This is a genomic window from Glaciecola sp. SC05, from assembly GCF_041380235.1.
In the GTDB taxonomy this organism is placed as follows: domain Bacteria; phylum Pseudomonadota; class Gammaproteobacteria; order Enterobacterales; family Alteromonadaceae; genus Glaciecola.
Map to the genome: position 1 here is coordinate 230,686 of NZ_JBGIYY010000003.1, position 57,671 is coordinate 288,356.

Consider the following 57,671-nt stretch of genomic DNA (forward strand, 5'->3'; position numbering starts at 1 on the left):
ATGGAAGATGCTATTTCAAAGGTTTATCAGTATACCTTAGAGGGTGAACAAGTACGCACAATTGAACTACCTGGTTTAGGCAACGCAGGCAGCTTTGCTGCGAAAAAAGATGCAACGACAACCTACTACACCTTTGCTAACTACACCACACCAACGACTATCTTCGAATTAAACATTGAGAATGGCGAATCTTCCGTGTTTAACAAACCCGCCATCGACTTTGACGGCAGCCAGTATGTATCGGAGCAAGTTTTTTACACCTCAAAAGATGGCATTCGCGTACCGATGATTATCACGCATCATAAAGATACTCAGCTAAACGGCACTAACCCTACCTTGCTGTATGCTTACGGTGGTTTCAACATCAGCTTGGTGCCGAGCTTCAGCTCGACCGTGGCAGCATGGTTAGAGCTCGGTGGCGTGTATGCGGTAGCTAACATACGTGGCGGTGGCGAATATGGTAAAGCATGGCATCAGGCTGCCGTTCAAATGAAGCGCCAAAATGCCTTCGATGACTTCATCGCAGCAGGCGAGTTCTTAATTGAAAAGAACTATACCAGCAGTGAATATCTAGCCATTCGAGGCGGATCAAACGGCGGTCTGCTGGTTGGCGTTGTGGCCAATCAACGGCCAGATTTAATGAAAGTTGCCTTGCCAGCCGTCGGTGTAATGGACATGCTGCGCTACCACACTTTTACCTCAGGCGCAGGCTGGGCATATGACTTTGGGACCTCTGAACAAAGTAAAGAAATGTTTGAATATTTAAAAGGCTATTCGCCGCTGCATAACATCCGTGCTCAAGAATATCCTGCTATATTAGTGACTACTGCTGATCATGATGATCGCGTAGTGCCTGCTCATTCATTCAAATATGCTGCAACCATCCAAGAGTACCAGCAAGGTAACAACCCTGTGCTTATTCGCATTGAGACTGATGCTGGTCATGGTGCCGGCACACCGATAAGCAAGACCATTGAAGCCACGGCTGATATGTATAGCTTTGTACTGTGGAATATGGGAATTACGTCCTTAAATTCTGAGTCTAAGTAATTTTCTCATAAAAGGCGAAATCCCTAGAATAAAGCTAGGGATTTCGTTAATTTCCGAAAGTGAGTTTCTTTCCTACGTTTCTGAAATTAAGCGAGAATATTGAAGATGAACACCTAATCTTTAAGCTCTGTGAATTTAAATATCCCTTCAAAAGCTATCCCTTCAAAAGCTCGTGCGTTACAATTACAAAATTCACCTAAGGCACATATTTCATGAAATTATTAGTTAGAAATCTATCGAGAGACACCACAAAAGCAGCCTTATCGGCTTTATTCAGCGAATGCGGTAGCGTGCAGTCTTGCAACATTGTGATAGACAAGGCCAGCGGCCTATCAAAAGGTTTCGCCTTTGTTGAAATGCCAAAGGTAGGCGAAGCAAAAATCGCCATAAACAAACTGAACAATGCCTCGTTAGATGGCGCAAAATTGCGCGTCAAAAAAGCTGAGGTAAAGCTGGCTGAGCCTGGCAACAACGATGACTGATCAACTATCCACACCCGGTAGCAACGATCCGCTGCACGGCATTACCTTAAAGACAATTGTTGAAGAGCTGGTAGATAAGTACGGCTTTGATGAACTCGGCCAGCGCATAAATATTCGCTGTTTTAATCACGACCCAAGTGTCAAGTCCAGCTTAAAATTTTTACGTAAAACGCCTTGGGCACGTCAAAAGGTTGAAGAGTTTTATTTACAGTCTAAGGTTTGGGGCTAATACTGAAAATGCCATCAGTCATCGTTTACCCTGAACAACTATCAATGCTTGGCCCTGCCCCGTTTTGTTACCGATGTTTACAATTACTATTTACCATTCAGCATACTTTTAAGCTAAGGTGTTTGTTTAAGTTACACCATTAGAAAACCGTCCACTGTGCTCGTGCACACAAACCGTATATAGGGATGATATGAAAGTCTTTTTGAGTACATGTACACTTCTTGCATTAAGTTTTAGCAGCATAGCCCAAATCACGCCGCAATGGCTTAGTTATCCGAGTATTTCACCCGACGCAAGCACCATCGCTTTTACCTACAAAGGCGATATTTACTCGGTACCAAGTACCGGTGGTGAAGCAAAACGTTTGACCTTTCATAAAGCTCACGATTACAAAGCGGTATGGAGCAGCGACAGCAAAAACATCGCCTTTGCTTCCGACCGACACGGTAATTTTGATGTGTATATGATGAGCGCTTTAGGCGGAGCGGCAAGTCGCCTCACCTATCACTCAAATGACGAAACTCCCTATACATTTGATGCCAGCGATAGTGCGATTTTATTTGGCGCACACCGAATGGACACCGCCAAGCACCGCCAGCACCCTGGCGCGCGTTTTCCTGAGTTATATTCAGTGCCCAGCAAGGGCGGCAGAGTTGAGCAAGTGATGACCCTGCCGGTAGAGCATGTACAACTGAATGCTGACGGTAGCCAGTTGATTTATCAAGATATGAAAGGCACCGAAAACGAATGGCGCAAACACCATAAAAGTGCCGCTACTCGTGACATTTGGCGCTATGACACCAACACGGGCAAGCACAGCCAAATTACGAGTTTTATCGGCGAAGACCGCAACCCTGTGTTTAGTGATGACTATCGCGATATTTATTATCTAAGTGAACAAAACGGCACCTTTAATGTGCACAAACTAAGTCTTGATAATCCCAGTGAAGTCGAGCAATTAACAAACTTTGAACTGCATCCAGTGCGCTTTTTATCTGCTGCAAATAAGACCCTAGCCTTTACACATCATGGGGAGCTTTACACCATGAATGAGGGCGCCGAGCCTAGCAAGTTAACCATTAGCATCCGCACTCAAGATGTAGACAACGCTACCGAATTACTCGCTGTGGACGGTGAAATATCCGATATGGCGATATCGCCTAATGGCAAAGAAATAGCCTTTATTTCTCGCGGAGATGTGTTTGTGAGCTCAGTAGACGGTAGTTTTGTGAAACAAATCACGCAAACCGCTGTTAGAGAAGACTCTGTGAGCTTTTCGCCTGAAGGAGACTACCTTGTTTATGCATCGCAACGCAACAGTAAGTGGAGCATTTTTAAGGCCGAAAAAGTCCGTGAGCAAGAGCCTTTCTTTTATGCGGCAACGCTGATTAATGAGTCGGTTTTAATCGATAACGCAAAAGATAATTACCAACCCAAGATTTCGCCCGACGGCAACAATATTGCCTACGTTGAAGACCGCTTAAGCATTCGGGTGATGAACCTGAAAGACAACAAAAGCGTTACGGTGATCCCACCAGAGCTGAGCATCAACTCCCGTGATGGTGATCAGCAGTTTAGCTGGAGCCCAGACAGCAAGTGGATTTTATTCCAGTATAATAAATTTTTGCACAATGCCGATGTGGCAATAGTCAGCGCCAGTGGCAATGACGAGATGCGGGTGATGATACCCAGTGGCTTTTATGACACCTCACCTAAGTGGGTAGATGGCGGCAAACAAATACTGTGGTTTAGCAATCGCGAAGGTCTCAAGAGCTACGCGACAAGTGGACGAAGCCAAAACGATGTGTATTCGCTGTTTTTAAATCAGCAAGACTGGGATAAGTATAATTTAAGCGAAGATGACTTTGCTCTTTTAGAAGCCATCGAAGAGATTCAAAAAGCGCCTGAAGAAGACGCTAACGAAGATAAAGAAGACAAGAAAAAAGAAGCCGTGGCCGATGTCACCATACAGTGGAAGGGCTTAGACCGACGAATCGCTCGCTTAACCATTCATTCTTCGAACTTATCAGACGCCGTGTTGAATAAAGATGCTAATAAACTCTATTATTTATCGCAGTTTGAAGGCGATTATGACCTATGGGAAACTGACCTGCGCACCAAGGAAACAAAAAAAACCATTAGTTTAGGGGCCGAAAACGGCAGTTTAATGTGGGATCCAGACATGGAAAACCTATATTTATTGAGCGACGGAAACATCGCTAAGATTGATCTTGAAGAAGGCTCTTCAGAAGGTATAAAGATTGGCGAGCAAATGCTGGTGGACCACGATGCTGTCCGCGAAGCATCTTTTGACCACGTGTGGTTGCGTACCTCAAAAATTTTCTATGAACCAACCTTCCACGGTGTTGATTGGCCGCTGATGCGCGCTGAATACAAACCTAAAGTCAGCCATGTGGCTACCCCACAAGAATTTACCCACTTGCTAAGTGAAATGCTAGGCGAGCTAAATGTGTCCCATTCAGGCGCGCGCGATAGAAGCAGCGCCAAGCAACCCGACACTACAGCCTCGCTCGGTATCTTCTTTGACTATGACTTTAAGGGTGACGGCATAAAAATCACCGAAGTGATCACAGACGGTCCTCTAGACAAAGCGCAGTTTAGCGTTCAGCCTGGCGATATCATCACAAAAATTGACGGTCAAACCGTCACCAACGAAATGGACTGGCCGGCACTGTTGAATCGCAAAGCCGGCAAATTTGTATTGCTTGATGTTGTCAGTGCAAACGAGAAAAGCAGCTCTCAAATAACGATTAAAGCCATTTCAGAAGCGGAACAGGCAAGCCTGTTGTACTCGCGCTTTATTAAGAATAATGAAGCCGAAGTGCTGGCACGCAGTAACGGTCAGCTAGGCTATGTGCACCTGCCGAGTATGTCTGATGCCCCCTATCGCAGCATTTACGACGATATGATGGGCCGTTTCTTTGATAAAAAAGCCATGGTCATCGACGCTCGTTTTAACAATGGTGGGGACTTGGTCTCTGACTTGGCGATGTTCTTCACAGGCGAACGATTTATCACCTACGCTAACGCAAGCAAAATTGTAGGCGGCGAGCCCGTGTCTCGTTATACCAAACCGGTTATTTCTTTATTTAACGAATCAATGTATAGCGACGGCCATTGTTATGCCAGCGGCTATACCGATTTAAAAGTGGGTAAGTCGGTGGGTATGCCGGTACCCGGCACCTGCAGCTTTGCTGGCTGGGAGATGTTACCCATGGGCGTAGGTTGGGGCGTAGTGCCATGGAGCGCGAAAAACAAAGCGGGTGAATGGATGGAAAACAATCAAACCTCCCCTGATGTAATCATTAAAAACTTGCCAGGCATTATCGATAATGGGCGCGACCAACAGCTTGAGCGGGCGGTGGATGAGTTGCTCGGAGATTTGGAGTAAATATGAGTACATCTTTTCATTGCTCTTTTTAAGCACTTATTGATTTTTAAAGCGCCCTTGATGAGGCGCTTTTTTTATGCGAAAAACTTTCTATCCTTGCATCAAGCAAGGCAAATAGTGTAGTTTCGAGCGAAGACCAATAAAAAGCCACCCTATAGGAATCACCGTGAACCGTCTTTTACTTATATGCAGTTTATTGCTTATTCATAGCTCACTATCTTTGGCCAAAACGGTTATTGTTGCCGACGCTTATGTCGATGTAGCCAATGGTAAATTGATAAAAAATGCCCGAATTGAGATAGAAAACGAACGCATCATTGAAGTAATGAGTACATCCAATCGAAGTGTTGAGCAAGGAGACACCTTAATCGACCTTAGCGGGCACACCCTGCTGCCCGGCCTTATTGATATGCATACACATTTAACCTCTGATGCAAATGAGCATGGCGTGCGCCGCCTAACCACATCTCAGGTGCGCAAAGCTTTCCGTGGCGTAAAGTACGCAGAACAAACATTGCATGCTGGAGTGACTAGCGTCAGAAACTTAGGCGCGGGTGCGTTTACCGATGTTGCCATGCGCGATGCCATAAACAGTGGTGACATTATTGGTCCTCGTATGTTTGTGTCAGGCCCCTCACTGCAAATTACCGGCGGGCATGGTGATAACAACATCCTTCCTCATGACATGCCAACCAGCACATTGGGCGTGGTCGATGGTCCGTGGTCAGCGATTCAGCAAGTTAGAGAAAACGTCAAATACGGCGCAGACTTGATAAAAATAAAAGCAACCGGCGGTGTACTATCTAAGGGCACAAAAGTAGGCGCGCAAGAGTTCTCATTGGAGGAAATGGAAGCTGTTGTCAAAGAAGCCCATCGCAGAGGGGTTACCGTGGCAGCCCATGCCCATGGAACCGCGGGCATATTAGATGCTATTCGTGCCGGTGTTGATTCTGTTGAGCATGCTAGCTTTATCGACGATGAAGGGATTGCTCTGGCAAAGAAAAACGGCACCTATTTATCGATGGATATTTACGTAACCGAATATATATTAGGTGAAGGCGAAGCTGCCGGCATATCTCAAGAGAGCTTAGATAAAGAGCGCACAGTTGGCCACGTGCAACGTGAAAATTTTCGCAAAGCCGTAACCGCTGGTGTGAAGATGGTAATGGGCACTGACGCAGGCGTGTACCCTCATGGTGATAATTTAAAACAGCTTTCAAGAATGGTCGAATTTGGTATGACGCCTATGCAGGCACTTCAAGCGGCTTCAATCCATTCAGCAAAGCTTTTGAAGCAAGAGCAAAATATTGGCACCCTGGAGGTTGGGCGGTTTGCTGATGTCATCGCGGTCAAAGGTAACCCGCTAAACGATATTTCAATATTAGAAAATGTCGATTTTGTGATGAAAGGCGGCACGATAGTAAAGCAGTAGAGCGCAGATAATCGGTTTAGACGCTTTGCAGCTCCAAAGCGTCATGTTTATCAACAATGGACTTAATAAAAGCGTCGACTGAAAAGTCATTCAGAGGCCGGCTGTAATAAGGTCCTTGACCATACTCACAGCCGCTAAGCAGCAGTGCATCATGCTGCGTAGAGGATGCTACGCTATTAACAATACACCTTACTCCAATACTTTTAGAGAGTGTAATGAGTGCTTTTAGCATCTCGGCATTACCTTGGGCAGCGTCGGCAACAAAGGTTTGTTCTAGCTTAATTTGAGCGATTGCTAGGTCGCGTATTTGCTGAAACGAGGCCACACCTTTCGCAAAGTCATTTAATGTAATCGAAATCCCTAAAGCGTGTAGTTGACCAAGGTTTACCTGAATAACATCCGTGTTTTGAGCACTTGAAACGGCAGTTATTTCAATGATCAGGTGCTTACTCGAAATGTCATTTTTATACAGTGCATCTCTGAAATCATTCACAAATTCAGCATCTTCAAGCTGCACACTACTGACATTTATCGCAACGCTGCAGTCTGCGTAGCCAAGCAGCAACCACCTTTTAATATTGGCCAAGGCCTCGGTAATCAACCAACGGCTATGTTCCCTAAGTTGCATATTCGCTTGCATGTATCCATGCAAAACTTGTGGCGGCAGCTCAGCTAGACTCGAGTGTTCCCATTTAACGCCCATTTCCATTGCGACTACCGAATAGTCAGTCAACTTTATCCTGGGGTAGTAGCTTAATGAAAAGGCTTTTTGTTCGATGGCCTCTTTAAGCGTCATCTCGATGGTATTTTTACTGGCCTGACTTTTCTGCATTTCGGGCAAATAAAATACAATGTTGTTTTTACCCGTCCTTTTCGCCTCGTACATGGCAAGGTCTGCATGCTTTAATAAATCCCGAGCATTATCTGCCGAAGAAGGGTAAGTCGCTACGCCTATACTTGCGCCAATGCTGACTGTATTGCCCTTAATTATAAACTCTTCTGACAAGCTCCCTATGACACTAGTTAAACGTGAGCGGATCGACACATTCCCCGTCTCTATTGGCATTAATATTGTAAATTCATCTCCACCAAGGCGCGCAAGAAAAGCACTTTGATTGGACGCTGGATTAACATTATCAATCGTATACTGTTCAATATTTAGGGCTCTTCTGATGCGCTTAGCGGCATGCTGCAATAGCTCATCACCCGCCTCGTGACCAAGCGTATCATTGACCCTCTTGAAGTTATCTAAGTCCATAAAGGCAACTGCAAAATGCTCTTTTTCATGGTTAGCATTTTGTATTGCTGCATCAAGCGCACTTTGAAATGTCCGCCGATTTGGCAGGTGAGTCAGCGAATCAAAAAATGCCAGTTGCTCTATAGATCTCTGGTTGCTGGTAATTCGTTGACGCATATCGACAATGGCTTTAGCCAGAAAGCCAAGCTCATCCTTACTATTAATTGCGGGTATAACAGTATCCATTTTTCCATCGCTAATATCAGCGACAATCGATTGCATAGAAGTGATTGGTGCTAAGATTAATCGATTCAAAATAATGAAACCCAAGACGCTAATAAGGCAAATAAAAGCAAGTAAAAACAATGAGATTTTTACCAGTAGCGTTAACGCGGTATCGTTAAAAATGCGAACGGGCAAGATTGAAAACAAAGTCATATCGGCAGATAGAATATGTGGTATCAACAAATATTCGCGCTGGTCAATCAGCACTGTGGTGGGCGCCACAACACCTGCAATATTGATATCATATAGGGCATCAAGATTAAACGAAGTTGCGCTCTTTTGAGAAATAATTTGATTATCAGGGGTCAACACAAAGAGTGATACATCAGGTAAGTTAAAACGCTGTGATAACAGAGCTACAATAGGGTCTGCATACATCGACATACTAAAGTAGCTTGTTCGCTGGGTTGAGGTTGCCGTTTCAGCTTCGATAATATTATATTTCATGGCCGTCGCTAGACGAATGATAAACCTTTGAGTGCTCTCTTCTAGCTCTACCTGATAAAGTATCTCGCCATTATTAATGCTTATAAAACGCTCAAAAAATGGCCATTCAGATACCGAAAGTTGCGGAAATCTAAATCCTCGATTGTCTACCGATGAGTCAACTACCCCATTTTCTAAAATCAGTTGCATAAGAAAGTAGTTAGGATACATATTTTGATAATTCAGAAGCTGCGTATAAACGAGCGGCTGATGGGTATAGTAGCGAGTATCGTCTAGTGTTGAATAGTTTTGGAATAATCGAGTCGTTGCAAATCGGGTTAAATCATCGTTAGCGTCGCCTAAGATCTGATTAATTGAAACCGCGACATTGGCATTTGTTTCATTGATATTTTGCAGAAACTTAGCACGAGTATCCTCAACTAAAAAAGAATAAACGTACAAACCCACTACCAAGACCGGAATGGCAAGGGCTAGTATAAGGGGGAGGAATACCTTGCGTCTTAATTTCATCTTAAAAGACAGGCCTTAAGGCATTGTAAAAGATGGCGTTGTATTTACTGGTTAGCTCTGGACTAAATGGCTCGTGCATTTCGGCTGACTCGAGAATTTCTCTTGGCACGTTGAGGCTTGGCTCTGTGAGGTATTCTTCACTCAAAAATTTAGTAGCAGCGGTATTGACTAAAGAAGCTCCAAGATAATCGGCGATATAGGCCGCACGCTCTGGCTCATTCACAAATTCAATGAAGCGAAAAGCGAGCTCTTTGTTTTCACTTGTCTCAAATACCGCTAAGTTGTCTAGCCAGATTGTGGTTTTATTTTCAGGAAGTACATAGACAATGTTGTCGTCCATGTAGAGAAACTCAACTGCATCGCTGCTATATGATAGGGCCATATGAACTTGACCTGAGACTATCTCAGAGGCCATATATTTGTAATCAAACACTTTGTGTTTCTGAGCTTCTAGCAGCTTGCCTGCTCTATGCAAAGCGTCGTCATCTGCAGTGTTGATTGACTCTCCAAGTGCCAACATGGCTGAAGCCATGACGTCGCGCATTCCGGGTATCATCAACACTTTTCCCTCAAGAGACGGTGGTGGTGCCATGAGATCCATCCACGTAACAGTGTCTAACTCCACTAGGTCCTTACGGTATAAAACGCCGTTTGTTCCCCATAACCACGGTACACCGACATCAAAAATATTTGCCGCTTTTGATTTCCAGATTGGGTCGATGTATTGAAGGTTTGCAAGGCTTTGATATGGAATAATCGAAAATATATCGCTCTGATTGGATATCGCGCTTAACTCTTGGCGACTCAAAACAACCAAATCCATACCTTTGCCACGAGTTTCCACTATTAACTCTCTCGCATCTTCTTCAGATTCATAGTAAATCACCCTGACGGCATGGCCTGTCTCAGCTTCAAAATCATCAAGCACAGACTGCGGCATATAATCTTCCCAATTGTAGATCACCAAATCCTGAGAATATGCCCGACTCAATGTTAAGCAAAAAAGCAGCCCCATACATAGACACACGCGACTAACGAGATTATGTTTTATTAATCTAATATTTACCGCGCTTAGGAATCGAATTAATCGCATATTAAAGGTATCCCGTTATCCCCAAAAATAGCGTGCCTTGGGCGCCTTCTTCATCAAATTCATGATTGGAATAGCCCGCTTTTATATTCACATAATCATTTATGTAAGTGTTAAAGCCAATAAGGTAATCGTAGTAGCGCTCAAACCCGTCATCGTTAATACCGTACCGAAGATTAAGCTCCCACTCATCGAATATGTCGTAGTCAAATTCAAACTCTAAATATTTGGTCCCTAAATCGTCATCAACCAAATAACGAAGGGTAAGGAATAAGTACGATAGACCCACGAAATACTCAGTAGATGCCTCTGACTCACCGGAATATTCGTATCGATATAGCCCTAACTCTAAACTGGCATCTTCAAAGAGAGGCAATGTATACGCACCGTAAATATCAATCAAAATACCGTCATCTGAATCGCCAAAGTCATATTGATAAGCCCACAAGGAAGCAGAAAATCCTTCGGCTTGCTCATAATCTAAGCCCGCTTGCAATGACGGTTTTCCATTATTCAAATCAAAGCCCCGCCATAAAAAGTCACTCTCGATGGCAAGGGATGCACTGATGGTTTCTTCGGCTTTTAAATTAAATGTAGATAGCAGGGCTAGCAGTATCAGCACGTTTATTACAACATTGAATCCTAGCGGCTTGCGCTTTGATATGTGATGAGCTGCATGACTTTTTGTGTCACTCATGGTTTATCTCGATTAAATGTGATGCCGCTGATTAATGAATTTCGCAACCTGATTCTTGCTGCATTCGGTTCTTATCTAATTTATCGACTAAAGGAGAGTTTACTTAAACCATAATAGGCAACAAGCGCTGTTTTGATTGAGATAGTTAAACCTTGTGAATTACCTTTTAATGCTTAGACATTTGAGCTTACGCAGAGAAAGTCGATTAGGCTGGATAGCTGATGCATAAGAGGAATGAGGATTATCATATTAAAATTGCGAATTTCTTAAAATTGTCAGTTTAAACCTTGCTATCAACTTGTTAACTGATTGTTAATGGCTTATATTTACGAAAAAGGCGCGTAATAAAGCCTTAAACACCATGATACATATTGCAGGAGCAGTCACGTGATACTCAACCACATCTGGGGAATTTATACCTCTCCCAAACAAGAATGGCAAATTATAGATTATAAGCATGAAAGCTATTTTTATGCGCTTAGTCACATACTTATTATTGCAATTATTCCCTCAGCGATGGCCTTTTATGCTTCAGCTTATTTGGGCTGGAATATTGGCGCAGGTGTGACCGCCGAAACCATAAAACTTACTCCTCAAAGCGCCCTGCATATGGCCATAGCGATGTATTTCGGTCTAATATTTGGGGTAACTGCACTTGCCGTACTAATTCATGAATTAGCAAAATCCTTTGATGCTACGCCCACCTATACGCAAAGCCTAGAAATTGCTGCATACACTGCCACCCCTCTTTTCATGGCAGGTTTTAGCGCCTTCTACCCTGAGCTGTGGTTTATCATGACGATTGTACTAATTGGTATTTCATATTCAGTGTATTTACTTTATACGGGCGTACCAATAATCCTGCATATTCCACAAGAGAAAGGCTTTATCTTTTCTAGCTCGGTGGTTACATGTGGCCTAGTCTTAATGGTAATTCTAATGACAGGCTCCGTTATATTATGGAGTTATGGATTAGGTCCGCAGCACATGTAGCATTGTGTGTCTTAAACGAAAAACGCCATCTATTTGATGGCGTTTTTTGATTCAACGAAACATAAATACTGACTTAATTATCCATGTTATACATTTCTAAATTGCTGAGCTCAGCCTGGAACATTAACAGCCCTTTTGATAACTCTCCGCGGGCTTTATCAATTTGCTCTAAGTAATTCTGATCAACATCACCGGTCACGTAGTTACCGTCAAATACTGAGGTTTCAAAACGCGTGATTTGCGGGTTTTCTTCAGCTACAGCATCGACCAGGTCTTGAATATCCTGAAAAATAAGGCCGTCGGCTTTGATGCATTCGCAAATTTGTTCGATTTCTCTTCCGTAGGCAATCAGTTCATTGGCTGAGGGCATATCGATACCGTACACATTTGGAAACCTAATTTCAGGAGCCGCCGAGGCAAAGTATACTTTGTTTGCGCCCGACTCTCTTGCCATCTCAATGATTTGCTCAGAGGTGGTGCCTCGTACAATACTGTCGTCTACCAACAGCACGTTTTTACCTTTAAACTCAGATTTGATGGCGTTTAGTTTGCGCCGTACAGATTTTCTGCGCATGTTTTGGCCTGGCATAATAAAGGTGCGGCCAATGTAGCGATTTTTAACAAAGCCCTGTCGGTAAGGTAATTCGAGAGTATTGGCAATTTGTAGCGCGACATCCATTGATGTTTCGGGAATGGGGATCACCACGTCAATGTCTAATTCTTCCCACTCGCGTTTGATTTTTTCACCCAGTTTACGCCCCATATTTACGCGCGATGCATACACTGAGATGCCGTCAATGAAACTATCTGGACGAGCAAAATAAACAAACTCAAAAATACAAGGATTGAGCTTAGGCAGTTCAGCACACTGTTTGGTAAATAACTCACCTTGCTCGGTAACGTAAATGGCTTCGCCAGGGGCTACATCACGAATCAGAGTGAAGCCTACGGCGTCAAGCGCCACACTTTCTGATGCAACCATGTATTCGTCACCCAATTGCGTGACGCGCTTGCCTAACACTAAAGGACGGATGCCATTTGGATCTCTAAAGGCCACCATGCCTTGCCCAATAACCGCAGCGACTACCGCATAAGCGCCTTTTATTTGTTTGTGGACTTTCTCGACCGCTGCAAATATTTCATTTGGCTGCACCGTGAGGCCAGCAGTTTGATGCAAAGCATGCGCAAAGATATTCAACAACAGTTCAGAATCAGACGTGGTATTGATATGTCTGCGTGCAATCTTAAATACTTCATCTTGGAGCTGAACTGAATTGGTCAAATTACCATTGTGCGCAAACGCGATACCAAATGGCGAGTTTACATAAAATGGCTGAGCTTCCGCAGAGCTTGAGCTTCCCGCAGTTGGGTAGCGGCAATGGCCAATGCCTACTTTACCGGTGAGGCGTTTCATGTGACGAGTATGAAATACATCACGTACCAAACCATTGCCTTTGCGCAAATTAAACATGTTGTCTTCAATAGTCATGATACCCGCAGCGTCTTGGCCGCGATGCTGCAACACGATAAGCGCATCATATAAGGATTGGTTTACGTGATCTTTACCAACTATACCAACAATGCCACACATATTTAAAACACCTTATATCGCGTCGGAGAGAAAGCTCGAGCTTTCTTTGACATATTCAAAAAACCATTCAATGATAAATGCAAACTCAGGGACTAATAGTGATTGTGTCCACCAGGCAGAACCGCCAGCCGGCGTAAATGTATCTAAGAAGAATAATGCTGCGCTGACTACCAATACGCCGCGCAGAGCACCGAATACCGCTCCTAAGACACGATCGGTACCTGATAAACCGGTGGCTTTAACAAGCTGAGAAATAACATAGTTAACCAGGGCGCCAGCAATCAGCGTACCGATAAATAAAATCGCGACTGCTACACCATTGCGGATCATGGTATCGTCTATTTGTGAAAGATATTTAGCAAGATGAAGATAAAACTGACTGGCGACAAAAAAGGCAGACAACCATACGATTAACGATAGAGCCTCTTTAACAAATCCTCGAACAACGCTAATGACCGCAGAAAATACGATGATGCCTAAGATAGTAAAGTCAAACCAATTCATGCGTGACAACCATTCCAATACAGATGTGGAGATGCAAATCGAAGTGGCGCGGAGTTTAGCAAATTAACTTATTCAGCGCTAACTTCAAATGCAGTTATTTTACCTTTTAATTGGGTCAGCTCTTGTAAATGTGGCAATGCTTGCTCTAAGCGCACCCTTTCTAATTCAGGCCCGACAAAAACTTTATTCAACATGCCGACTTTGGTTTTCACCGGTTGACTATATGCTCGATAACCCGCCTGACGAAGAGTCGCAATAAGCTCATTTACATTTTTTTCGTTACGAAAGCTTCCCAATTGAATGACCCAACCTGAATCCTTTACTTCAATTTCAACCTCGGGCTCATCAAGCTCAGCGGTAACTGTGTTTTGACTTTCTTTAGGCTCTGAGCGCGATATGTTTGTGGCGGTCGTATCGTTTGTTTGTGTTTGTGCTTGGCTTTGCTCAGAATTAGCGGCATCGTCTAGCACATCGTCAATCGCGATTTCGTCGACCACTTCTGCTGGACGGTAAGCGTTATCATCGAGTATTTGCTGAGGGAATTGTTCAGCGCTTTCAACCACGATAGATGCCGGCGGCGGCGGAATATCGACAAACTCCTGATTGCTCTGAGTCTTCTCACCGTCGAGAATTTCAGGTAACAAAATCACAACTAAGGCAACCACGATGATCGTGCCCACTAATCTATTTTGTAACGCAGAATTCATATCGTTTTGCCATTATCCAATGGATGTGTTTTAAAAAATGTCATCGCTTGAGAAACTGTCACAAACGAACCGAATATAACTATCATATCAGTATTTGCTGCCTGTTTAATAGCGCTTGATAATGCACTGTCAATTGCATCAAAGCCCGCGATGCTTTTGGCACTTTCATTTGGTACTGATTTGATTAAGCGTTCAAAGCTCTGACCCCGCGCACTGGGCAAACTCGCGCAATACCAATGCGCAGGCGTACCGCGAAGCGTTTGCAAAGTATCTTCAATATTTTTGTCTTTTAACATGCCCACAACGATATGACATTCACGGTACTCAAAAGTGCCAAGCTTTTCTTGCAGATACTCACCTGACGCTTGGTTATGTGCCACGTCCAATAAAATGTACGGAGACCGACTGATAAGCTGCGCCCTGCCCGCAAGTGAAGTATTTTCAATGATCGCCCCCAGCGCCTCGCTATTTTCTAAGACATGACTTAGCTTTATTACTAGCGACTTAGGTAAAACCTGCTCCAAAAATTTGAGACTTGCGATAGCGGTCATAACGTTCGGCGCTGGGATTGCCGAAGCTTGCCAGTCATACCGACGAATTTCCCCGCCCCACTTGAGCTCCCCTTGATAGCCTTGCTCGACTGCTCGATAAGAAAAATCTAAGCCCGCTCTTAAAATGCTATTGTTTTGATCATGTAGCCATTTTTCAGCTTCACTATAATATTCTTGAAACCCAACAACAGTGCGTTTATTGGCTTTAACAATACCAGCTTTTTCGCGGGCAATTTGCCCTAAAGTGTTACCTAAATAATCTTGATGATCTAATGAAATACTGGTGATTATGTTAATGTCAGCATCAATGATGTTGGTTGCGTCTAAGCGACCGCCTAATCCAACCTCAAGAATCACAACATCCACAGCCGCTCGCTGAAACAAGCACATTGCTGCCAAAGTCGCATATTCAAAATACGTCATGCTGATCTCGGCTTTCGCCTCTTCAATCGAATCGAAAGCCTCACAAATATCGGCATCGATAGCATTTTGAGCATTTATGCGAATGCGCTCGTTGAATACTAATAGGTGCGGAGAACTATACACGCCAACACTTAAACCAGCTGCTAGGCATACTTGCTCAATGAGTCTACAAGTGGTGCCTTTGCCATTGGTGCCGGAAACGGTAATAAGCACTGCTTGACCGAAGTTTAGGTCTAAACGTTTAGCGACTTCGGCTACACGGGTTAGACCCATGTCGATGTCGGTAGGATGGCCTGCCTCAATTTTGGCAAGCCATTGTGCGAGTGTTTTCATGGGAGTTGAATGCGTAGATTATTGCTCTATTTTAAGCTGCTCAGTATTTTCAGCATGATTACCGTGCAGTTTCCGTAATATGCGATACAAGGTATCGCGCATTTCGCGTCGGTCGACAATCATATCTATCGCGCCTTTTTCGAGTAAAAACTCACTGCGCTGAAAACCTTCGGGAAGCTTTTCACGCACGGTTTGCTCAATAACGCGTGGACCAGCAAAACCAATTAAGGCTTTAGGTTCAGCAATGTTGATGTCGCCTAACATTGCTAAACTTGCTGATACTCCGCCCATAGTCGGGTCGGTTAGCACAGAAATATAAGGTAGGCCTTGCTTGCTTAACTTTGCCAAAGCAGCGCTGGTTTTCGCCATCTGCATTAATGACAGTAAAGCCTCTTGCATGCGAGCGCCACCACTGGTCGAAATACAAATTAATGGGGTATCATTCTCTAAACAGTCGTTCACCGCCGCGACAAAACGCGCGCCAACCACTGATGCCATAGAGCCGCCTAAAAAAGCAAACTCAAAAGACGCAATAACCACAGGCATACCATTCATGGTGCCTTTCATTACCACCAGCGCGTCTTTTTCTTTGGTTGCTTTTTGCGCAGCGGTAATGCGGTCTTTATATTTTTTAGAATCTTTAAATTTTAAAATATCTTGAGGCTCAAATTCGGCGCCCAATTCTTTGCGATTTAGTTTATCTAACAACGAATTAATACGCGCTCGGGCGCTGATGCGCATGTGGTGATCACATTTCGGGCAGACTTCAAGCAGTTTCTCAAGCTCTGTTTTGTAAAGCACGGCCTGACAGGCGCTGCATTTTGTCCAGATCCCTTCTGGTACGTTGCTTTTAATAGAATTTTGCGTTTTTGGCAGTATCTTCTCGATCCAGCTCATCTATATATTCCTATTATTTTTGTATAATTGCGGCTAGTTTTCGCCGCTTTGTTGTATTAAACCATATTCACGGTATAGGCAAAACTAAAAACACCGATTAGTAGACTCGTCTGATCAGTATTTAGTTATCTAAAAACAAAGGCCCGATGGGTATGTCTGGCAATTCGAAAGGTTCAGCGTACACCACTTTAACCAAATATAAGCCATTAGGCTTAGCGGTTGTTGCCGCCAATTTACGGTCTTTTTGTGCCAGCAGTTGCGCCATCCACTCGACGGGTTGTTCTCCTTGCCCTATGACCAGCAAAGACCCCACAATATTTCTAACCATATGATGCAAAAACGCGTTAGCGAGAATATCCACAATAAGGTAACGTCCCTGACGATGCACCGAAACACTTTTTACGGTTCTGACTGGAGATTTGGCTTGGCAAAGTGAGGCTCTGAAAGTAGTAAAGTCATTTTTACCCACTAAACACTGGGCCGCTTGATGCATTAAATCAGCATCTAAAGGCTGATAAACATGCGTGATGCCCGTATTCAAAATCCCCGGGCGCAGTGGCGAGTTATAAATTATATAGCGGTAGCGACGCTCTATGGCACTGAAACGTGCATGAAAGTCATCGGGCATCTGTTTTGCCCAAGTGATGGCAATGTCGTGAGGCATCTTTGTATTCAAACCGCGATCATAGGCTTTTATTGGTCGCTCAAGGTCAGTGTCAAAATGCACAACTTGCCCAGTTGCGTTGACCCCTGCATCGGTCCTGCCGGCACAAGTAATATGCACTTCGTGACGCAGAATATTTTCCAGAGCCGCTTCTACATGCTTCTGCACACTTGGCACGTCTGCTTGTTTTTGCCAACCTCTGTATGCACCGCCTTGATATTCGATGCCTAAGGCAATACGCATAGTAATCTATTCTTATCTTTTAGGTTTAACGCGCTGACGATGTTGCGCGACTTTATTGGTTTTATGCTTGCGCACTGAACGGCGCATTCTGCTGAGTTTAGTGTGATCAAGCTTGTCTAGCGTATGGACTTTTGTTTCAGTCTCTGCGGGCAGTTGCACCATTTTGCGTAACGCATTCATGTTTTCCAAATCTAACTCAATCCATGCTCCCTGCGGCAAGCGCTTGAACATTTCTAAGTTACCGTAACGGGTGCGGATCAGTCGACTCACCTGCACGCCTTGCGATTCCCACAAACGACGCACTTCTCTATTTCGACCTTCCGATAGGGTAACGTTAAACCACTGGTTCACCGATTCATCGTCGGTAGGTCTGACATGAATATGATTGAATTTTGCAATTCCGTCGTCGAGCTTAACGCCCTTAGAAAGGTTTCTCAAAATCGTTGGGGTGACATCCCCAAATATTCGCACCGCATATTCACGCTCAACTTCATGAGAAGGATGCATCAAGCGATTTGCTAATTCCCCGTCGTTGGTAAACAACAAAAGCCCGCTTGTATTAATATCTAAGCGGCCTACCGCAATCCAACGTTCGCCGGTAATTTGTGGCAGGCGGTCGAATACGGTGGCACGCCCTTCAGGGTCGTTACGAGAGCAAAGCTCTCCTTCGGGTTTGTTGTACATCAATACACGGCAAGGTGACTTTTCTTTGCTTCTGGAAATATTGTTGCCGTCTACGCGAAGTTGATCGGTCAATTCTACACGGTCTCCTAAGGTCGCGACTTTACCGTTGACCGAGATACGCCCCTGTTCAATCCATTTTTCCATCTCACGTCTTGAGCCAATACCATTATTGGCTAAGACTTTTTGCAGTTTTTCACTCATATCAGTGTAATGTTCCAGTGTTGTTGCTTTCGTCATCAGTCGCTACTGACGGGCTAAGCGCCGCTGCTTGTGCAGCTTGAAAAGATTCGTCAAACATATCAGCCGAAGGCAATTCTGATAGCGAAGACAAAGCAAAATAATCTAAAAAAGTCGGCGTAGTCGCAAACAAGGCTGGACGGCCAGGGACTTCTTTGTGCCCTACTACTTTTATCCAGTCACGTTCCATTAGAGACTTTATAATCTGACTGCTTACGGCAACTCCACGGACTTCTTCAATCTCACCGCGTGTAATGGGCTGTTTATAAGCAATCAGAGAAAGCGTTTCAAGCATGGCGCGAGAATATTTAGGCACTGTCTCTTGCCATAAGCGACTCAAGATTTGCCCTAGGCCGGAGTTTGATTGAAAGCGATAGCCTGATGCCACTTTTACTAGCTGTATACCCCTTGGCGCATAATCTAATTCAAGCTCTTTAATGACTTTGTTTAGTTGCCGTATAGACACGTCAAATTCACTTAATACGGTGGCTCTCATTTTCTCTATAGACAACGGCGTATCTGCCACAAAAATTGCGGCCTCTAACAATTGTTTTAGCTGCACGTCATTAATTTTATTCATCGCAACTGCTCATAATGATCTTGGTATTCTTGATCAACCAGTTTCACATATAGATTACTATAGGGCGTTGCCTGCTGAAGCATTACCAAGCCTTCTTTAACCAGTTCTAAAATAGCAATAAATGTGACGACCAAACCCGGCTTCCCCTCTTCTGGCTTAAGAACGGTATCTAATCCGACATAGTCGATGTTATTCAGCTGCATCATCAGCAAGCTCATCCGCTCTCGGGTCGACAAAGTCTCTTTTGCAATATGATGATGCTCAAAAGCATTTGCTCTTTGCATCACCGCGCTGAAAGCCAGCGCAAGTTCTTGTAGCTGAACTTGCGGTAAATGTTTTATCGGTTGCACATTTTCACTCACGTCAGAATGCGCCACATGTAAATCACGCTGCAGACGCGGCGCCAAATCTAGGGCATGAGCCGCATGTTTGATACGCTCATATTCTTTTAATCTGCGAATAAGCTCAGCGCGTGGATCGGCTTCTTCGTCATCTTGGTTAACAAGCTGAGGAAGCAAAAGTCGAGATTTTATTTCAGCTAACATCGCCGCCATGACCAAATACTCACCGGCTAATTCTAACTTTACGTCGGTAATCGTCTCGACATAAGCCATGTATTGTTGGGTAACTTGCAGAACCGGCAACTCAACAATATCAAATTTTTGCTTGCGAATAAGGTATAGCAATAAATCTAGCGGACCTTCAAACGTTTCTAAAATGACCTCGAGCGCTTCTGGCGGAATATATAGGTCTTCTGGCTTTTCAATGATCGCTTCGCCATTTACGAAAGCCAGTGCGAGTGGCTGCTGTTGCGTGAGCGAGTTCGGTAGAGCCGGATTATCAGGCATGAATAAGCCGACTCACTCGAAAGGTGTGGGGTCACCACTGCCATAGCGAAGTATCGTTGTTTCACCCTCAGACATATCAATCACGGTCGTAGGCTGTTCACCTAAGTACCCTCCGTGGATAATTAGGCCAACGCGTTTTTCTAGTTTATCGCGAATTTCCTCTGGATCGGTCTCAGCCATGCTTTCGTTTGGCAAAATGAGCGTAGTAGACATCAAAGGCGAGCCTAACTCTTCTAAAATTGCCAGAGCAATAGGATTATTCGGCACCCGAATACCGATGGTTTTACGCTTTGGGTTTTGTAGGCGTTTAGGCACTTCTTTAGTCGCTTTTAAAATAAACGTGTAAGGACCTGGGGTGTTATTTTTTATTTGCCGAAAAGCGACATTGTCAACGCGAGCGTAAACCGAAAGCTCAGACATATCACGACACATCAGCGTAAAATTGTGCTCTTTATCAATATCTCGAATACGGCAGATTTGATCCAAAGCTTTTTTATTCTCCATCTGACAGCCGATGGCATAGCCTGAATCAGTGGGATAAACAACTACTTCGCCCTGATTAATCAATTCACAGGTTTGCCGCACAAGTCTTGCTTGAGGGTTATCCGGATGAATATAAAAAAACTGGCTCATTGTTCAAAAACCTTTAAAGATGACAACATTGCGTCGAGGGGCGCAGTATACCAAAGTATTGCGCCGGATGTTACGTTTCAACGCAGGTGAAAGGGCTCTTTTTTAACTTTCTCTAATGTTTTCATTTAGGTGTTGCCAATCGTGCCATATTGGCGAGATTGTATCCGGTAACTGCAGGCGTTTGCCTAATTCTGTCCACCGGCTTGGCGCGTGGAAGTCACTGCCCGCGCTGGCCAGCAATCCGTACTCTAAAGCTAATGAGACCATCATATCGTGCTTAGGCTTGGCTAAATTAGAGTGCTGCACTTCCATTGCCTCGCCCCCCGCGGCTTTAAAGTCAGTGAGCAGACGACGCAGCCACTTTGTCGTCATATCGTAATGATAAGGATGGGCTAACACTGCTTGGCCTTTTGCCTCCTTGATCCACTGCACTGCAGTGGCCAGATCAATCCATTTAGGTGTGGCGTAAGCTTTTTTGTCTTTCCCTAAAAACTGCGTGAAGGCCTGCTGCGGATGTGAGCATATGTTTTTGCTAACTAGAACCTGTGCAAAGTGCCCTCGAGAAACTACGCCCTTTGCGCGTGCTTTAACTTCTGACAACTCAATATCAATACCCGCTTTTTGAAGCTTGTCTATGATAGTAAGGCTGCGGTCTTCGCGTTTTTGTTGTTGCTCACCGAGTCGAGCAAGGAATGTAGCATCTTGCTCATCTACATTTAGACCCAAGACATGAATTTCAAAACCATGCCACCGAGTTGATATTTCGACACCGCTCAACACGCTTAATTTTGGTGCGTATTGCTTGGCGTATTCTTTTGCCTGCGCGATCCCGGCAATTGTATCGTGATCAGTAATAGCAAGCACATCAACCTGCATTTGCTGTGCACGCATAACGAGTTCTTGTGGGGTAAGTGCACCATCTGATTGTGTGGTGTGCGAGTGCAGATCTATTTTCAATTTAAGCAGCCTATTTCGAATCTATACTAATGATACCGCGAAATACTGAAAAAAACGCGGTTTGACTTAATAGAAGACTAATTAAGGTCGATAAAGCATTAATTCACCATCTCAGTAAACCCATAAGTGAACCCAACCAGATATGCTTTTTTCAAACAGCAAGCAAGCGGATGATAGTTGGTCGGAGCGCCTCAAGAAAAACAGTCTAATCATGATTCTCGCTTTTGCAGTGATGGGATGGTTTAGTGCAGCCGATCTAAAGCTCATGATGTCATCGAACAGTTGGAATAGTGTGCCTGCGACAGTCATCGAATCACAGATAAATAGAGGATTTCGGGGTGGCCCCGATTCTCCTCACATTGCCTTTGCTTATACCGTTAACGGACAAACATACATTAGTGAGCAGATAGATTTTGGTCAGTGGAACTATGATGTAGCGCACTATTTGCAAAAGTATCCGATAGGTAAAACCGTTAGCGCATTTTATGACCCCATTGCTCCGCAACGCGCAGTCTTAGAAAAATCAGGCTCTGTAGCCGCAAATCTTTTGCTGGTGCTATTGATGTGGGGCAGTGCTGCTTGCTTAGTACACTACCGCTTTAAAAACTGAGTTATTTAGTGGAGCTTGCTTAAGCGACAAGTTTTCCAATGACTGATTCAATAAGCGATCCCATTGCCCACGACAATGGAATCGACAAAGAGAGTAACAGTGCACGTGCTCCCTGGGACAGGTCTAAGGGCCATTCTGATGAATTCGCAATTTCTTGTTTAGCATTAATTAGCGCGCTGAGTGTTCTTAAGCGACTCGGATCATCGATAATAGATGTTGCGACTCACGCGTAATTCGGGAGCATTATTTACTTATAGCTTGCATCGAGGCTATCAAATTCGCAACAAATTCACCCCTTGTCTAGATTTCTACTTGACAAGTTTTGCCGTTTGTTATCTCCTATACGCCTGTTAGCCCGACGTCGGTCTCAAATATTACCTAGACACGCGGGCGTTTAAACGTCATATATTCGGAATCGTGCAATGCAGACACAAGTATTATCATTAGTTTGGTGGTGGAGCAACCAACCCTAGGGCTGGCGGCATGTTTGTGCACGTGATAAAGGCCCGTTATGCGGGCTTTTTTTATGGGTTTTGTTTGTAACTGCATCTCACTCGAACAATGGCAATTAGCAATAATCAATAGGAATGAATATGAGTTTGGTAGAATTAGGCACGGCCCCGGGCAGTGTCGAAACTATTCTAATCGATACACCTTATGTCGCTGATCCTCTGCGCGCATACAAGGCTTTAGCAAAACCTCACAGCATCTTGCTAGAATCGGCTGAAATTGACAGCAAAGATAACTTAAAGAGCCTGATCTTAGTCGATGCGGCCTTGCGCATAGAGTGCCAAGAACAAAAGGTCTTGGTTAGTGCCGTTTCAAATAATGGTCATTCATTGATTACTTTTTTGCAGCAAAAGCTGAGCGCGTTCGTTATTAGCAGTGCACCAAATCAAATCACCCTACAGTTTGCATCCGCAGACAACCAACTAGACGAAGATACGCGCCTAAAACAAGCCTCGGTATTCGATGTGCTTCGCACCATCCAACGTGAAATCAAAACACTGCGGAGTCATCCTCATGCAGTATTTTTAGGCGGGGTGTTTGCATACGACTTACTGGCAAGCCTTGAGGTATTGCCGCGCGTACCAAAGGGCCTTAATACTTGTCCAGACTACGTATTCTATTTGGCGGAAACCTTGGTTTTAATCGACCACCAGCAGCAAAAAACCGAGATACTCGGCAGTGTATTTAGTGCCTCTGATGTGGCGCAAAATTACTTTAATGTGCAGCAACGCCTTGAAGTAGTGAAGCACGCAATTGTGCAGCTTGATGAAGTTAAGTTTTCAACAAACAACCGAGATAGCGCGGTGCGCAGTGATAAAACCCTGAGTGTCGATAAGTCAGACGTAGAATACTGCCAAGATGTGATTAATTTGCAAGAACATATCCTCGACGGCGATATATTCCAAGTTGTGCCTTCACGCACTTTTTCCTTACCCTGTGCTGATTCTTTACTTGCTTATAAACGCTTAAAGCAAACTAACCCCTCGCCCTATATGTTTTATTTGCAAGACGATGACTTTGTAATCTTTGGCGCATCGCCTGAATCGGCTCTCAAATATGAAACTAGATCCAATCAAGTGGAAATTTATCCTATTGCTGGCACCCGCCCTCGTGGCAGACGTCCTGACGGCAGTTTAGATTTGGATCTCGACAGTCGCCTTGAGCTTAATTTGCAGCAAGACGAAAAAGAAAAATCAGAGCACATCATGCTGGTCGACTTAGCCAGAAACGATGTGGCAAAGGTTTCAAAGCCAGGCACTCGACATGTCAAAGACCTTTTAAAAGTCGACCGCTATTCTCATGTGATGCATCTAGTGTCTAGAGTGGTCGGTCAGTTGCGCGACGATTTAGATGCCCTGCATGCCTATCAGGCCTGTATGAATATGGGTACCTTAATTGGCGCGCCTAAAATCAGCGCAGCCAGCCTGATTCGCCATACCGAAAAGTGCACACGAGGCAGTTATGGCGGCGCGGTGGGTTATTTAAACGGCAATGGCGACTTTGATACCTGCATTGTGATCAGAAGCGCATTTGTGGCCAATCATATCGCCTACATTCAAGCGGGCGCGGGCGTGGTAAAAGATTCGGTTCCGCAATCTGAAGCTGATGAAACACGCGCAAAAGCCCAAGCGGTTATCCAAGCAATTATGACCGCTGATTTAGCGCAAGATATTGATGGGGAGGCTGAGCATGTTTGATATTCGTACATTAAAAGTTGTGCTTATTGATAACCACGACAGTTTCACCTACAACTTAGTCGACGAACTTAGGGTTATGGGCGTGGAGCTCAAAGTATTTAGAAATACCGTAGCGGTAGAAAAAATCTGCCAACAGTTAGCCGATTATCAAGCACATAGCCCGACCTTACTGATGCTATCTCCGGGTCCCGGCGCACCCTCTGATGCTGGCAATATGCCGCAGGTGATTGAGGCGGTGAAAGGTAAATATCCCGTATTAGGCATTTGCCTAGGTCACCAAGCTATAGTAGAAGCCTACGGCGGAGAAGTGGGCAGAGCCGAAGATGTTATGCATGGCAAAGCCTCATTAATGACCCACGCTTACCCTAATGTATTTAAAGCGCTACCTCAACCGCTCTCTATCGCTCGATATCATTCTTTGGTTGCACGGCGCGTACCAGATTGTTTGCAAGTGATTGCGGGCATAGACCACTTGCCTATGGCGATAATCCACGAGGCTGATAAGATGCTTGGCTTCCAATTTCACCCTGAATCAATACTCACCTGTGACGGCAGCTTATTGCTTCAGCAGGCGATGGCGTATTTAGCCATCAAAGCAAGGTAAGGATGTCTGATGACTGACACAACAACAGCAAGCACATTGGCAATTCTTGAACAACTTTACCGAGGTGAAGATTTAGATTTTACGCAAAGTCATGGGATCTTTTCTAGCGTGATGCGCGGTGAAATAGACAATATCGTGCTCTCGGCCCTGCTAGTTGCCCTTAAAATCAAAGGCGAACATAGCGATGAAATTGCTGGAGCTGCCTCAGCGATGATTGAAAACGCCAAACCCTTTGCCCGCCCTGACTATGCTTTCAGTGATATTGTTGGCACGGGTGGCGATGGTCACAACACTATTAATGTGTCGAGTGCTGCTGCTATTGTTGCAGCATCTTGCGGAATTAAAGTGGCCAAACATGGTAATCGCAGCGTATCGAGCAAATCAGGCTCATCTGATTTATTTGCAGGCTTTGGTATGGACTTAATGATGACACCTGATACCGCGCGTAAATGCCTAGACCAAGCCAACCTATGCTTTTTAGCCGCACCTAATTATCATGCGGGCGTTGCTCATGCGATGCCCGTTCGCACTACCTTGAAAACACGCACGCTGTTTAATATTCTTGGCCCACTGGCTAACCCTGCACAACCCACTCACGGCGTTTATGGCGTATACAAGCCCGAGCTGCTTGATGTGTATGCGCAAGTACTGCTAACCCTAGGTCATGATAATGCACTGGTTGTGCACGGCTCTGGATTAGATGAAGTCGCGCTGCATGGCCCAACTGATGGGCGCCATATACGCAACGGACAAATTCGTTCTGTCAGTTTTGAAGCCAGTGACTTTGGAGCAACGCTAGCGCCCATTAGCGCCATCGCCGGTGGTGAGCCAGCGTTTAATGTCGATGCCATTGCTCAGGTCTTAAGTGGCAACGGCGCAGTTGCTCACCAAGAGGCGATTGGCATTAATGCTGCAACCTTACTTTGGGTGAACGAGCCAAACCGCAAGCTCAGCGAGTGTTTTGACCAAGCAATAGCAAGCATGGCGACCGGTAGGCCCATGCAAACCATTCAATTAGCCGCTAATATTAGCAAGCAAGGAGTATAGTGTGGCCGACGTATTAGGGACCATTGTTGCTGACAAACGCATTGAAATTGCACAGCGAGAAATTGACTTTCCATTAGCGCAATTTCAATCAGCGCTTGAACCCAGTCGCAAGTCGTTTATTGAGGCGCTAAACAAAAGCAAAGCGGGTTTCATATTTGAATGCAAAAAAGCCTCTCCCTCAAAAGGCTTAATTCGCGAAAACTTTGATTTAGATGAAATCGTCACCGCGTATGAAAAAGAAGCGGCATGTTTTTCTGTGTTGACCGATGAAAAATACTTTCAAGGTCGCTTTGAGTATCTTTCATATGTGACCGGGCGCGTCACTCAACCGGTGTTAAATAAAGACTTTTTTGTAGTGCCCTATCAAATTTATTTAGCCCGCTACTACAATGCAGATGCGGTACTGCTAATGCTTTCTGTGTTAACTGATGCTGAATACCAATCTCTTGCTGAAATTACCTTTTCACTGGGTATGGAGGTCCTTACCGAAGTTAGCAACGAAGCAGAAACGCACAGAGCGCTCGCATTAGGTGCAAAAATTATTGGGATCAACAACCGCGACCTGCGCGACCTATCAACCAATTTAGCCACCACTGAGCGACTTGTACCCATTATTCGCGCCACTGACTTTAATGGCGTGATCATTTCTGAATCAGGAATCTATACCCATCAGGACCTGCAGCGTTTAAATCACTTAGTTGATGGGTATTTAGTAGGGTCTTCGTTAATGGCACAAGACAACTTAGATGCTGCCATTCATCGCTTAGTATACGGCGAAGTCAAAATATGCGGGATCACCGAAATATCAGCGGCGATTGCCATTGCTAAGACTCAAGCGAGCTACATGGGACTTATTTTTGCACCAAATTCCCCTCGCTTCGTATCATTGGAGCAGGCAGTAAGCATTATAGAACAAGCCCCTTTTAATTATGTTGGGGTGTTTGTAGATGCGCCGCTGACACAAGTGGTAGAATTTGCCAATCGCTTAACCCTGCATGCGGTGCAGCTGCACGGTAACGAACATTTGGATTATATAAGCGCTTTGAGAAGTTCGCTGCCTGAGTATTGCCAAATTTGGAAAGTGCAGGCAGTCACAAAAGACGATACCGCTGCAAGCATACATCATCAAATGCTTGCATTCGCAGACGCTTCAGCGCACATAGATCGATGGCTATTTGACTGCAAAGTAGGCCAACAGTCAGGCGGAACGGGCGAGCAGTTCGATTGGCAAATTCTAAATGAGATTTGCAATAAAAGCTCTGATGAGAGCTTTGATGGAAGTTTTCATCAAAATGACAAGCAAGGCATATTTGGCGAGATAGTCGCAGTGCTAGCAGGCGGGATCGACGAAAACAATGCAGCGTCCGCCATCAAGACCCGCGCGCAGTGTATCGACGTCAATAGCGGTGTTGAAACGGCTCCCGGAATAAAAGATTTAGCGAAAATCCAAGCGATGTTTACATCGCTGCGCATTTAGAAGGAATAACACAATGAATAAATTAGAATCAAAATTCGGTGAATTTGGTGGGATGTACGTACCTGAACTGCTTATTCCTGCGCTCGACCAACTTGAACAAGCATTTTTAGATGCCAAAGACGACCCGAGCTTTCAAGAAGAGTTTATGTCTTTACTCAAGGACTACGCTGGCCGCGCCACTGCGATGACCCTTACGCGCAACTTAGTGGCCAACCCAAAGGTAAAACTCTATTTAAAGCGTGAAGATTTGCTGCACGGCGGTGCACATAAAACCAACCAAGTGCTAGGCCAAGCATTGCTTACCAAGCGCATGGGTAAAACCGAAGTTATCGCCGAGACCGGCGCCGGTCAGCACGGCGTGGCGACTGCCCTAGCTTGTGCACTGCTAGGTTTAAAAGCTCGTATTTATATGGGTGCAAAAGACATTGAGCGCCAAGCCCCCAATGTATTTAGAATGCGCTTAATGGGCGCAGAAGTTATCTCCGTTGATTCTGGATCTGGCACCTTAAAAGACGCCGTAAATGAAGCCATGCGTGACTGGTCTGGCAGCTACGAAACCTCACATTATCTGCTTGGCACCGCCGCCGGCCCGCACCCTTTCCCCACTATTGTGCGTGAATACCATCGTATGATTGGTGAAGAAACGCGGGCACAAATTTTAGAAAAAGAAGGCCGTTTACCAGATGCTGTGGTTGCCTGCGTTGGCGGTGGCTCTAACGCCATTGGCATGTTTGCAGATTTTATTGATGAGCCAAGCGTGCGTTTAGTGGGCGTTGAGCCAGCGGGTAAAGGTGTCCACACGAAGGAGCACGGCGCAACCATTTGTACCGGCACTAAGGGCATCCTGCATGGTGCATTCACCTTTATAATGCAAGACGACGTGGGCCAAATTGAAGAGTCTTATTCGGTGAGCGCCGGACTTGACTACCCTGCGGTTGGCCCACAGCATGCTTATCTAGCCGATATTGGCCGAGCTGAGTATTATGCGGTAACCGACACCGAAGCACTCAACGCCTTTAAACTCTTAGCCAGAAAAGAAGGAATTATCCCCGCGCTGGAGTCTTCACATGCCCTCGCTCACGCCTTAAACATGGCAGAAGAGGCTGAAGACGGCACCATTATCGTGGTGAATTTATCAGGCAGAGGCGACAAAGACCTCGCCCATGTAACCAAAATTTTAGGAGACGACCTGTAATGGCTAATACTCAGTTTAGCGGCAGCAAGCGCTATCAAAAAATGTTCAGCGCCCTTGATGCAAAAAATGAAGGCGCTTTTGTGCCCTTCGTAATGCTTGGCGATCCAGATGCGGGTACCTCATTTAAGATTATAGAAGCCCTAGTCGAAGCTGGTGCGGATGCCTTAGAGTTAGGCATTCCTTACTCTGATCCGATTGCCGATGGCCCAACGATTCAAAAAGCCAGTATACGCGCGCTCAAAAGCGGCGTTCGCCCCGACCACTGCTTTGATATTATCCGCCAAATCCGTGATAAGTACGAAGACATCCCAATTGGATTGTTGCTCTACAGCAACTTAGTATTAGCAAAGGGTTTAGATGCATTTTACGCGCAAGCAAATGCTGCTGGGGTAGACTCAATACTGATTGCCGATGTGCCTTTAAGAGAAGCCACGCGCTTTATTGAAATTGCCCAAAAGCACAATGTTCAACAAATACTGATTGCTCCTCCTAATGCTAGCGAAGAGACGCTTGCTGCAATTGGAGAGAAGTCCAGCGGCTACACCTACTTGCTGGGCCGCGCGGGCGTCACCGGTGCAGAAACAGCTGTCGAAATTCCTACCGAAGCATTAATTGCCAAACTCAAACAGTATGAAGTTGCCCCCCCGCTATTGGGCTTTGGTATCTCAACGCCTGCACAAGTTAGCTCAGCCATAGCTGGGGGCGCGGCTGGCGCCATATCAGGCTCTGCAACGGTTAACATTATTGAAAAGCATCTTAGTGACATCGATGCGATGCTGCTTGGCTTAAGCGATTTTGTGAAAACAATGAAAGCGGCAACTAACAAATAGTCTGCGGAGAAACTTATGTACTATATGATTTATAGCGAAGATAAACCTGATTCATTGCCTCGCAGACTTGCAGCAAGACCTGAACATCTTGCCCGCTTAGAAGCGTTAAAATCGGAAGGGCGCTTGTTTGTTGCTGGTCCTAATCCTGCTGTTGATTCGGAAGATCCTGGCCCTGCTGGTTTTACAGGGTCGTTAGTGATAGCTGAGTTCTCATCTCTTGAAGATGCCACGTCTTGGGCAAACGACGACCCTTATTTACACGCCGATGTTTATGAGCGCGTGACAGTCAAACCCTATAAAAAGGTGCTCCCTTAATATTGCAGCGCTGCAAGCTTACTTTGCAATGCTTACTTGGTCACGTCCATTTTGCTTTGATTGATAGAGCGCTAAATCTGTGCGCTCCATCCAACTATTTACCGTTTCGTTTTTGTTTAAGGCTGCTACTCCAAATGAAACCGTATAAGGGGGCAAATCAATGTTTCTTTTGCTGACTAACGTTTCTCTGATTTTTTCTGAAATCGCCACAGCGTCTTTTAACATTGCGTTTTGCACAATGATAGCGAACTCTTCACCCCCCAAGCGAAATAGCCTGTCAGTGCTTCTCAGGCAATGAGTGACGATATTCGTAACGTCTTTCAATACCGCATCTCCGACAACATGACCGTGTGTATCATTTAAGCGTTTAAAATGGTCCATATCAAACAAGATCAACACACTATGAAAGTCTTGCTTGTTTCGTTGGCGAATGCAGATTTCAGCCTTAGCATTAAAAGCCCGGCGATTACCGGTTTGTGTTAGGTAGTCTTGACTCGCCATAGACATTAACTGTTCATGCTGCTTGCGCAAAGCGCGCGATGAATAGTAAATGAAGACAATGGTCGGCATTAAGGTCGCGTACAAAGTGAGCAAATCAGTAGACGCCAAAAGTTCGCTCAAAAATGGGTAAACCGTAATACAAACTGAAAAAGAAAGCAGAACAGCAATCTTAGGTTTAAATAAAAAGAAGGTTGCTACAAAACCCGGATATAGCCAATAGGCCGAGGCGGTGTCGCCAATAATTGTTGTGCTGGTAATGCCTAATATCAGCATTATTCCCATTACGTGTCTTGAAGTAGCAAGATAACGGTTTCGCAATACGTTAAATGCGATAACTAAAAAGACGCCAATTAACACTAGGTTTAACAGTGCCATCAACCAGCTTTGCTGAATGATTCTCGTGATTAAAATAGGACATACCGACAAAAAGCCGAGCATCGCGACCGCAAATACGGCTCGCGCTGTTGCAGTAGCTTCTCCTAGCCTACTTTTGATCATTAGGTTTATGGCAGTTAACTTAGCTATCACGCAGGTCTTCAGGTCCCGTTGTTGTGAGTTCTGAATTTGGGGGCACAGTATCGACATCGGCAGATAGCAATAAGGCTAGCCAGCGTGTCTCTTCTCTTGATTCCATCGCGATCTTAACTACCATTGTTAAAGGCACTGAGAGTAACATGCCTACGCTACCAAGTAACCACCCCCAAAAGACTAAAGATAAAAACACGACTAAGGTAGATAGGCCCAGTCCCTTTCCTAGGAATCGTGGCTCAATGAAGTTCCCCATAACGGTGTTGACCAATAAAAACCCCAATCCTGCTAAACCTGCCTTAGCAAAACCAAATTCTACAAAGGCCATGAATATCGCCGGGATAGCAGCGATTATCGATCCGATGTTGGGAATAAAATTCAGCATAAAAGCAAGTACCGCCCACAGCATAAAATGATCCACACCCAACACATAGAGCCAAACGCCGATAAAAATACCGGTCCCTAAGCTAACTAACATCTTGATCACTAAATACTGATTTACCGACGTTAAAAACCTATCGATGTGGGGCAATTTCATATCCGGATCAGCAAGCGCCACATGGGCTCTGCGCGGCATACTGTCTGCCTCAAACAGCATAAATAATACGGTGAGCAATATTAAAAAAACGTTTGATAGAACGGTTCCCATTCCAGTAATAAAGTTGGTGGCTACCGACATCGCCATACCTGGATCAAGATGCTCACGAATAAGTGCTTGATTGAGATGAATATTAAGAACACCGAGCTTATCAATTACCCAAGCAAACTCCCCCGCAAGCTGCTCTCTGTAAACCGGCATATTCTCCCTAAAGTCTGCGAGCGATTGCGTAATTAGCCCGGCTAACATGAAACCAATTACCACCATAAAGAGTATAACTAAACTAATGGACAGCCAACGCGGCACCTGATAGCGCGCTGACCAATTGATAAGAGGGCTCACCGCTATCGCGATAAACGCCGAAAGCAATAGCGGGATCACAATAACACTGGCGGCTTTTATACCGGCAAGCACTATCACAACAGCGGCCATTACCAGCATTGCTTTTGACGTGGGTGACTTATTTATCTCCATAGTGTAAATCCAAATATAAGCGGTTTAACTGACTTAAGTATGAGCAACAACAAACTAATAAGGAAGTAGTATCTCAATGAATTTAAATCTTGCCACCATTCGCATTAAAAATCTTCGTCTAAGAACCTATATTGGTATCAACGATGATGAAATAAAGAATCAACAAGATGTGGTGATTAATGTCACCATACAATATGATGCGAAACAAGCTACCAATTCTGATCAAATGGAAGATGCCCTAAACTATAAAATCATCACTAAAGCCATTATTCGGCTGGTTGAAGACAATCGTTTTTCACTATTAGAAAAACTAACCGCCGATATTTTGAATATTGCAGCAGATCATCCTTGGGTCATTTCTGCTGAAGTCGAAGTCGATAAACCGCACGCCCTGCGCTTTTCTGACTCCGTTTCCCTCGCCATTTCTTGTACTAAGGACTAAAGTTAATGAAGCGCATGCTGCTAACCGGTGGAACAGGCCTTATTGGTCGTTATCTTATCGCCAAGCTCAAAGAGCAATACGATATTACTGTGGTAAGCCGAGATCCAAAGCGAGCAAAGCGACTTTTATTGGATTCGGCCAGCGCACTTAGTCTAGAAGACATTAGCCATGTCAATGATTTTGATGTGATTGTCAATTTAGCCGGAGAACCGATTGCCGACAAGCGTTGGAGCGATGCGCAAAAACAGCGAATTTGCGATTCCCGTTGGCAGATTACTGAGCGCTTAGTCGAATTGGTAAACGCTGCTTTATCTCCTCCTGAAGTGTTTATAAGTGGCTCGGCAATTGGGTTTTACGGTCGCCAAGACGACACCCCTATTACCGAAGATTTCAGCGATTATCATGACGAATTTAGCCGCCAAGTATGTGTAAAGTGGGAAGAGCTCGCGTTACAAGCCGAAACCCGCGTGTGTTTATTGAGAACCGGTGTTGTGCTGGCAGACGATGGTGGCGCATTAAGCAAAATGTTACTGCCTTTTCGACTTGGACTTGGCGGCCCAATTGGTGAGGGTACGCAATTTATGTCGTGGATCCATATTGATGATATGGTTCGCGCAATACAGTTCTTAATAGAAAATAAAGACTGCACTGGGCCGTTTAATATCACCTCACCTAAACCGGCTACAAATGCTTTCTTCGCTCACAAACTTTGCAAACGACTCGATCGGCCCTGCATATTCACCACCCCTACTTTTGCGATCAAGCTTCTGATGGGCGAATCATCTGCGCTGGTAATTTATGGCCAAAAAGTATTGCCCACGCGTTTGGAGGCGGCTGGATTTCATTTTTCATATCCAGTATTAGTTGATGCTTTAAGTGCGTTAGATTTGCGCTAAGTACCACTTAAATTTCAGATACAAAAACGGCCAAGGTAGACACCATGTCTGCCCTCGGCCGTTCTAACTGAATCTACTGTCAACTATCTCGAGAACAATCTTCTTTTGCGACGCATGTTCGAACGAATCTCAGTGCGCTTGCCTTCAAGCCAGCTTTCACGGTTGACGTCGGCTTCATTGCCACGGCGGTTTTCTTCGGTTTTTCTAAATTGACAAAACTCTGTATACGCACCCAAATCTTGCGACATATCTTGAATAACTAACTCAATCATAATGGCGTCATCAACATAGCCCAAACCGGGTATATTGTCAGGCACCAAGTCATGAGGCTCACTAAAATAGGCCAAAGAGGTCAATATTTCAGCTTTTTCGTCTTCTGGCATTTGCCACTCATCATCTTCGAGCGCTGAGATTAGGGTTTCTAGCGAATCTAACCGGTGTTTAACAAATCCAGGTAAATTTGCGCTTTCCATCTCTGAACAGACTGCACGGGCTTTTTGTAACACTTCTGCAGGTGAATATTTGCTAGCGTTCTGTATGGCTACTTTCATCAATGCTCGAAAATGTTCTAAGTCTTCGTCAGAGAGCTCGAAAGTAATTTGAATGGTCATATGTCATCCTTTTTTTATTATTAAAGTATCTACATTAGAGAGACGCTACACGCCTGTCAATAATGTTTAGCATTCCTTTTACATATTTTCTTAGACGTTATCCAGTTTTTTATAAATTATTCATCGATTCGGCATTCATTTGATTTCCTAAACCATTTTACGCAATAAATGCCCGGTGTTAAGTGATAACAATCGCCAGCAGCCAATTGCACCCAATAAACCGACCACAAGAGCACCTACAACCGGCGCAATCGCCCAGTACTCTGCGTGCAGTGATGGCGGCATTTGGAATACTTTCGTTTGCAACATATACAAACTGAATTCGTTAGCCAATGCGGCCATCAACCCCGCCACGGTGCCGATGATCACAAATTCATTTATCACACTAAAGCGTATGCTGATGCCCTTTAGACCAAGGGTTCGTAAAATTGCTAGTTCTTGCAGTCGCTCATCCATACTCGCCTGAACTTGTGCGATTAGCACTAGCGCACCTGCTATCAGCACGAGTATCAAAATAAACTCAACCGCCATAGAGACCTGGTCGATAATTTCACGCAGTTGATTGATTCTCGCATCAACATCGAACAAGGTTACGCTGGCAAAAGGCGCCATAATCCTTGATATTTCTGGTTTTCGAGCCTCATCTAGGTGAAAACTCGTAATATAGGTGGCGCTAAAGTTCTCCATTGCTTTGGGGTGTAACACAAAAAAGAAATTAGGCTGTAGGGTCTGCCAATCGACTTCCCGCATACTGGTAACCGTCGCTTGAATCACTTCACTGCCGACATTGAAGGTCAGGGCATCACCAAGCTCAATATTTAGTCGACCCGCCACTTCTGTCTCGATAGACAATGGCACAGGCTCACCCTCTTGCCAATTGTCATGCCACTGACCTTCTACGACCACGTTACCGGTTTGCAGCTCTGTGCCCCAGCTTAAATTAGCTTCGCGGCCCAAACCTTGACGCCCTTCGTTTGCGACCTCTTCATCTTCTTTGGTCACCTCGGTGCGGATGTTTTCATCGTTGATAGAAACAAATCGCCCGCGCGCTACCGGATAAAACTGCTCATACTGCACGTCATTTTTTGTGAAGTGCTCTTTAAGCGCTTCTTTTTGGGTCTCTGTTACGTTTGCGACAAAGTAATTTGGAGTGCCTTCAGGCAGTTGGTCTCGCCATTGCTTTACCATATCGTTGCGCATAACCAACACGACTAACAGCAACATAATGGTAATTGCAAAACTAATCAGCTGCACAGAATTGCCCATCGCACGACGGCGAATACGCGCCCACGCTAAGGTCCAAGCACCCATACTACCGCTGCCCAATTTCCGCCCGGCGAGAATCAGCAGATAAGTCATACCCAGAAGACTCATTACCAGCAAGACGCCTGAGCCAAATAAAATACTGCTTATTAAAAGATTTTGGCTGTATGTCCACATCAGCAAGAACACCGCACTACCAGAGAACACAAACTGCAAGGCTTTGGAAGATAAGGTTGCCTGTAGATCTTTACGTAATACTCGCAGCGGAGGCACAGAGAACAACTGGAGTAAGGGATATAATGAAAACAGCAAGGCGCAGGTTACACCCGTAAATACTGCAATGCCCAGAGGTCGCCAATACCAAGTCGCCAAAGAGACTTCTACTTTGTCTGCTAATAGCGTAACCACCCCTTGCTGCAACATGTACCCGACTAGCACCCCTATACTTATTCCTAGTGCGGTAATAAAACAAATCTGCATGAGGTATATCTGGCGCACCATTGCTTTACTCGCACCGAGTGTTTTCATAATTGCCACGGGGTCAAAATGACGCTGGCTGTATCGCTGAGCGGCGACTGCAATCGATACGGCGGCTAAGACAATTGCCAATAAACTGGCCAGTAAGAAATACTCTTCGGCTCTTGCAATGGAGCGGCCAATTGGCGACTCATCATCTTCGATGCTGGTCCAGCGATGAATTTCGCGATTTAGTTGAGGACGCAGCCAATCATAGTAATCATCTAACACCGCCGACTCACCGGTAAAATAGTATTTATAGCTAACGCGACTTCCAGGACCAGCAATATTCGTTGCCGCCACATCCTGCGCAGACATCAATAGCATCGGGTCAGTATTAAACACGCTGAAGCCGGCATCGGGGATGGAGCTTAAAATTTCGGTTACTTGGAGAGTAGCATCGCCAATTTCAATCATGGCCCCCTTTTCAACACCGAGAAGTTGATACAGGCGTGAGTCTATCCATACTTCCCCTGGCGCGACTGACTTACCGGCTATTTCGCCTTCACCAAACGCCGTGTCGGTGACTTTCACCTCTCCTTTCAAAGGATATTCGGTATCAACCGCGCGCAAGTCAGACAATGCTAGTTCGTTACCTGCAAACACCATCGAGCGGGTAGATAACTGAAATGCGGTATTTAAACCTCTCGCCTGCGCCTCTTCAATCCAAGCGGTGTCAACTGCGTTTCTTGAGCGCAGTTGACTATCAGCGGCAATGAACTCGGCGCTGCGATCGGTAAGGGCTTGCTGAAGTCGCTCGCTAAATAATGATAAGGATAAAACCGATGCCACCGACAGCACAATCGCCAATAAGATAATGGTAAGCTCGCCGCGGCGCGCCTCATGTTTAAAAAGACGCCATGCCAACTGAAATGCCATGCCCATATTATTCGCCCCCAGCAATCACTTTAAGATGCTTCGTTTCTTCGCGCAGCTCACCAGCACTCATGCGCAGCTGACGCTCGCAGCGGCTCGCCAACTCATCGTCATGGGTGACGAGTATCAAGGTTGTATCCGATTCTTGATTGAGCTTGAACAGTAGCTCTTCGACTTTATGTGAGTTATTGGAATCTAGGTTACCGGTGGGCTCATCTGCAAATAAAATTTTAGGATTAGTAATAAATGCTCGCGCAATCGCAACGCGCTGTTGTTCGCCGCCTGACAGTTGATTAGGGAAATGGTTGGCGCGGTGGTCCAAGCCTACTTGCTTCAAAATCTCCAGCGCGCGCTGCTTTGGATTTTTCATACCGGTGATCTCGGCGGGCAGCATGATGTTTTCAAGTGCCGTCAAGCTTTGCACTAACATAAAGCTCTGAAAGATAAAGCCGACTTTTTCACCTCGCGTGCGAGCGCGCTCTTCTTCACCCATGTTATGCAAGGATTCGCCATCTAGATAGATGTGACCTCCACTGACTTCGTCTAATCCTGCAAGTAAGCCAAGTAATGTTGACTTACCTGACCCAGAGGCCCCTATAATGGCAACAGATTCACCCTGTTTCACGCTAAACGTGATGGGCTGAAGGATCTGTAATTCGCCTTCACTCGTAGTCACTTTCTTTATCAAGCTTTTTGTTTCAATAATTGTAGAGGCCGTGGTCATAGTGTTAGTTTTTTCATCCTACAGAAGCAGCAAACGCCAGATGCGTTCATACCCGCTGATTAAGTGCATATTTTTTATTGCTCTTTTATTCCCTTTAATTGCCCATTCAGATCAGGAAATTCAGGCAAATACATATGACAAGAATGTAACAGAATACAAATTGCTGGTATTAGGCGACAGTTTAAGTGCAGCATATGGCTTAAGATCTGCCCAGGGCTGGGTGTATTTGCTCCAAGAATACTGGGATGAAAAGCAGCAGCCTATAAAAATTATTAATGCAGCTATTAGTGGCGACACCACTGACGGAGGGCTTGCTCGATTGCCAAGACTACTCGAACTGCATCAGCCTACACATTTGTACATTGAACTAGGGGGCAATAATGGTTTGCAAGGACATAACCCGAAAAAAATCAAACAAAACTTGGCCCAGATGATTGAGTTAGCTGAAAAAAATAATATCGAAGTGATACTGCAAGAAATATTCATACCGACAAATTATGGACGCAGATACTTAGAACTTTTTGTAAACAATTATCATGAGTTAGCGTCAGAATATGGGGTCCCACTGGTGCCTTTCTTTTTGCAAGAAATTGGGCTTAAGCCCGAGCTAATGCAAAACGATGGAATACATCCCACAGCAGAGGCACAACCTATGATCGTTGAGTTTATGGCGCCTAAATTAGCGGCCTTGATTGTCGAAGGATAATCCTATTTAGACAGCCGCCTTTAAGAGCATGTTTGCGCAGCCCATAAAAAAACCCAGCGATGCGCTGGGTTTTTTAGTTACAGATATTTTACTCGATTACGAATATCTAGCGAATGTATCCAACCGGTTTGCTCTCATCACGATTTAAGTAACGATCACGCAATTGAATTTGACGAGAAGTCATGGGCATTGATTCACCTTTAATAAAGACTTGCTCGGCGGCTTGCGTCACCTCTAATGGGTCGCCTGACCAAATCACCAAACTCGCTTCTTTACCTGGCTCTAAGCTACCTAAGGTATCCGTCAATCCAAAGATTTTAGCAATGTTTAAGCTCAAAGAAGCAATACCAGCCGCGTGAGGCAAGCCATTGGCTACCGCATTACCCGCATGCTGCGGCGCTAGGCGAATATTATGTGTATCCATGCCAATCGCTATTAATACGCCCGCTTTATGTAAACGCGCCGCATTCTCTAAGGTTGCACCAAGTTGATCAAAACCACCGGGCAAATTATTTTCGGGATTTAAGATCACTGGTACATTTGCTGCAGCGATTTGATTCGCCACGCGCCAGCCCTCAACAGCATTAACTAGCACTAAATTCAGCGAAGAATAACGCTGTTTTAAAGCGAGTGCTTGCAAAATATCCGTGGCTCGATTAGCCGTCACAAGTAGCGGCAATTCACCTTTTAATACGGGTATCAAGGCTTTTGCGTCAGCACGAGTGATCATGCCTTCCCAAGCTTCTGATGGGCTTAAGTCAGTATTTTCAGCGTAAACGGCTTCGTCAAAGCTCTGATTTAAAGCAACCCACATCGCCGCGCGACTTTCACCATTATTATCAGCCCCATTCTCACCAACATCTACATGCATATAAGCGTGAGCTTTTACCAATGCATTGAACTCGCCGTCTAAGCTAATAACAGCACCCTGTCCATTAAACAGTTGGCCTGTGCGGCTAATACCCGTCACAGCGTGTGTAAAGCCCTCTACGCGAGTAATCGGTACTAAGCTTGAGTCTGGGTTAATTGCAAACTGAACGTCGTAAGCGGCGCCGACTGAAGAAACCGGGTGAGCGTCTACCCTTGCATCAACAATTCCCGCAGACAAACTGACTTCTTGCAAACCAAGTGAGGTAAGCGCACCAATAAAGCCTGGCGTTACCACCTTGCCTTGTGCATCGATTTCACGATAGCCAGCAGGCACGGTGTTTGAATCAAGCACCTGTTGAATCTTGCCGTTGTCGAGCAGTAGCGTGCCGTTTTCAATAATTCCTGCGGCGGCCATGGTGTGGATTTGTGCGCCGGTTATCGCAATTTTCTCGGCATTGGATGCGACGCTAAATACGACTAATGAGGCGCTAATTACAGCGGTTAGGGTATGTTTCATCATCTTCATTTTGCATCTCCTTGCGCTATTTGTCCTAATTCAAAATCACTCACTGCCCAGCTAGCAGGATTGCTGCGATCATAAACCATCGCGCCATCAATAAAGACTTTCTCAGCTTGTGTATAGGTTGAGAACGGGTCGCCAGACCATAATACGACGTCTGCGTTTTTACCCTCTTCTAACGAGCCGGTGTGCTCAAAAATACCCAATGACTTTGCAGGGTTTGCAGAAAGCCACTGCCAGGCGTCGGCTTGGCTAATATCAATGCCGGCGCGTTTGCCGTCCGACCATGCTTTTGCAGCTTCTTGGTTTAAACGCTGAATACCAATGTCGTCGTCTGAGTGAACAATTGCACAAGCGCCTGCGGCATGCACCATTGGGATGTTTTCTCGAATACCGTCATAGGCTTCCATTTTAAAGCCCCACCAATCGGCCCACATTGCGCTACATACATTATTGTCTGCTAATTTATCAGATATTTTGTAAGCTTCTACAGCATGATGAAAAGTGCCGATTTGGTAATCAAACTCTTTCATCACGTCGAGCATTACCGCCATTTCATCGGCACGATAGCAATGCATGTGCACTAGAATTTCACCGTCTAATACGCCTGCTAGAGTTTCTAGGCGTAAATCACGCTTAGGTGGCTCGCCCGCTGTGCCGGCTTCAGTCGCCGCGTCAAAATCAGCCCATTTCTTTTGATACTCTTGTGCCTCTATCCACGCCTTGCGATAGCCAGCCACGTTAGCCATACGCGTCATTGGACCGCCTTTGCTACCGTATACGCGTTTGGGGTTTTCACCGCATGCCATTTTAATGCCGTAAGGTGCTTCTGGAAATTTCATATCCTGCATGCTGCGATTCGGCAAGTTTTTAACCGTCACACTGCGCCCACCGAATAAATTGGCGGAGCCCGGCAATATTTGCAGGGAAGTAACGCCACCAGCAAGGGCGCGTTGAAAGCCAGGATCTTGCGGCCAAATACTGTGTTCAGCCCATACCTCGGCAGTCACCGGACTGGTCGCTTCATTGCCATCGGAATGCGAACGCGTGCCCGGAGAAGGATACACTCCCAAATGGCTGTGATTATCAATAATACCCGGCGTTACCCACTTTCCTGTGCCGTCAATTTCGATAGCATTTGATGGCACTGAGACGTCATCGCCTAAACTGGTAATTTTGCCGTCTTCCAGCAAAATAGCGCCTTCTTCAATGACGTTTCCAATACCGTCCAAAATCGTGACATTTGAAATCACGACAGGCGCTGACTCGATGCGTTGATAGGTGCTTGGGAAGGGATTACTTTTCGAATATGCGGGTGTCGTCTGCGCTTCTTTGTCGTCACTGCATCCTGCGAGCAGAATGACCGACAAAGCAAGAGCAACACCCATTTTTTTATTATGGTTGGGGCGCATGGCTTTCCTTGAGAATAATTTAAATCCTATAAAGGGTAAGACGCTATTGCCATTCTTGCAACTAAGTTTAAGGTTTATTCTGTTAATTTATTCGTTATTTTCTGATGATTGATTAAAGACTGTAAATTTATATGAACTAGAATGCACTTTATGTAAGCTCGTGACCGTCAATCAAAGACACAACCTGACTAAGATTTGAGCACCTCGACTATTTCATCTGAGGAACGCAGCGTGCGAATTTGCTGAAACAAGACACTGGCTTGGGTATATTCACGCTGCAAATAGCCTAACCATTGTTTTATTCTGTTGGGATAATAGCGGCCTTTGTCACCAAAGATTTCATAACCTGAATACTTAATCAGCAGCGCCTTAACCTCTAACCAAGGCATGGGCGCCTGACCATCTTTGATACACGCTGCTAAGTTCGGCAATGATAAGGCACCCCGACCAAGCATGATATCTTCAGTATTGCTTTGCTGCTGGCATCTAAACGCGTCGTCTGCGTGCCATATTTCACCATTGGCAATTAATGCAATGGGCGTGACTTCTTTAATTTTAGCAATCCAATCCCAGTATGCCGGAGGTTTGTAGCCATCTACTTTTGTTCGAGCATGTACGGTTAATAAATTCGCACCGGCTTGGGTGATAGCATCGGCGTTTTCTAAAGCTAAGGAGGTATCGTCAAAGCCCAAGCGTATTTTTGCGCTGACAATGTGTTCAGCGGGAACTGCGTCTCGCACTGCTTTTACAATATCGTATAGTGCCTGTGGCTCTTTTAAGAGTACCGCCCCGCCTTTGCTCTTATTGACGGTTTTTGCAGGACACCCAAAATTCAAATCGACACCATGGGAACCTAGCTCAACTGCCCTTATCGCGTTTTCGGCCAACCACTGAGGATGCTGTCCAAGTAGCTGCACACGCACAGGCACACCAGAGGGTGTGAAACCTTGATGATGAAGTTCGGGGCAGATTTTATAAAAAGTGCGTTTAGGATGCAGTTGCTCAACAACTCTGACAAATTCGGTCACACAAAAGTCAAAGCCGCCAATAGCCGTGAGCATATCTCGCATCAGATGATCAACGACACCCTCCATAGGCGCTAAGAATATTTTCATGATATGCACATAACCTGAATGTTAAGCTGAGTATTTAGGTGTAGATTACAAACATAAAAAAACCAGCACAAGGCTGGTTTATTTATATGGCGTCCCCTAGGGGATTCGAACCCCTGTTACCGCCGTGAAAGGGCGGTGTCCTAGGCCTCTAGACGAAGGGGACAAAAAATCGGTTTTGCAAAGCACTGCTTTGCAGATTTTTTGTAAGGCGAAGTGAGCCTGCGAACTGAGCGACCTTATTCAAAGTCTCTCAAATCAACCACCGAAGTGAGCCTGCGAACTGAGCGACCCTATTTAAGTCTCTCAAATCAACCACCGAAGTGATCAAACTACTTCACCTTATCTGATCCTAGAACTGTATATTTTACCTTTATCAAGGCCTCAATTACCACTGAGAAAATGGCGTCCCCTAGGGGATTCGAACCCCTGTTACCGCCGTGAAAGGGCGGTGTCCTAGGCCTCTAGACGAAGGGGACAAAAAATCGGTTTTGCAAAGCACTGCTTTGCAGATTTTTTGTAAGGCGAAGTGAGCCTGCGAACTGAGCGACCTTATTTAAAGCCTCTCAACACAACCACCGAAGTGAGCCTGCGAACTGAGCGACCTTATTCAAAGTCTCTCAACACAACCACCGAAGTGACCAAACTAACCTTACCCTATCTAAACCTAAAACTATTACTGCACGAAATTTGGTGGAGCCAGGCGGGATCGAACCGCCGACCTCTTGCATGCCATGCAAGCGCTCTCCCAGCTGAGCTATGGCCCCAGTCTTTGGAGTCGTAACTAATGCTACAGTTCCGTGACAGCGGGGCGCATTCTAGGCATCCACCCCCTTTATGTCAACGGTTTTTTTTAAGAATTTTCCCGTTTTTCAATAAATTCAATGGCTTTGTTTATTCTTTGTTCGACTGTGGATTGATCAAGCAACTCAAGGGTCACATCAAGTGACGGAGAGTTACCCGAGCCTGTTACAGCAACACGCAATGGCATCCCTACTTTTCCCATACCAACGCCCAGTTTTTCAGCGGTAGCGTTTATCGTTTGCTGAATATTGTGCGCGCTCCACTCGTTCATGGCAGCGAGTGCATCTCTTACTGCAATCAGATTTTCTTTTGCCACCGGACGCAAGTGTTTTTTCGCAGCATTTGCATCAAACTCTGCAAAGTCTTCATAAAAATATCGACTAATTTCGGCGAGCTCTTTTAAGGTATCAACTCTTTCGGCCTGCACTGCAATCACTTGCTCTAAAGATGGTCCATTGTTGATGTCGATGCCTTGCTCTTGAAAATGCCAAAGCGCGTGCTTGGCAACATCAGACGCTGGCTCAGTTTTCATATAGTGCTGATTGAGCCAAACGAGTTTTTCAGTATTAAAGGCACTCGCCGATTTGCTAATATGATCAAGACTGAAATGCTCAATCATCTCGTTAAGGCTAAATATTTCTTGGTCGCCATGTGACCAACCCAAGCGTACTAAATAATTCAGAACCGCCTGAGGTAAAAATCCATCATCGCGATATTGCATAACGCTTACCGCGCCATGACGCTTAGACAGCTTTTTGCCATCATCACCTAATATCATCGACACATGAGCGTACTCCGGCACAGGCGCCCCTAGAGCTTGTAAAATATTGATTTGGCGCGGCGTATTGTTGATGTGGTCTTCGCCTCTCACCACATGAGTAATACCCATTTCCCAATCATCAATCACCACACAAAAATTATAGGTTGGCGCGCCGTCTGAACGACGAATGACTAAATCATCAAGTTCACTGTTTGAAATATGAATTTCGCCCCTTACGTGGTCTTTAAATACCACTTCACCCTCTTTGGGGTTTTTAAAGCGTATTGCATAAGGCTGATTTTCAGGATAGTCAGTTCGGTCTCTCCATGTGCCCGGATACCGCGGCTTTTCACCGTTTTTTTCTTGCTCTTCACGAATCGCGTTTAACTCATCACTACTCATGTAACACTTATAAGCTAAGCCTTTTTCGAGCAATTGATCGATGTACTGATTATAAGTATCGAAGCGTTGAGTTTGATAAAAAGGCCCTTCGTCGTGATGCAAACCTAGCCATTGCATCCCGTCTAATATGGCTTGCTTGGCTTGCTCAGTTGAACGTTCTATATCAGTGTCTTCAATACGCAGCACAAACTTACCGCCCTGGCTTCTTGCATAAAGCCATGAATAAAGAGCGGTACGTGCCCCCCCAACGTGCAGATAACCGGTTGGGCTAGGCGCAAAACGAGTAACAACTGACATGAAATTTCCTATCTCTAAAATTAGTCCTGTAGTTTAACGGTTTAATGAGGCAACAAAAAGACTGCAGTGCTATCTAGCGATGAATATTTGCGGGTTTTACTAATTTTTAAACGATTTATTGTAAAAACCACAGCAATTGCAGAAAAATCACACACTCAACGGTTTTTTGTTGCATTTGATATTGACACTCAACCTCTCGACTCTATAATACGCCTCCACTTGCCGGATATCACATATCCGAAAGTGTTGATTGTAAAACAATGTGGACGCTTAGCTCAGTTGGGAGAGCATCGCCCTTACAAGGCGAGGGTCACTGGTTCAAGCCCAGTAGCGTCCACCACTTTTTCTCTGTAAAAGCGAAGAGGTTGTGCAGGGCGAGACTGGTTCAATCACACCGTGACGAACCACAGTAACGTCCACCACTTTTTCTTCAAACATATCAGATACATCGGACGCTTAGCTCAGTTGGGAGAGCATCGCCCTTACAAGGCGAGGGTCACTGGTTCAAGCCCAGTAGCGTCCACCACCCCCTACCCTTCTTTTTTAAGAACTTTTTTAAACCAACATTGTTTCTGCTCCGACAAATTCGCGTATTGTTTTAAAAAAATGTGGCGAATCTGCGCCGGATCCGTGCCCAATATCTGGCATATCAGTAATTCAGTTTCTCTCTAACCGAGGATATACCTTGCTTCCAGCGCATTATTATTTGTACGCCATTTTACACGTGAAATTGGTTTAAAAGTGTATTCTGTGTTTTTAATCCTCGCTATCAGAAGCATAAATGCTCAGGTATTGATCAAGTAAACCGTTCTTTTTCTTCTGATTATCAAATTAAGAATTCTGTCATTCAGCTTGTTTGCACAAGTTTTCAGTTGTAACTTTTTCTCGATTTTACTCGCCAGCTAATAGAAATTGAAGCCATTAAAGCATCTTCAATTGACTCGTGGCTTCAAGGCATAAGCTGTCCTTTAGTTCATTTTTGCTACAAGCTAGAAACTATCCGGAAAAGAGATTCATAAGGTGATCAGGCTTAAAAACTTATTGTGTGAATTCAAGTCTCACATATAACTTTTTGGGGTAGATTAATGACTCAATGGGCTATAAGAAGCTCTGAATAAAGACACCGTTTTAAAAACACCAATCTTACTACTGATTGATTTTTAAACTGCCTGTGCGGCAGTAAACAGTATAATCGTAGTTATAAAGCACCCTTGATATTTCTAAGCTGCCTGTGCGGCAATGAACGTCGTTTAGCGATTGACCATGCTTCTTGTTTTTTTCTAAGCTGCCTGTGCGGCAGTGAACGGATAGAGCCGTGGTTAATACCAGGCTTAATTTTTCTAAGCTGCCTGTGCGGCAGTGAACACGTCAATGAGTATCGGATTTATTGCAAACGATTTCTAAGCTGCCTGTGCGGCAGTGAACAAAATACCGGAGACACTACCATGGGACGCATATTTCTAAGCTGCCTGTGCGGCAGTGAACTTTACGAATAGAGGTTGACGGCGTAGAGCAATTTTCTAAGCTGCCTGTGCGGCAGTGAACAGCTAGCGGGTAAAGGGCTAGCCGTTTCGATGTTTCTAAGCTGCCTGTGCGGCAGTGAACAGATCGGCAAAGACGTACAGATCACCGCGCCCTTTCTAAGCTGCCTGTGCGGCAGTGAACATTTATGGGGCGTAGGTCGCTTTTAAGCGTAATTTCTAAGCTGCCTGTGCGGCAGTGAACAATGATTTTTACATACTATCGCAAAGCACATCTTTCTAAGCTGCCTGTGCGGCAGTGAACATGGAGATAGTTATTGATTGGGGCTTTAGGGTTTTCTAAGCTGCCTGTGCGGCAGTGAACGGCGATGGGTATTGTTTTGAAGATGTGTCATTTTTCTAAGCTGCCTGTGCGGCAGTGAACCTGATATTGGAAAATGCACATAACCTGCGCCCTTTCTAAGCTGCCTGTGCGGCAGTGAACTAATTTCATGATCGGCAACACAACAGGCGATATTTCTAAGCTGCCTGTGCGGCAGTGAACCGCAATCGTCCACTAACGTTAGTCGAATTTATTTTCTAAGCTGCCTGTGCGGCAGTGAACTTGTTGTGGCTGATAATTGGACGCCTTATCATTTTCTAAGCTGCCTGTGCGGCAGTGAACCCTTACCAAATTCGCGCTCGCCTAATCTGTCATTTCTAAGCTGCCTGTGCGGCAGTGAACGATAAAAAGCTGGACCAACTTATAAAAGTCAATTTCTAAGCTGCCTGTGCGGCAGTGAACAAGGTATGCGCCTTCAAGGTTTGCGCCTCTAATTTCTAAGCTGCCTGTGCGGCAGTGAACTCACCTGCAATCTCGCCTAATTTGCGGTACATTTTCTAAGCTGCCTGTGCGGCAGTGAACTTGTTCAGGATTTGGCGGTAAACGTCATATTATTTCTAAGCTGCCTGTGCGGCAGTGAACGAAACCGCTCAAAGAGTGCGGCTTGTCGTATATTTCTAAGCTGCCTGTGCGGCAGTGAACTTTATAAGTAATACACACTCATCTTTTTTAGCTTTCTAAGCTGCCTGTGCGGCAGTGAACGGGTTGGATGCTTTTGGTACAGGGTTTCTACATTTCTAAGCTGCCTGTGCGGCAGTGAACTGAGGTGTCGGTGTAGCCTCAGTCGCGCCAACTTTCTAAGCTGCCTGTGCGGCAGTGAACAGTTATAAAGTGGTTTAATAAACCAAATATTGTTTCTAAGCTGCCTGTGCGGCAGTGAACCATACGCCTGATTTGCGTAGGTCTGGGTCTATTTTCTAAGCTGCCTGTGCGGCAGTGAACGCAGCGCGGCAATAAATGCCCTTACACCCACTTTTCTAAGCTGCCTGTGCGGCAGTGAACTCTTTTGGGTTTTCAATGCTGCGGGCAAGTGCTTTCTAAGCTGCCTGTGCGGCAGTGAACTCTCAGCACGACTTCTACCCATCGCTTTGTGTTTTCTAAGCTGCCTGTGCGGCAGTGAACTCGTCATCAGCTTTGAATAAAATATCTTTGCATTTCTAAGCTGCCTGTGCGGCAGTGAACAAGCAAAGCAGGTGATTGATGGTGCGCCAAGTTTTCTAAGCTGCCTGTGCGGCAGTGAACGTTTAATTATAACAATATATCAAGGCTGCGCATTTCTAAGCTGCCTGTGCGGCAGTGAACTTTTCACCGCTTCATCATCAATCTTTAAGTAATTTCTAAGCTGCCTGTGCGGCAGTGAACATATGCGAGAGTTCTGAATGTTGAAAGTGATTTTTCTAAGCTGCCTGTGCGGCAGTGAACGGTAACCCAGTTTTACAAGCTGCGTATGAAGATTTCTAAGCTGCCTGTGCGGCAGTGAACCTCAGGGAATTCATCGTGGGAGAACTTGATAGTTTCTAAGCTGCCTGTGCGGCAGTGAACTAAAAACAATCTTGCAAGAAATGGGAGTTGATTTTCTAAGCTGCCTGTGCGGCAGTGAACATGGCGCAAAAAGCCTGATGCTTTTCAATTGTTTTCTAAGCTGCCTGTGCGGCAGTGAACAAACAACGAAGGGTTTGCGAATAACCCCGCTCTTTCTAAGCTGCCTGTGCGGCAGTGAACGAGGAAGACGAATACCTATCAGTGTTTCCAGATTTCTAAGCTGCCTGTGCGGCAGTGAACGCGTTCCTATTCAGTGGCAGAGTTTATCAGACTTTCTAAGCTGCCTGTGCGGCAGTGAACGAAACTTAGTTAAAGATGTCGAGTTTGTACAGTTTCTAAGCTGCCTGTGCGGCAGTGAACATTAACTGTTAGCGTTTCGGTAGAGCCGTTATTTTCTAAGCTGCCTGTGCGGCAGTGAACTTCAACTTGTACACCCTAGCATCAAAACAGTTTTTCTAAGCTGCCTGTGCGGCAGTGAACAATATTCTCCTCTCCAACCTCATCTATTAAAGTTTCTAAGCTGCCTGTGCGGCAGTGAACATACAATTTCATCCAAACGCTTTGTCATTGATTTTCTAAGCTGCCTGTGCGGCAGTGAACTAATTTCTATCTCCGTAGGACTCTCTTGAAGATTTCTAAGCTGCCTGTGCGGCAGTGAACTTTCTCCTTAGCTTGCTTGTTCATACATTTCATTTCTAAGCTGCCTGTGCGGCAGTGAACGTCAACCTGGCTTTTCAACTCCATTGACATGTTTTCTAAGCTGCCTGTGCGGCAGTGAACAGATTGGCCTTCTGTTCCATCCAACCTATGCATTTCTAAGCTGCCTGTGCGGCAGTGAACAGCGTCCTGAACTCCCCAATGACTCACGTACTTTTCTAAGCTGCCTGTGCGGCAGTGAACGGACGTATGAAACACCGTTGTGAGCAGGATGTTTTCTAAGCTGCCTGTGCGGCAGTGAACGACACTCACTCACCTACTATCTATGCAGTAGATTTCTAAGCTGCCTGTGCGGCAGTGAACAGTTACCGTACTTATTCTGTGCTGCCTTGCGTTTTCTAAGCTGCCTGTGCGGCAGTGAACCTTTGCATTTGGCTATCATGGCTTATTACACATTTCTAAGCTGCCTGTGCGGCAGTGAACACCACGCGCTTGTGTTTGCTTCTGTGACTAGTTTTCTAAGCTGCCTGTGCGGCAGTGAACTTTTTATGCGCTTGGACTGAGCAAAGGCTAGCTTTCTAAGCTGCCTGTGCGGCAGTGAACAGAGAGGTTCATGGACTAGACAGTTTTTTTGATTTCTAAGCTGCCTGTGCGGCAGTGAACAACCAATGACTAAGAAACTAGAAAACGCAAGCTTTCTAAGCTGCCTGTGCGGCAGTGAACCAACAATTATAACTTCACCCACCTTCACATCATTTCTAAGCTGCCTGTGCGGCAGTGAACTTAAAGCGCAAATCGCTCAATATGATAAGTCATTTCTAAGCTGCCTGTGCGGCAGTGAACGCTTTTTCGATACCATTGCATCAATCAGTTCATTTCTAAGCTGCCTGTGCGGCAGTGAACTCGTTTAATAGAGTAGCGGGCGCGGTCGGCATTTTCTAAGCTGCCTGTGCGGCAGTGAACAACGACGCAGATTATTACCAATAACTCGACAATTTCTAAGCTGCCTGTGCGGCAGTGAACCTGTCACATATACGTCAAAAGTTATGCAAATATTTCTAAGCTGCCTGTGCGGCAGTGAACACGAAGATGGCGGTTTGGAAGCATATAAAAGCTTTCTAAGCTGCCTGTGCGGCAGTGAACAGTAGGTGCTTTAGGTGGGAGTACTTGGTTTTTTTCTAAGCTGCCTGTGCGGCAGTGAACTGTTGTTTATTGCACAATCTGGTACAACTACTTTTCTAAGCTGCCTGTGCGGCAGTGAACCTTATCCTCTCACCCAATACAACGGAATACTTTTTCTAAGCTGCCTGTGCGGCAGTGAACAATTCAAATTGACTAGGCTTTGCGCTTCTTTATTTCTAAGCTGCCTGTGCGGCAGTGAACTCGCTAAGCGCAAAAGCTTTGGCGATGGTGTATTTCTAAGCTGCCTGTGCGGCAGTGAACGTTCAGCAGGTGTTTTCATAAGGCTCTATTTATTTCTAAGCTGCCTGTGCGGCAGTGAACAAGGCGCAGACCTTGAAGGCGCAGAACTTAGATTTCTAAGCTGCCTGTGCGGCAGTGAACAATAGAGTAACGGCAAAAAAATAAGTTTCAACAGATAGATAGGTAAAAATTTGCATTTTTACCTTTACTTTATAGTACTTGCGTAACTATATGATTTTAATATGGTTTATTAAAGAGCGATTTTTATTGGTTTTCAGAGTTACTTAATATCAGATTGGTGAGATGCTGATTTTACTAGCGGCAAACGTAAAATTCATGCTGAACTGTGGCGAAGATATTCCGCAGCCTAATAATTCATCTATTACTACCAGCGGCGAATCGAAATACCAAGTGAATAATGCTTATTTGAGCGTTGATGCCAAAACGGAACTATCGTAGGTATCATGTAACATTTAATACTAGCTATGTGGCGATCAATCTATCATTTAGGCCGGCGATTAAAAATAAACGAAATCGTTATCCCAATCTTTTCAAACACTGCTAAGCCTTGATAACCGGAAAACGAATATCACCCCAATTAGTATTTTGGTCATTCAGCATGACTTCAATCACCACAGGCATTAACTGGGCAAGTAAGCGTCTGCTGCTTTTCACTTGCTCACGATTTACTTTGCTTTGATACGTTGCGCCACCATGAATGATCTGGTTTCGTAATACATACAACCGGTCGAGCACAATGCTTAATAATTCACTAACACGCTCGTTGGCTAGAGCTTGCATCGCTGCGCGTTTGTTTTTCTCAAATGTCTGCCGCCAGTAGTTTTCGGCACGACGATGACATTCCCAATATGGGCCAAATAAAAACTGATTGTTGACTACAGAACGCACAAAATTGGAATAGTTCATCCATAGCAAATGATAAATTCGTTTATCTGTATCTTGAGCACAAATACGCTCTAAAAACTGACGAAAACTACTTCGATCACTTAACGAACCATCTTGCTCTTCCGCGCTATAACATGCATTAAAACTAATCCACAGCGTAACAAAAGCCAAATCATCATCGTTTGAGTAGTTGTCTGCACAGAGCATCCAACTTAATGCGCGATGCAAGCGCATAGCATGGTTTTGCTCCATACCATCACGCTGCTCACGTAGCTGTTGTTTAAGTTCATGTGGCGTCATGCTTAGGGTCTTTTTCCTTTGAATTAAAACCAAGGCACTGTGGCGGTCTTGGAAAGTCCATAACAATCAAACTTACCGGCTACAGGCTGATTGCTGAGTTCGCGGTCAATAAACATTGGAAATGTCGATTGTCCGTCGCTACCTAAGCGCTTTTTAGTTTCCTGACTTTCAACGTAAATAAAAGGCAACGTCGATTCAACAAATTGAGGCTTTGTTGTTAGCTCAGTTAAACACTTATTGTAATCAACATTAAATTTTTCAGAAATATGTTTGGCTTTGCGCAGCAATTGCGACTCTAAACGTCCCTGCCCTTTGATACGTTTTTGTCTAAAACAAGCAAACTGACCGACATTGCTAGGTACTGATTTTACCGACGAAATGTGACAATAATCTGTTAAGCGTGCCAACCACTTTCCAACATTAATTTTATGCAATTGTTCTTCATTGGTGGCAAATAAACGCAGCTTATTTCCCAATGGAAAATTTTTATCACCGTAACAAACAATAGAAATGGCAACAGCCGATTCTCGTTCACTCACTTTATTGTCCGCCAAAGCAATGTGCACTTGCTGGAATACCTTTTGCCAAAGAAAGCCAAGATTGGCTTCAGCATCTGGCAAAAGGGTTATATCGAGATAGTGTTTCATGGGATTACTCCTTGTCACTTGCTCCGAATACGCCACCGCGAATTAACGTTGCCATTACATAATGTTCATCTTCCACTCTTGCTAATTTTTCACCTAAAGCAAAGGCATCAAAAAAGCTGTAAAAGTCTTGCTTGTCTTTGGGTGTGCGAAAAGCTTTACCTAAATTGGTTACTGCACCATAGGGTTCGATTGCAATCGGGCCCGCACTGGTTTCAGGATCAGAAAATTCAGGATACCAAGTATCAACAGTGCGCAAGGCGTTGCCGATTTTCTGAGTATGCATAGCCGCTATGCCGTTATTGCTATACAGAATTTTGCTTTTCTTTTCTTTGGAATTGCTTTTATCCAGTACCAATTCCTCGCTAGGGTAAACTTCTTGTGCCTTGCCCACTTTGGCAAAACAAATCACTTCCAGCATTAAAAACTGGTCTTCGCTAGCCAGAGTGTCTGCGATGCGTTTGGACAAGCTCGTGATGTCGTCGCTTTGATAACTAAAATTACGCAGTGGGATTTGGGTCGCATCAAACTCCCAGCTTTGTTTAGAATCTTCATTTAAGGCATTCACCTGCACAAGAAGATATTCAGCGCCAACACGGTTACGCCATAAAAAACGGGCATTGGCAATATTGGTTGCATAGCGTTTTGCCAACTCAACAAACCCATGCTGCTGAATGTAACTTGCAACTGCAACGCCATAACTTTGTTTAAAATCTGCGTTATTACAGGCCGAAGGTTTTTGTACGCCGCCCAATATTTTTAATGTAAATTGCAATTTAAGGGTGTCTTGGTAGGGTAATAATGAACATGAATCGACACGCTGTAAGTTAGGCTTTTCAATTTTGGCATTTAATTTGAGAGGGTCATTTGCAACTGCTGGCTTTTCGCGATTAGAGATCGTACCACGAACAGATTTTTCAGTTAAGGTTAAAGCCGTCACTTCATTACGACTTTCCCAGGTTGTTCCGTACAGATAACCATCGGACGGCACTAGCTTTTTCTCAAAAGAAAGAACAGATGCAATTGCGTTTTTATTTTTAGCCATGATTAGTTTCCTTATAAAAATCAGATAAATGTCGCGTTAAAATTAAAAGTAAGTAGATAGATCATCAGGCATTTCTGCTGTTCGAGTCTCACAAAGGTACAAATGGTTTTCTAAGTCGGTTTGGTAGCTCCATAACAGGGTTTCAATTTCTGTAATATGGTGCGCCATTCTGAACTCACCTAGCGTCACAACCGCTTCTGCGAAGCGGTGTGGGGTATCGGTATCGCGTTGATTAAGCGCTTGCCCTACGGGGCTAACTCCTTGAAAACCAACGGCTATCGGCACTAGCCAGCCCTTTTGTTTACGGGCGCTGGTCCAGTGCACTTTTTCATCAATTTTGCTGCAACTCTGATGTATGACTAGGTAGTCAATTAAGGCCTCTAAGGCATCCTTACCATTTGCCATTGTTGCTTGCATCAGCTCACGGCGTTCAAGCAACACATAACCGGGCATCAGTTTACGCAATACTTTTTGCGTATCTGTCGTGTTTTCTGTATTGGTAAAATACGCTTGTTCAAAGGCCAGAATATCGCCACCGGCTATTTTTAGTTGGCTCTGAACCAATTTGTTAATTTGGTTTAACGCGCGGCCTTTATCGTCAGCGTCTAGCCCTGTATATTCAATTATTAAAGATGCCGTTAAGTGCGCCCGCGCTTCTTCAATAAAAGAGGGGCGATTACCTTCTTTGTCAAGTGGGTTGCCAGTACCAATTATTGAGGTGACAAAGTCGCCTTTATGGCGATGGGTTTGTAAGTCAAACTGATGCGAGACCACGCCAACAGCACTAAACTGAATCCCTGCAAATCCAGTTTGTTGTAATTTACGTTGCAAGGTATGTACCGCACCTAGCCAAGCCGTCATTGCCGGGAAACCAATAGTAAAAGGGCTGGATAGTGCATTGGCATTTTGCACCTGAATACGCGGGATAATTAATAAACGTTTTAAACTGCTCATCTTAAAAACTCCCTGTTATCAGCTACCCATTTTTCAATGAGTTTTTTAATTTCCAAAAACTCCTGATTGCCAAGCAAAATTTGCTTTTCACCTAACAGCTTGGCATAGGCATTATTTAACCAGCGAGTACAGTCGTGAATAATATCTTCTAACCACAGGTCGCTGTTTTCTCGCTCATCTGCTTTATCTGCGCACAACCAAGCCACTTGTGCTGCCGCTAAGCTAGATGATTCACGATACTGCTCAGTTGATGCTTGGCGCATTAAGTAAACGGCATCCATAATTTTAAGCACCAAGGATTCTATGCAATTGTCACGGGCGGTTAACAGTTTTTGCCGTGAGATATTACCGCCCAGCTCGATTTTCATTACCTTGTGTAAATTCTCAAACAAATCTTTAAACTGGCGGTAATTCAGTGATTCTGTAAAGAAATTATGTTTAGGAAAGCGTACGTCACGGATCGTCAATGACGGTGGTACACAGGCGAGCAAATAAGCTTTACCATTGTACTGATTGTTTAGGGCGCTGATATTCAATGACTTAGAACCACCATAACCTATAGTAGTAAGGCCATAAATTTCGCGGTAACCCTGCTCGCTATATTCCCCCTTCTTTTTTAACTCACGTTTGGCTTTTGCTTCAGCACCAAAGCGCATCTCATCCAGGCGTTTACGTAATTCAAAAAGCAAACCGGAATTAGTTAAGATTGATAGTTGGTGGTAGTTATCCTCCACAGGAAAGTACACTTGTTTTATGCGTGAATTAGTAATAGTCGTATCAGCGGTTGCCTTACTCACTCCGGCTAACAAATTACTTTTCAACCACTCACGATCAAGCTTGGAGTATTCGTATAACTCGTTGGCGGCTTTGCTTTCATCAAGTAAGTGATCAACCAATAACCTGCCATCGGAACTAAGTTTAGTTTTTAAAAAAGACTCAATTTTCAATGCGCCGGCATCACCTACTGAATCAATATCACAACCTGCGACATTCCCTGTTTTTAACAGCCCGTCAGTCTTCATTTCCCCGGCAAATATGACGGGTGTTACATAGGTCTCCCTTTTAATATTTGTTTTGCCAACGCCTGTATCAGGGTGGCTAAATTTACTTGGATGTGTAGTCATAGCTCGGCTCCTAGCTTTAGGCGCATTTGCAGTTAACCAAGCTGTTGTATCAAAAATGGCATCGCATTCTTCTTTTTTTTGCGCGAGTTCTTCACCCTCCATTTTTTTAGCATTTTCAGCTAGCCAGGCGCCCTTTTGATCTTCAAAAAATTTAAAAATGGCTGGATCAATCATCTCTTCCTCCCTTATTAACTTTGTACATCCCCAATTGCGGGCTGTACTCAAACCTATCGTTTTCGTTATAAATCGTTAAATTCAACTCACCATAGCGCAGACTCAACTGCGCTATGCGGCTATTGCTCTTGTTTGCCTGTTCGATTAAAAAAAGTTCGTAATCTCGTTGTAACCAAAGACGTACATTTTGCTCTGGGTTTAATTCAACGGTTTTAATGCCGAGTTGCAATTCACGGTTAACTGGCCGTTCATCATCGTCTTTTTCTGCCCAATAAAAGCGCTGTATTTGTTTATCCCACACATAGAATAAGTTGGTCGCTTTTATTGAACGACGGAATGCTTGGAAAGTTTGCGGCAAGGCAGTTAGCCACCACGCGTGTTGCAAGTAACCCTGGATATTATTGGCTTGAATGTGGTTATATTGGGTGAGTAATTGCTTGGTTGCTTTATGCTCTATTCCGGCAAAAAGCTGATCCATCGTATGCTTTGTTGGTTCTTGAATTCGAGGCACAGCATCCAAACGCTCTGCCAATGATTGCACGTCAAGCAATTGCCTCACATCATGATTGGGTAAAGGTTTTTCTTCATAGCCTGGCCTAACAAAATACGGGCCTTTTTGGTCGCTTTCTCTGAAAGCCTTCCAGTTGTATTGCAACAATCCCACATTCGGACTGCTTACTTCGCCTGCGCGATGACGGCGCACCCGCCCGGCTAATTGAATGATCGAGCGATAAGACGAAGGCTCCACTACTGCCCAATCAAAATCATGGTCTCGCCCAACTTCCTCTACAGGAGTCGCGACCAGAATAAACAGAAAATGTATGGCGGTTGAATTATCTATATGTTCCCGAATAACTGGATGGGAAAATGCCTGAGGTTGTGCCCCCTTTGGTTCTTTTCGTTTTAACACCAAATCTAAATGCCGTTCCTGCGCGTGGCGCATTAACAATACTTGCTGACTGTGGTAAGCCATGACTCGAATATCGGTATTTTCCGGCAATGGTTCACTTAATAAAAACCGTGTGAGCTCAACACAAGTGGGAATATTGGCGACACGAATAACACCAAATGAAACCTGCTTTCGACTCACCACATCTAGTGTATTGTGTCCATTATGTTTGTCTAAAGCTGCTTGCAAAATAGTATTAAAATATTGCCATTGTTTGGGATTCGCAGCAGTCGCATGCTCGTCAGAACACAATTCACACGCAACAATATTGGCTTTTCGTTTAGCGGGTTGCTTCGCCAGGTTGCTCACGCGTTTCTGAATGAATTGGCCATGAATTTTGACATATTGCGCTAAACCACTTTCATTATTGCTTATTTTCACTGCATCAGAGTGAAATTCATCGACCCAAATACTGCAGACAGACACAGACTGATTTTGACTTTGACCAAATAACTGCCATCCCAAACGGTAAGCATTAAAAAAGCCTGCCGCCAAGGCTGGAGGAATAGTGGCCGATGAGATCATGACTTTTCGACCTAGCATACCGGCCAAGTGCACTAAACGGCCAATAGCCGCTAGGTCTTCTCCACTAAAATCATCCACCTCATCTATCACCAAATCCGAAGATAACAAGCGCAGGCTGGGTAATATATAACGCCCACCACGCTTGGTTTCCGTTGCTCCCATCATATGATCAATGGTGCATGCTAACACCGGTGCATATAAGAACTTTCTGGCACGCTCATCGGTTAGCACCGTACTGAAAGTGCCTTCGGGTAACACACCGCTAAAATCAATGTCATTGTCGAGTAATGTTTCTAAGGATTCGGAACCGGCCTCCTCAAAACTGCGTTCGTGCGGTTCTATATTCGATTGTGCTTTTCCTTGGTTGTGTAATTCACTTACCGCCTTAGAACCGATTAACACGGCCAATTCATCACTACTCAAGCCGACACGGTCACGGTATTCGTCTCCGGTTTGTAAAGTGAGAGTGCGCAGTCCCAGCGCAAGCACATAACGCAAACTATTACCTTCTGGGGACAAAGCCTGCATAATTTTGGCGTTTGCAAAAGTCTTACCACAACCAGTACTTGCCATATTAACGATAAACGCACCGGTTAATGTTTCATGTTTTTTAAACTTGGCAATACAATTGACCGCTTTTTGTTGCCAGGCGAAATCTCCCAGGCTCTGTTTGCGCAGTGCCGCATTCTCAAACACTGCCGTGGCCTCTTCCTGTTCCAATCGCTGAATAATGGGTAGCAAGTTAACCACATTAAGTGCATGCTTTTTCACTCCTACTAGATGTTCATCCAGCTTTTGTTTTAGTTGCCGGGTTTTTCTGTCGGTATTAGCAAACAACTTTACAGGCGTGCGCCATTTTGGGTTTTGTGGCTGAGATGAATAATGATGATCACCGAGCATTAAACATAAACGTGCATGATGAAGTACCAAACGGATTCCGTTATTTTGCAGCAGCCCTTTAATTTGTGGTGCTAACGTTTCAAGTTTTGCCGCCCAGCGCTTGAGATCTTTTAGCCACCAACTGGATTCTGTCATCAAACCATTAGGAAATTCAAAACATCCAGCAACTCGCTCAGCAAACTGATTCTCATCTTTGCGATTTTCGTATCCCCAAGCTTGAGTTATTTGGTGCAAGCATTCAGCAATCAAACTGGCATTAACTTCTTTAAAGTGTGCAATGTTTTTTTCTGCCGCATTAGGCAAGGGTAAACGGTGGTGTGAAACGATCAGCCACATCAACAGTTGAGCAACAG

General features: G+C 44.8%; 46 protein-coding genes, 5 tRNA genes, 1 pseudogene and 1 CRISPR repeat array (2 of these 53 only partly in view). Of the genes and pseudogenes, 20 read left to right on the forward strand and 32 right to left on the reverse strand.

Annotation, left to right across the window (positions count from 1 at the left end; translation table 11 throughout):
- The 5 genes and pseudogenes from AB9H30_RS04305 to AB9H30_RS04325 form a co-directional block, all read left to right on the forward strand.
- Positions 1–1,050, forward strand: partial view of a prolyl oligopeptidase family protein gene (locus AB9H30_RS04305; RefSeq protein ID WP_371193407.1) — the 3' portion only. It extends 1,122 nt beyond the left edge of the window; only the last 1,050 of its 2,172 coding nucleotides appear in the window; its start codon lies off the left edge, out of view; its stop codon occupies positions 1,048–1,050.
- A gap of 212 nt (positions 1,051–1,262) precedes the next feature.
- A complete protein-coding gene (locus AB9H30_RS04310) occupies positions 1,263–1,532 on the forward strand; it encodes an RNA recognition motif domain-containing protein (protein ID WP_371193408.1) in 270 nt (89 codons plus the stop codon).
- Positions 1,525–1,746: pseudogene (locus AB9H30_RS04315) on the forward strand (VF530 family DNA-binding protein); the annotation flags it as partial. The gene AB9H30_RS04310 and the pseudogene AB9H30_RS04315, both read left to right, overlap by 8 nt.
- Before the next feature lie 205 nt (positions 1,747–1,951).
- A complete protein-coding gene (locus tag AB9H30_RS04320) occupies positions 1,952–5,173 on the forward strand; it encodes a DPP IV N-terminal domain-containing protein (RefSeq protein WP_371193409.1) in 3,222 nt (1,073 codons plus the stop codon).
- A 166-nt stretch (positions 5,174–5,339) separates the two neighbouring features.
- The gene (locus tag AB9H30_RS04325) at positions 5,340–6,605 is read left to right on the forward strand and encodes an amidohydrolase family protein (RefSeq protein WP_371193410.1); all 1,266 of its coding nucleotides are present in this window, start codon (positions 5,340–5,342) and stop codon (positions 6,603–6,605) included.
- A 16-nt stretch (positions 6,606–6,621) separates the two neighbouring features.
- Here AB9H30_RS04325 and AB9H30_RS04330 read toward each other — a convergent pair whose 3' ends face one another.
- The 3 genes from AB9H30_RS04330 to AB9H30_RS04340 all read right to left on the reverse strand — a co-directional run bounded on the left by AB9H30_RS04330 (position 6,622) and on the right by AB9H30_RS04340 (position 10,871).
- The gene (locus AB9H30_RS04330; protein ID WP_371193411.1) at positions 6,622–9,084 is read right to left on the reverse strand and encodes an EAL domain-containing protein; all 2,463 of its coding nucleotides are present in this window, start codon (positions 9,082–9,084) and stop codon (positions 6,622–6,624) included.
- Position 9,085: 1 nt separating this feature from the next.
- Positions 9,086–10,024, reverse strand: a complete 939-nt coding sequence (locus AB9H30_RS04335; protein ID WP_371193412.1) for a spermidine/putrescine ABC transporter substrate-binding protein — start codon at positions 10,022–10,024, stop codon at positions 9,086–9,088.
- 154 nt (positions 10,025–10,178) lie between these two features.
- Positions 10,179–10,871: a TorF family putative porin gene (locus AB9H30_RS04340; RefSeq protein ID WP_371193413.1), complete on the reverse strand. Its 693-nt coding sequence runs from the start codon at positions 10,869–10,871 to the stop codon at positions 10,179–10,181.
- Between the two features lie 387 nt (positions 10,872–11,258).
- Between AB9H30_RS04340 and AB9H30_RS04345 the strand changes: the two genes are divergently transcribed.
- Positions 11,259–11,864: a Yip1 family protein gene (locus AB9H30_RS04345; RefSeq protein WP_371193414.1), complete on the forward strand. Its 606-nt coding sequence runs from the start codon at positions 11,259–11,261 to the stop codon at positions 11,862–11,864.
- 73 nt (positions 11,865–11,937) lie between these two features.
- Here AB9H30_RS04345 and purF read toward each other — a convergent pair whose 3' ends face one another.
- From purF to AB9H30_RS04400, 11 genes are all read right to left on the reverse strand, one after another.
- Positions 11,938–13,455: an amidophosphoribosyltransferase gene (gene purF / locus AB9H30_RS04350; RefSeq protein WP_371193415.1), complete on the reverse strand. Its 1,518-nt coding sequence runs from the start codon at positions 13,453–13,455 to the stop codon at positions 11,938–11,940.
- 12 nt (positions 13,456–13,467) lie between these two features.
- Positions 13,468–13,959: a CvpA family protein gene (locus AB9H30_RS04355; RefSeq protein WP_371193416.1), complete on the reverse strand. Its 492-nt coding sequence runs from the start codon at positions 13,957–13,959 to the stop codon at positions 13,468–13,470.
- Between the two features lie 68 nt (positions 13,960–14,027).
- Positions 14,028–14,666: an SPOR domain-containing protein gene (locus tag AB9H30_RS04360; RefSeq protein ID WP_371193417.1), complete on the reverse strand. Its 639-nt coding sequence runs from the start codon at positions 14,664–14,666 to the stop codon at positions 14,028–14,030.
- Positions 14,663–15,973 carry a bifunctional tetrahydrofolate synthase/dihydrofolate synthase gene (gene folC / locus AB9H30_RS04365; protein WP_371193418.1) on the reverse strand — a complete coding sequence of 437 codons (1,311 nt, stop codon included), beginning with the start codon at positions 15,971–15,973 and terminating at the stop codon, positions 14,663–14,665. The genes AB9H30_RS04360 and folC overlap by 4 nt, the downstream gene beginning before the upstream one ends.
- Positions 15,974–15,991: 18 nt before the next feature.
- A complete protein-coding gene (accD, locus tag AB9H30_RS04370; protein WP_371193419.1) occupies positions 15,992–16,870 on the reverse strand; it encodes an acetyl-CoA carboxylase, carboxyltransferase subunit beta in 879 nt (292 codons plus the stop codon).
- A gap of 121 nt (positions 16,871–16,991) precedes the next feature.
- Entirely contained in the window at positions 16,992–17,777 is a 786-nt protein-coding gene (gene truA / locus AB9H30_RS04375) for a tRNA pseudouridine(38-40) synthase TruA (RefSeq protein ID WP_371193420.1), read from the reverse strand.
- Positions 17,778–17,789: 12 nt separating this feature from the next.
- Positions 17,790–18,662, reverse strand: a complete 873-nt coding sequence (gene rluB / locus AB9H30_RS04380) for a 23S rRNA pseudouridine(2605) synthase RluB (RefSeq protein ID WP_371193485.1) — start codon at positions 18,660–18,662, stop codon at positions 17,790–17,792.
- A gap of 1 nt (position 18,663) precedes the next feature.
- Complete coding sequence (scpB, locus tag AB9H30_RS04385; RefSeq protein ID WP_371193421.1) at positions 18,664–19,278, reverse strand: SMC-Scp complex subunit ScpB; 615 nt, start codon at positions 19,276–19,278, stop codon at positions 18,664–18,666.
- Positions 19,275–20,126: a ScpA family protein gene (locus AB9H30_RS04390; protein WP_371193422.1), complete on the reverse strand. Its 852-nt coding sequence runs from the start codon at positions 20,124–20,126 to the stop codon at positions 19,275–19,277. The genes scpB and AB9H30_RS04390 overlap by 4 nt, the downstream gene beginning before the upstream one ends.
- A gap of 12 nt (positions 20,127–20,138) precedes the next feature.
- The gene (locus tag AB9H30_RS04395; protein WP_371193423.1) at positions 20,139–20,759 is read right to left on the reverse strand and encodes an L-threonylcarbamoyladenylate synthase; all 621 of its coding nucleotides are present in this window, start codon (positions 20,757–20,759) and stop codon (positions 20,139–20,141) included.
- Positions 20,760–20,861: 102 nt separating this feature from the next.
- Entirely contained in the window at positions 20,862–21,716 is an 855-nt protein-coding gene (locus AB9H30_RS04400; protein ID WP_371193424.1) for a PHP domain-containing protein, read from the reverse strand.
- Between the two features lie 142 nt (positions 21,717–21,858).
- Here AB9H30_RS04400 and AB9H30_RS04405 point away from each other — a divergent pair, with 142 nt between their 5' ends.
- The 8 genes from AB9H30_RS04405 to AB9H30_RS04440 all read left to right on the forward strand — a co-directional run bounded on the left by AB9H30_RS04405 (position 21,859) and on the right by AB9H30_RS04440 (position 30,001).
- A complete protein-coding gene (locus AB9H30_RS04405) occupies positions 21,859–22,326 on the forward strand; it encodes a DUF3592 domain-containing protein (RefSeq protein ID WP_371193425.1) in 468 nt (155 codons plus the stop codon).
- Positions 22,327–22,919: 593 nt separating this feature from the next.
- Positions 22,920–24,533, forward strand: coding sequence for an anthranilate synthase component 1 (locus tag AB9H30_RS04410; protein ID WP_371193426.1), 1,614 nt, complete (start codon positions 22,920–22,922; stop codon positions 24,531–24,533).
- Positions 24,526–25,137, forward strand: coding sequence for an aminodeoxychorismate/anthranilate synthase component II (locus tag AB9H30_RS04415; RefSeq protein ID WP_371193427.1), 612 nt, complete (start codon positions 24,526–24,528; stop codon positions 25,135–25,137). Before AB9H30_RS04410 ends, AB9H30_RS04415 begins: the two co-directional genes overlap by 8 nt.
- A gap of 9 nt (positions 25,138–25,146) precedes the next feature.
- Positions 25,147–26,184, forward strand: a complete 1,038-nt coding sequence (gene trpD, locus AB9H30_RS04420; protein WP_371193428.1) for an anthranilate phosphoribosyltransferase — start codon at positions 25,147–25,149, stop codon at positions 26,182–26,184.
- A gap of 1 nt (position 26,185) precedes the next feature.
- Positions 26,186–27,661, forward strand: a complete 1,476-nt coding sequence (gene trpCF, locus AB9H30_RS04425) for a bifunctional indole-3-glycerol-phosphate synthase TrpC/phosphoribosylanthranilate isomerase TrpF (protein WP_371193429.1) — start codon at positions 26,186–26,188, stop codon at positions 27,659–27,661.
- A gap of 13 nt (positions 27,662–27,674) precedes the next feature.
- Entirely contained in the window at positions 27,675–28,856 is a 1,182-nt protein-coding gene (gene trpB / locus AB9H30_RS04430; protein WP_371193430.1) for a tryptophan synthase subunit beta, read from the forward strand.
- The gene (gene trpA / locus AB9H30_RS04435) at positions 28,856–29,686 is read left to right on the forward strand and encodes a tryptophan synthase subunit alpha (protein WP_371193431.1); all 831 of its coding nucleotides are present in this window, start codon (positions 28,856–28,858) and stop codon (positions 29,684–29,686) included. Before trpB ends, trpA begins: the two co-directional genes overlap by 1 nt.
- Positions 29,687–29,701: 15 nt before the next feature.
- Entirely contained in the window at positions 29,702–30,001 is a 300-nt protein-coding gene (locus AB9H30_RS04440; protein WP_371193432.1) for a YciI family protein, read from the forward strand.
- An 18-nt stretch (positions 30,002–30,019) separates the two neighbouring features.
- Here AB9H30_RS04440 and AB9H30_RS04445 read toward each other — a convergent pair whose 3' ends face one another.
- Positions 30,020–31,030: a GGDEF domain-containing protein gene (locus AB9H30_RS04445; RefSeq protein ID WP_371193433.1), complete on the reverse strand. Its 1,011-nt coding sequence runs from the start codon at positions 31,028–31,030 to the stop codon at positions 30,020–30,022.
- The gene (locus AB9H30_RS04450; RefSeq protein ID WP_371193434.1) at positions 31,020–32,102 is read right to left on the reverse strand and encodes an AI-2E family transporter; all 1,083 of its coding nucleotides are present in this window, start codon (positions 32,100–32,102) and stop codon (positions 31,020–31,022) included. Before AB9H30_RS04450 ends, AB9H30_RS04445 begins: the two co-directional genes overlap by 11 nt.
- A gap of 76 nt (positions 32,103–32,178) precedes the next feature.
- Here AB9H30_RS04450 and folX point away from each other — a divergent pair, with 76 nt between their 5' ends.
- Complete coding sequence (folX, locus tag AB9H30_RS04455; RefSeq protein WP_371193435.1) at positions 32,179–32,544, forward strand: dihydroneopterin triphosphate 2'-epimerase; 366 nt, start codon at positions 32,179–32,181, stop codon at positions 32,542–32,544.
- Positions 32,545–32,549: 5 nt separating this feature from the next.
- Complete coding sequence (locus tag AB9H30_RS04460) at positions 32,550–33,440, forward strand: TIGR01777 family oxidoreductase (protein ID WP_371193436.1); 891 nt, start codon at positions 32,550–32,552, stop codon at positions 33,438–33,440.
- Positions 33,441–33,523: 83 nt separating this feature from the next.
- Here AB9H30_RS04460 and AB9H30_RS04465 read toward each other — a convergent pair whose 3' ends face one another.
- The 3 genes from AB9H30_RS04465 to AB9H30_RS04475 form a co-directional block, all read right to left on the reverse strand.
- Positions 33,524–34,051, reverse strand: a complete 528-nt coding sequence (locus tag AB9H30_RS04465) for a YkvA family protein (protein WP_371193437.1) — start codon at positions 34,049–34,051, stop codon at positions 33,524–33,526.
- 147 nt (positions 34,052–34,198) lie between these two features.
- A complete protein-coding gene (locus tag AB9H30_RS04470) occupies positions 34,199–36,715 on the reverse strand; it encodes an ABC transporter permease (protein ID WP_371193438.1) in 2,517 nt (838 codons plus the stop codon).
- Position 36,716: 1 nt separating this feature from the next.
- Positions 36,717–37,430 carry an ABC transporter ATP-binding protein gene (locus tag AB9H30_RS04475; protein WP_371193439.1) on the reverse strand — a complete coding sequence of 238 codons (714 nt, stop codon included), beginning with the start codon at positions 37,428–37,430 and terminating at the stop codon, positions 36,717–36,719.
- Between the two features lie 40 nt (positions 37,431–37,470).
- Here AB9H30_RS04475 and AB9H30_RS04480 point away from each other — a divergent pair, with 40 nt between their 5' ends.
- Positions 37,471–38,136, forward strand: a complete 666-nt coding sequence (locus AB9H30_RS04480; protein ID WP_371193440.1) for an arylesterase — start codon at positions 37,471–37,473, stop codon at positions 38,134–38,136.
- Between the two features lie 106 nt (positions 38,137–38,242).
- On the opposite strand, the gene AB9H30_RS04485 is transcribed toward AB9H30_RS04480, so the two are convergent.
- From AB9H30_RS04485 to gltX, 7 genes are all read right to left on the reverse strand, one after another.
- Complete coding sequence (locus AB9H30_RS04485; protein ID WP_371193441.1) at positions 38,243–39,532, reverse strand: amidohydrolase family protein; 1,290 nt, start codon at positions 39,530–39,532, stop codon at positions 38,243–38,245.
- Positions 39,529–40,938 carry an amidohydrolase gene (locus AB9H30_RS04490; protein ID WP_371193442.1) on the reverse strand — a complete coding sequence of 470 codons (1,410 nt, stop codon included), beginning with the start codon at positions 40,936–40,938 and terminating at the stop codon, positions 39,529–39,531. Before AB9H30_RS04490 ends, AB9H30_RS04485 begins: the two co-directional genes overlap by 4 nt.
- Positions 40,939–41,126: 188 nt before the next feature.
- Positions 41,127–42,053, reverse strand: a complete 927-nt coding sequence (locus AB9H30_RS04495; RefSeq protein ID WP_371193443.1) for a tRNA-dihydrouridine synthase — start codon at positions 42,051–42,053, stop codon at positions 41,127–41,129.
- A gap of 87 nt (positions 42,054–42,140) precedes the next feature.
- Positions 42,141–42,216 (reverse strand) — tRNA-Glu (locus AB9H30_RS04500).
- A gap of 237 nt (positions 42,217–42,453) precedes the next feature.
- Positions 42,454–42,529 (reverse strand) — tRNA-Glu (locus AB9H30_RS04505).
- Between the two features lie 212 nt (positions 42,530–42,741).
- Positions 42,742–42,817 (reverse strand) — tRNA-Ala (locus AB9H30_RS04510).
- A gap of 86 nt (positions 42,818–42,903) precedes the next feature.
- On the reverse strand, positions 42,904–44,313 hold the full coding sequence (gene gltX, locus AB9H30_RS04515) for a glutamate--tRNA ligase (RefSeq protein ID WP_371193444.1): 1,410 nt from the start codon (positions 44,311–44,313) through the stop codon (positions 42,904–42,906).
- 264 nt (positions 44,314–44,577) lie between these two features.
- Between gltX and AB9H30_RS04520 the strand changes: the two genes are divergently transcribed.
- The 3 genes from AB9H30_RS04520 to AB9H30_RS04530 all read left to right on the forward strand — a co-directional run bounded on the left by AB9H30_RS04520 (position 44,578) and on the right by AB9H30_RS04530 (position 50,256).
- Positions 44,578–44,653: transfer RNA gene (locus AB9H30_RS04520), tRNA-Val, on the forward strand.
- A gap of 110 nt (positions 44,654–44,763) precedes the next feature.
- Positions 44,764–44,839, forward strand: a tRNA-Val gene (locus tag AB9H30_RS04525).
- Between the two features lie 631 nt (positions 44,840–45,470).
- A CRISPR array of direct repeats spans positions 45,471–49,938; the repeat unit is 28 nt; unit sequence TTTCTAAGCTGCCTGTGCGGCAGTGAAC.
- Positions 49,939–50,100: 162 nt separating this feature from the next.
- Positions 50,101–50,256, forward strand: a complete 156-nt coding sequence (locus AB9H30_RS04530) for a hypothetical protein (RefSeq protein ID WP_371193445.1) — start codon at positions 50,101–50,103, stop codon at positions 50,254–50,256.
- 102 nt (positions 50,257–50,358) lie between these two features.
- Here AB9H30_RS04530 and AB9H30_RS04535 read toward each other — a convergent pair whose 3' ends face one another.
- The 6 genes in view from AB9H30_RS04535 to cas3f are tightly spaced (at most 42 nt apart) and all read right to left on the reverse strand, a layout consistent with a single transcriptional unit that may run on beyond the window.
- Positions 50,359–51,003 carry a hypothetical protein gene (locus tag AB9H30_RS04535; protein ID WP_371193446.1) on the reverse strand — a complete coding sequence of 215 codons (645 nt, stop codon included), beginning with the start codon at positions 51,001–51,003 and terminating at the stop codon, positions 50,359–50,361.
- 23 nt (positions 51,004–51,026) lie between these two features.
- Complete coding sequence (gene cas6f / locus AB9H30_RS04540) at positions 51,027–51,650, reverse strand: type I-F CRISPR-associated endoribonuclease Cas6/Csy4 (RefSeq protein WP_371193447.1); 624 nt, start codon at positions 51,648–51,650, stop codon at positions 51,027–51,029.
- A 4-nt stretch (positions 51,651–51,654) separates the two neighbouring features.
- Positions 51,655–52,692 (reverse strand): type I-F CRISPR-associated protein Csy3, encoded by a 1,038-nt coding sequence (gene csy3 / locus AB9H30_RS04545; protein ID WP_371193448.1) that lies wholly within the window; start codon positions 52,690–52,692, stop codon positions 51,655–51,657.
- A 42-nt stretch (positions 52,693–52,734) separates the two neighbouring features.
- Positions 52,735–53,646: a type I-F CRISPR-associated protein Csy2 gene (gene csy2, locus AB9H30_RS04550; RefSeq protein WP_371193449.1), complete on the reverse strand. Its 912-nt coding sequence runs from the start codon at positions 53,644–53,646 to the stop codon at positions 52,735–52,737.
- The gene (locus tag AB9H30_RS04555) at positions 53,643–54,944 is read right to left on the reverse strand and encodes a type I-F CRISPR-associated protein Csy1 (RefSeq protein ID WP_371193450.1); all 1,302 of its coding nucleotides are present in this window, start codon (positions 54,942–54,944) and stop codon (positions 53,643–53,645) included. Before AB9H30_RS04555 ends, csy2 begins: the two co-directional genes overlap by 4 nt.
- On the reverse strand, positions 54,937–57,671 hold the 3' portion of the coding sequence (gene cas3f, locus AB9H30_RS04560; RefSeq protein ID WP_371193451.1) for a type I-F CRISPR-associated helicase Cas3f. Its footprint extends 601 nt past the window's final position; only the last 2,735 of its 3,336 coding nucleotides appear in the window; its start codon lies off the right edge, out of view — the gene reads right to left on this strand; it ends in the stop codon at positions 54,937–54,939. Before cas3f ends, AB9H30_RS04555 begins: the two co-directional genes overlap by 8 nt.

Excerpts from the sequence above, each read along its gene's own strand:
- AB9H30_RS04530 (WP_371193445.1), top strand. The coding sequence starts at position 50,101 with ATGCTGATTTTACTAGCGGCAAACGTAAAATTCATGCTGAACTGTGGC.
- AB9H30_RS04340 (WP_371193413.1), bottom strand. The coding sequence starts at position 10,871 with ATGAGTGACACAAAAAGTCATGCAGCTCATCACATATCAAAGCGCAAG.
- AB9H30_RS04390 (WP_371193422.1), bottom strand. The coding sequence starts at position 20,126 with ATGCCTGATAATCCGGCTCTACCGAACTCGCTCACGCAACAGCAGCCA.
- AB9H30_RS04310 (WP_371193408.1), top strand. The coding sequence starts at position 1,263 with ATGAAATTATTAGTTAGAAATCTATCGAGAGACACCACAAAAGCAGCC.
- AB9H30_RS04465 (WP_371193437.1), bottom strand. The coding sequence starts at position 34,051 with ATGACCATTCAAATTACTTTCGAGCTCTCTGACGAAGACTTAGAACAT.
- AB9H30_RS04405 (WP_371193425.1), top strand. The coding sequence starts at position 21,859 with ATGCTTTTTTCAAACAGCAAGCAAGCGGATGATAGTTGGTCGGAGCGC.
- AB9H30_RS04470 (WP_371193438.1), bottom strand. The coding sequence starts at position 36,715 with ATGGGCATGGCATTTCAGTTGGCATGGCGTCTTTTTAAACATGAGGCG.
- truA (WP_371193420.1), bottom strand. The coding sequence starts at position 17,777 with ATGCGTATTGCCTTAGGCATCGAATATCAAGGCGGTGCATACAGAGGT.
- AB9H30_RS04355 (WP_371193416.1), bottom strand. The coding sequence starts at position 13,959 with ATGAATTGGTTTGACTTTACTATCTTAGGCATCATCGTATTTTCTGCG.
- AB9H30_RS04440 (WP_371193432.1), top strand. The coding sequence starts at position 29,702 with ATGTACTATATGATTTATAGCGAAGATAAACCTGATTCATTGCCTCGC.
- csy3 (WP_371193448.1), bottom strand. The coding sequence starts at position 52,692 with ATGGCTAAAAATAAAAACGCAATTGCATCTGTTCTTTCTTTTGAGAAA.
- AB9H30_RS04330 (WP_371193411.1), bottom strand. The coding sequence starts at position 9,084 with ATGAAATTAAGACGCAAGGTATTCCTCCCCCTTATACTAGCCCTTGCC.
- trpB (WP_371193430.1), top strand. The coding sequence starts at position 27,675 with ATGAATAAATTAGAATCAAAATTCGGTGAATTTGGTGGGATGTACGTA.
- scpB (WP_371193421.1), bottom strand. The coding sequence starts at position 19,278 with ATGAATAAAATTAATGACGTGCAGCTAAAACAATTGTTAGAGGCCGCA.
- AB9H30_RS04480 (WP_371193440.1), top strand. The coding sequence starts at position 37,471 with ATGCGTTCATACCCGCTGATTAAGTGCATATTTTTTATTGCTCTTTTA.
- trpA (WP_371193431.1), top strand. The coding sequence starts at position 28,856 with ATGGCTAATACTCAGTTTAGCGGCAGCAAGCGCTATCAAAAAATGTTC.
- accD (WP_371193419.1), bottom strand. The coding sequence starts at position 16,870 with ATGAGCTGGATCGAGAAGATACTGCCAAAAACGCAAAATTCTATTAAA.
- folC (WP_371193418.1), bottom strand. The coding sequence starts at position 15,973 with ATGAAAACACTCGCACAATGGCTTGCCAAAATTGAGGCAGGCCATCCT.
- AB9H30_RS04495 (WP_371193443.1), bottom strand. The coding sequence starts at position 42,053 with ATGAAAATATTCTTAGCGCCTATGGAGGGTGTCGTTGATCATCTGATG.
- AB9H30_RS04320 (WP_371193409.1), top strand. The coding sequence starts at position 1,952 with ATGAAAGTCTTTTTGAGTACATGTACACTTCTTGCATTAAGTTTTAGC.
- trpD (WP_371193428.1), top strand. The coding sequence starts at position 25,147 with ATGACTGACACAACAACAGCAAGCACATTGGCAATTCTTGAACAACTT.
- AB9H30_RS04410 (WP_371193426.1), top strand. The coding sequence starts at position 22,920 with ATGAGTTTGGTAGAATTAGGCACGGCCCCGGGCAGTGTCGAAACTATT.
- cas6f (WP_371193447.1), bottom strand. The coding sequence starts at position 51,650 with ATGAAACACTATCTCGATATAACCCTTTTGCCAGATGCTGAAGCCAAT.
- AB9H30_RS04485 (WP_371193441.1), bottom strand. The coding sequence starts at position 39,532 with ATGAAGATGATGAAACATACCCTAACCGCTGTAATTAGCGCCTCATTA.
- AB9H30_RS04335 (WP_371193412.1), bottom strand. The coding sequence starts at position 10,024 with ATGCCGCAGTCTGTGCTTGATGATTTTGAAGCTGAGACAGGCCATGCC.
- csy2 (WP_371193449.1), bottom strand. The coding sequence starts at position 53,646 with ATGAGCAGTTTAAAACGTTTATTAATTATCCCGCGTATTCAGGTGCAA.
- AB9H30_RS04415 (WP_371193427.1), top strand. The coding sequence starts at position 24,526 with ATGTTTGATATTCGTACATTAAAAGTTGTGCTTATTGATAACCACGAC.
- gltX (WP_371193444.1), bottom strand. The coding sequence starts at position 44,313 with ATGTCAGTTGTTACTCGTTTTGCGCCTAGCCCAACCGGTTATCTGCAC.
- AB9H30_RS04490 (WP_371193442.1), bottom strand. The coding sequence starts at position 40,938 with ATGCGCCCCAACCATAATAAAAAAATGGGTGTTGCTCTTGCTTTGTCG.
- AB9H30_RS04395 (WP_371193423.1), bottom strand. The coding sequence starts at position 20,759 with ATGAGCCAGTTTTTTTATATTCATCCGGATAACCCTCAAGCAAGACTT.
- AB9H30_RS04555 (WP_371193450.1), bottom strand. The coding sequence starts at position 54,944 with ATGATTGATCCAGCCATTTTTAAATTTTTTGAAGATCAAAAGGGCGCC.
- AB9H30_RS04360 (WP_371193417.1), bottom strand. The coding sequence starts at position 14,666 with ATGAATTCTGCGTTACAAAATAGATTAGTGGGCACGATCATCGTGGTT.
- AB9H30_RS04450 (WP_371193434.1), bottom strand. The coding sequence starts at position 32,102 with ATGGAGATAAATAAGTCACCCACGTCAAAAGCAATGCTGGTAATGGCC.
- rluB (WP_371193485.1), bottom strand. The coding sequence starts at position 18,662 with ATGAGTGAAAAACTGCAAAAAGTCTTAGCCAATAATGGTATTGGCTCA.
- folX (WP_371193435.1), top strand. The coding sequence starts at position 32,179 with ATGAATTTAAATCTTGCCACCATTCGCATTAAAAATCTTCGTCTAAGA.
- AB9H30_RS04460 (WP_371193436.1), top strand. The coding sequence starts at position 32,550 with ATGAAGCGCATGCTGCTAACCGGTGGAACAGGCCTTATTGGTCGTTAT.
- AB9H30_RS04475 (WP_371193439.1), bottom strand. The coding sequence starts at position 37,430 with ATGACCACGGCCTCTACAATTATTGAAACAAAAAGCTTGATAAAGAAA.
- purF (WP_371193415.1), bottom strand. The coding sequence starts at position 13,455 with ATGTGTGGCATTGTTGGTATAGTTGGTAAAGATCACGTAAACCAATCC.
- AB9H30_RS04535 (WP_371193446.1), bottom strand. The coding sequence starts at position 51,003 with ATGACGCCACATGAACTTAAACAACAGCTACGTGAGCAGCGTGATGGT.